The sequence below is a fragment of the Streptomyces sp. NPDC006450 genome, from assembly GCF_040612195.1.
Taxonomy (GTDB): domain Bacteria; phylum Actinomycetota; class Actinomycetes; order Streptomycetales; family Streptomycetaceae; genus Streptomyces.
This window is the reverse complement of sequence record NZ_JBEXPT010000001.1, coordinates 1-57,060: the sequence shown is the minus strand read 5'-3', so window position 1 is coordinate 57,060 and position 57,060 is coordinate 1. Positions and strand designations below refer to the sequence as shown.

General features: G+C 71.8%; 49 protein-coding genes, 1 tRNA gene and 2 pseudogenes (1 of these 52 only partly in view). 27 read left to right on the top strand and 25 right to left on the bottom strand.

What is annotated here, in order from left to right; genetic code table 11:
- Positions 1 to 575 carry the 3' end of a thiol reductant ABC exporter subunit CydD gene (cydD, locus tag ABZY57_RS00260; RefSeq protein ID WP_356506578.1) on the top strand. 2,977 nt of this gene lie to the left of the window's left edge, so 575 of the gene's 3,552 nt are visible here — the last part of the coding sequence; its start codon lies beyond the left edge, outside the window; it ends in the stop codon at positions 573 to 575.
- Between the two features lie 79 nt (positions 576 to 654).
- Positions 655 to 2,334, top strand: coding sequence for a GAF domain-containing protein (locus ABZY57_RS00255; protein WP_356506806.1), 1,680 nt, complete (start codon positions 655 to 657; stop codon positions 2,332 to 2,334).
- 18 nt (positions 2,335 to 2,352) lie between these two features.
- Here the strand turns inward: ABZY57_RS00255 and ABZY57_RS00250 are convergent, their stop codons facing one another.
- Complete coding sequence (locus tag ABZY57_RS00250; RefSeq protein WP_356506576.1) at positions 2,353 to 3,273, bottom strand: HAD-IIB family hydrolase; 921 nt, start codon at positions 3,271 to 3,273, stop codon at positions 2,353 to 2,355.
- Between the two features lie 212 nt (positions 3,274 to 3,485).
- Here ABZY57_RS00250 and ABZY57_RS00245 point away from each other — a divergent pair, with 212 nt between their 5' ends.
- Entirely contained in the window at positions 3,486 to 3,674 is a 189-nt protein-coding gene (locus tag ABZY57_RS00245) for a hypothetical protein (protein ID WP_356506574.1), read from the top strand.
- Between the two features lie 97 nt (positions 3,675 to 3,771).
- Entirely contained in the window at positions 3,772 to 4,677 is a 906-nt protein-coding gene (locus ABZY57_RS00240; RefSeq protein ID WP_356506572.1) for an LLM class flavin-dependent oxidoreductase, read from the top strand.
- Positions 4,678 to 4,767: 90 nt separating this feature from the next.
- Here ABZY57_RS00240 and ABZY57_RS00235 read toward each other — a convergent pair whose 3' ends face one another.
- From ABZY57_RS00235 to ABZY57_RS00225, 3 genes are all read right to left on the bottom strand, one after another.
- Positions 4,768 to 7,887 (bottom strand): tetratricopeptide repeat protein, encoded by a 3,120-nt coding sequence (locus tag ABZY57_RS00235; RefSeq protein WP_356506570.1) that lies wholly within the window; start codon positions 7,885 to 7,887, stop codon positions 4,768 to 4,770.
- A complete protein-coding gene (locus ABZY57_RS00230) occupies positions 7,884 to 9,749 on the bottom strand; it encodes an HSP90 family protein (RefSeq protein ID WP_356506568.1) in 1,866 nt (621 codons plus the stop codon). Before ABZY57_RS00230 ends, ABZY57_RS00235 begins: the two co-directional genes overlap by 4 nt.
- Before the next feature lie 198 nt (positions 9,750 to 9,947).
- The gene (locus ABZY57_RS00225) at positions 9,948 to 10,487 is read right to left on the bottom strand and encodes an RNA 2'-phosphotransferase (protein WP_356506566.1); all 540 of its coding nucleotides are present in this window, start codon (positions 10,485 to 10,487) and stop codon (positions 9,948 to 9,950) included.
- 135 nt (positions 10,488 to 10,622) lie between these two features.
- Here ABZY57_RS00225 and ABZY57_RS00220 point away from each other — a divergent pair.
- Positions 10,623 to 11,297, top strand: a pseudogene (locus tag ABZY57_RS00220) (aquaporin); the annotation flags it as partial.
- Between the two features lie 291 nt (positions 11,298 to 11,588).
- Here the strand turns inward: ABZY57_RS00220 and ABZY57_RS00215 are convergent.
- The 4 genes from ABZY57_RS00215 to ABZY57_RS00200 are packed head-to-tail and all read right to left on the bottom strand — an operon-like array spanning position 11,589 to position 16,081.
- On the bottom strand, positions 11,589 to 12,503 hold the full coding sequence (locus tag ABZY57_RS00215) for a MerR family transcriptional regulator (protein WP_356506565.1): 915 nt from the start codon (positions 12,501 to 12,503) through the stop codon (positions 11,589 to 11,591).
- A gap of 10 nt (positions 12,504 to 12,513) precedes the next feature.
- On the bottom strand, positions 12,514 to 13,437 hold the full coding sequence (locus ABZY57_RS00210; protein ID WP_356506563.1) for a metal-dependent hydrolase: 924 nt from the start codon (positions 13,435 to 13,437) through the stop codon (positions 12,514 to 12,516).
- Positions 13,434 to 15,206 (bottom strand): SDR family oxidoreductase, encoded by a 1,773-nt coding sequence (locus tag ABZY57_RS00205; RefSeq protein ID WP_356506804.1) that lies wholly within the window; start codon positions 15,204 to 15,206, stop codon positions 13,434 to 13,436. The genes ABZY57_RS00210 and ABZY57_RS00205 overlap by 4 nt, the downstream gene beginning before the upstream one ends.
- Before the next feature lie 5 nt (positions 15,207 to 15,211).
- Positions 15,212 to 16,081 (bottom strand): M24 family metallopeptidase, encoded by an 870-nt coding sequence (locus tag ABZY57_RS00200; protein WP_356506561.1) that lies wholly within the window; start codon positions 16,079 to 16,081, stop codon positions 15,212 to 15,214.
- A 227-nt stretch (positions 16,082 to 16,308) separates the two neighbouring features.
- On the opposite strand from ABZY57_RS00200, the gene ABZY57_RS00195 reads away from it, so the two are divergent.
- The 5 genes from ABZY57_RS00195 (at position 16,309) to ABZY57_RS00175 (ending at position 20,619) form a co-directional block, all read left to right on the top strand.
- A complete protein-coding gene (locus ABZY57_RS00195) occupies positions 16,309 to 17,346 on the top strand; it encodes an ABC transporter ATP-binding protein (protein ID WP_356506559.1) in 1,038 nt (345 codons plus the stop codon).
- Positions 17,336 to 18,223, top strand: coding sequence for an ABC transporter permease (locus tag ABZY57_RS00190; protein WP_356506558.1), 888 nt, complete (start codon positions 17,336 to 17,338; stop codon positions 18,221 to 18,223). Before ABZY57_RS00195 ends, ABZY57_RS00190 begins: the two co-directional genes overlap by 11 nt.
- Positions 18,220 to 19,131: an ABC transporter ATP-binding protein gene (locus ABZY57_RS00185; protein ID WP_356506556.1), complete on the top strand. Its 912-nt coding sequence runs from the start codon at positions 18,220 to 18,222 to the stop codon at positions 19,129 to 19,131. Before ABZY57_RS00190 ends, ABZY57_RS00185 begins: the two co-directional genes overlap by 4 nt.
- Positions 19,132 to 19,145: 14 nt before the next feature.
- The gene (locus tag ABZY57_RS00180) at positions 19,146 to 19,865 is read left to right on the top strand and encodes an ABC transporter permease subunit (RefSeq protein ID WP_250738572.1); all 720 of its coding nucleotides are present in this window, start codon (positions 19,146 to 19,148) and stop codon (positions 19,863 to 19,865) included.
- A 112-nt stretch (positions 19,866 to 19,977) separates the two neighbouring features.
- Positions 19,978 to 20,619 carry a rhomboid-like protein gene (locus ABZY57_RS00175; RefSeq protein WP_356506554.1) on the top strand — a complete coding sequence of 214 codons (642 nt, stop codon included), beginning with the start codon at positions 19,978 to 19,980 and terminating at the stop codon, positions 20,617 to 20,619.
- A gap of 140 nt (positions 20,620 to 20,759) precedes the next feature.
- Here the strand turns inward: ABZY57_RS00175 and ABZY57_RS00170 are convergent, their stop codons facing one another.
- The 9 genes from ABZY57_RS00170 to ABZY57_RS00130 all read right to left on the bottom strand — a co-directional run bounded on the left by ABZY57_RS00170 (position 20,760) and on the right by ABZY57_RS00130 (position 30,619).
- On the bottom strand, positions 20,760 to 21,572 hold the full coding sequence (locus ABZY57_RS00170; RefSeq protein ID WP_356506552.1) for an HAD family hydrolase: 813 nt from the start codon (positions 21,570 to 21,572) through the stop codon (positions 20,760 to 20,762).
- Positions 21,569 to 22,846, bottom strand: a complete 1,278-nt coding sequence (gene serS / locus ABZY57_RS00165; RefSeq protein ID WP_356506550.1) for a serine--tRNA ligase — start codon at positions 22,844 to 22,846, stop codon at positions 21,569 to 21,571. Before serS ends, ABZY57_RS00170 begins: the two co-directional genes overlap by 4 nt.
- Positions 22,847 to 23,372: 526 nt before the next feature.
- On the bottom strand, positions 23,373 to 24,308 hold the full coding sequence (gene pheA / locus ABZY57_RS00160) for a prephenate dehydratase (protein WP_356506549.1): 936 nt from the start codon (positions 24,306 to 24,308) through the stop codon (positions 23,373 to 23,375).
- 42 nt (positions 24,309 to 24,350) lie between these two features.
- Positions 24,351 to 25,586 carry an iron uptake transporter deferrochelatase/peroxidase subunit gene (gene efeB, locus ABZY57_RS00155; RefSeq protein ID WP_356506802.1) on the bottom strand — a complete coding sequence of 412 codons (1,236 nt, stop codon included), beginning with the start codon at positions 25,584 to 25,586 and terminating at the stop codon, positions 24,351 to 24,353.
- 77 nt (positions 25,587 to 25,663) lie between these two features.
- Positions 25,664 to 27,685: a copper resistance protein CopC gene (locus ABZY57_RS00150; protein ID WP_356506547.1), complete on the bottom strand. Its 2,022-nt coding sequence runs from the start codon at positions 27,683 to 27,685 to the stop codon at positions 25,664 to 25,666.
- A gap of 22 nt (positions 27,686 to 27,707) precedes the next feature.
- Positions 27,708 to 28,199, bottom strand: a complete 492-nt coding sequence (locus tag ABZY57_RS00145; protein ID WP_356506545.1) for a copper chaperone PCu(A)C — start codon at positions 28,197 to 28,199, stop codon at positions 27,708 to 27,710.
- Positions 28,196 to 28,849: an SCO family protein gene (locus ABZY57_RS00140; protein ID WP_356506544.1), complete on the bottom strand. Its 654-nt coding sequence runs from the start codon at positions 28,847 to 28,849 to the stop codon at positions 28,196 to 28,198. Before ABZY57_RS00140 ends, ABZY57_RS00145 begins: the two co-directional genes overlap by 4 nt.
- 97 nt (positions 28,850 to 28,946) lie before the next feature.
- Complete coding sequence (locus tag ABZY57_RS00135; RefSeq protein WP_356506542.1) at positions 28,947 to 29,693, bottom strand: YcnI family protein; 747 nt, start codon at positions 29,691 to 29,693, stop codon at positions 28,947 to 28,949.
- Between the two features lie 110 nt (positions 29,694 to 29,803).
- Complete coding sequence (locus ABZY57_RS00130) at positions 29,804 to 30,619, bottom strand: hypothetical protein (protein ID WP_356506540.1); 816 nt, start codon at positions 30,617 to 30,619, stop codon at positions 29,804 to 29,806.
- Positions 30,620 to 30,855: 236 nt separating this feature from the next.
- On the opposite strand from ABZY57_RS00130, the gene ABZY57_RS00125 reads away from it, so the two are divergent.
- Complete coding sequence (locus ABZY57_RS00125) at positions 30,856 to 31,362, top strand: ATP-binding protein (RefSeq protein WP_356506538.1); 507 nt, start codon at positions 30,856 to 30,858, stop codon at positions 31,360 to 31,362.
- 60 nt (positions 31,363 to 31,422) lie between these two features.
- Here ABZY57_RS00125 and ABZY57_RS00120 read toward each other — a convergent pair whose 3' ends face one another.
- Positions 31,423 to 32,889, bottom strand: coding sequence for an aminopeptidase P family protein (locus ABZY57_RS00120; RefSeq protein ID WP_356506536.1), 1,467 nt, complete (start codon positions 32,887 to 32,889; stop codon positions 31,423 to 31,425).
- 153 nt (positions 32,890 to 33,042) lie between these two features.
- Positions 33,043 to 34,659, bottom strand: coding sequence for a PP2C family protein-serine/threonine phosphatase (locus ABZY57_RS00115; protein WP_356506535.1), 1,617 nt, complete (start codon positions 34,657 to 34,659; stop codon positions 33,043 to 33,045).
- 407 nt (positions 34,660 to 35,066) lie between these two features.
- Between ABZY57_RS00115 and ABZY57_RS00110 the strand changes: the two genes are divergently transcribed.
- A complete protein-coding gene (locus tag ABZY57_RS00110; protein ID WP_356506533.1) occupies positions 35,067 to 35,765 on the top strand; it encodes a bifunctional DNA primase/polymerase in 699 nt (232 codons plus the stop codon).
- 32 nt (positions 35,766 to 35,797) lie between these two features.
- On the opposite strand, the gene ABZY57_RS00105 is transcribed toward ABZY57_RS00110, so the two are convergent.
- The 4 genes from ABZY57_RS00105 to ABZY57_RS00090 form a co-directional block, all read right to left on the bottom strand.
- On the bottom strand, positions 35,798 to 36,031 hold the full coding sequence (locus tag ABZY57_RS00105) for a hypothetical protein (protein WP_356506531.1): 234 nt from the start codon (positions 36,029 to 36,031) through the stop codon (positions 35,798 to 35,800).
- Between the two features lie 747 nt (positions 36,032 to 36,778).
- Positions 36,779 to 37,753, bottom strand: coding sequence for a DUF5926 family protein (locus ABZY57_RS00100; protein ID WP_356506529.1), 975 nt, complete (start codon positions 37,751 to 37,753; stop codon positions 36,779 to 36,781).
- Between the two features lie 155 nt (positions 37,754 to 37,908).
- A complete protein-coding gene (locus ABZY57_RS00095) occupies positions 37,909 to 38,415 on the bottom strand; it encodes an ATP-binding protein (protein WP_356506800.1) in 507 nt (168 codons plus the stop codon).
- Between the two features lie 180 nt (positions 38,416 to 38,595).
- The gene (locus ABZY57_RS00090; RefSeq protein WP_356506527.1) at positions 38,596 to 39,396 is read right to left on the bottom strand and encodes a glycerophosphodiester phosphodiesterase; all 801 of its coding nucleotides are present in this window, start codon (positions 39,394 to 39,396) and stop codon (positions 38,596 to 38,598) included.
- A gap of 236 nt (positions 39,397 to 39,632) precedes the next feature.
- Here ABZY57_RS00090 and ABZY57_RS00085 point away from each other — a divergent pair, with 236 nt between their 5' ends.
- From ABZY57_RS00085 to ABZY57_RS00015, 15 genes are all read left to right on the top strand, one after another.
- A complete protein-coding gene (locus ABZY57_RS00085) occupies positions 39,633 to 41,213 on the top strand; it encodes a trypsin-like peptidase domain-containing protein (RefSeq protein ID WP_356506525.1) in 1,581 nt (526 codons plus the stop codon).
- Positions 41,214 to 41,316: 103 nt separating this feature from the next.
- Complete coding sequence (locus tag ABZY57_RS00080) at positions 41,317 to 42,222, top strand: LysR family transcriptional regulator (RefSeq protein WP_266907002.1); 906 nt, start codon at positions 41,317 to 41,319, stop codon at positions 42,220 to 42,222.
- Positions 42,223 to 42,330: 108 nt separating this feature from the next.
- Positions 42,331 to 42,885, top strand: coding sequence for a cysteine dioxygenase family protein (locus tag ABZY57_RS00075; protein WP_356506523.1), 555 nt, complete (start codon positions 42,331 to 42,333; stop codon positions 42,883 to 42,885).
- Positions 42,885 to 43,943 (top strand): putative sulfate exporter family transporter, encoded by a 1,059-nt coding sequence (locus ABZY57_RS00070; protein WP_356506521.1) that lies wholly within the window; start codon positions 42,885 to 42,887, stop codon positions 43,941 to 43,943. The genes ABZY57_RS00075 and ABZY57_RS00070 overlap by 1 nt, the downstream gene beginning before the upstream one ends.
- A 134-nt stretch (positions 43,944 to 44,077) precedes the next feature.
- Complete coding sequence (locus tag ABZY57_RS00065; RefSeq protein WP_356506519.1) at positions 44,078 to 45,025, top strand: peptidase; 948 nt, start codon at positions 44,078 to 44,080, stop codon at positions 45,023 to 45,025.
- A 57-nt stretch (positions 45,026 to 45,082) separates the two neighbouring features.
- Positions 45,083 to 45,167 (top strand) — tRNA-Ser (locus ABZY57_RS00060).
- A gap of 469 nt (positions 45,168 to 45,636) precedes the next feature.
- Positions 45,637 to 46,044 carry a DUF6344 domain-containing protein gene (locus ABZY57_RS00055; RefSeq protein WP_356506517.1) on the top strand — a complete coding sequence of 136 codons (408 nt, stop codon included), beginning with the start codon at positions 45,637 to 45,639 and terminating at the stop codon, positions 46,042 to 46,044.
- 714 nt (positions 46,045 to 46,758) lie between these two features.
- A complete protein-coding gene (locus ABZY57_RS00050) occupies positions 46,759 to 47,070 on the top strand; it encodes a hypothetical protein (protein WP_356506515.1) in 312 nt (103 codons plus the stop codon).
- A gap of 192 nt (positions 47,071 to 47,262) precedes the next feature.
- Positions 47,263 to 48,420 (top strand): acyl-CoA dehydrogenase family protein, encoded by a 1,158-nt coding sequence (locus ABZY57_RS00045; RefSeq protein WP_356506513.1) that lies wholly within the window; start codon positions 47,263 to 47,265, stop codon positions 48,418 to 48,420.
- Complete coding sequence (locus ABZY57_RS00040) at positions 48,417 to 49,445, top strand: bifunctional MaoC family dehydratase N-terminal/OB-fold nucleic acid binding domain-containing protein (RefSeq protein ID WP_356506511.1); 1,029 nt, start codon at positions 48,417 to 48,419, stop codon at positions 49,443 to 49,445. Before ABZY57_RS00045 ends, ABZY57_RS00040 begins: the two co-directional genes overlap by 4 nt.
- The gene (locus ABZY57_RS00035; protein ID WP_356506509.1) at positions 49,445 to 50,491 is read left to right on the top strand and encodes an acyl-CoA dehydrogenase family protein; all 1,047 of its coding nucleotides are present in this window, start codon (positions 49,445 to 49,447) and stop codon (positions 50,489 to 50,491) included. Before ABZY57_RS00040 ends, ABZY57_RS00035 begins: the two co-directional genes overlap by 1 nt.
- Positions 50,488 to 50,940, top strand: a complete 453-nt coding sequence (locus tag ABZY57_RS00030) for a MaoC family dehydratase (protein ID WP_356506507.1) — start codon at positions 50,488 to 50,490, stop codon at positions 50,938 to 50,940. The genes ABZY57_RS00035 and ABZY57_RS00030 overlap by 4 nt, the downstream gene beginning before the upstream one ends.
- Positions 50,937 to 52,103, top strand: coding sequence for a lipid-transfer protein (locus tag ABZY57_RS00025; RefSeq protein WP_356506505.1), 1,167 nt, complete (start codon positions 50,937 to 50,939; stop codon positions 52,101 to 52,103). Before ABZY57_RS00030 ends, ABZY57_RS00025 begins: the two co-directional genes overlap by 4 nt.
- 233 nt (positions 52,104 to 52,336) lie before the next feature.
- Positions 52,337 to 52,870, top strand: a complete 534-nt coding sequence (locus ABZY57_RS00020; protein WP_356506503.1) for a SigE family RNA polymerase sigma factor — start codon at positions 52,337 to 52,339, stop codon at positions 52,868 to 52,870.
- Between the two features lie 140 nt (positions 52,871 to 53,010).
- Positions 53,011 to 54,660 (top strand): long-chain fatty acid--CoA ligase, encoded by a 1,650-nt coding sequence (locus tag ABZY57_RS00015; protein WP_356506501.1) that lies wholly within the window; start codon positions 53,011 to 53,013, stop codon positions 54,658 to 54,660.
- A 31-nt stretch (positions 54,661 to 54,691) separates the two neighbouring features.
- Here ABZY57_RS00015 and ABZY57_RS00010 read toward each other — a convergent pair whose 3' ends face one another.
- Both ABZY57_RS00010 and ABZY57_RS00005 read right to left on the bottom strand, forming a co-directional pair.
- The gene (locus tag ABZY57_RS00010; protein ID WP_356506499.1) at positions 54,692 to 55,270 is read right to left on the bottom strand and encodes an antibiotic biosynthesis monooxygenase; all 579 of its coding nucleotides are present in this window, start codon (positions 55,268 to 55,270) and stop codon (positions 54,692 to 54,694) included.
- A gap of 13 nt (positions 55,271 to 55,283) precedes the next feature.
- Positions 55,284 to 56,192: pseudogene (locus tag ABZY57_RS00005) on the bottom strand (response regulator); the annotation flags it as partial.
- Between the last annotated feature and the right edge of the window lie 868 nt (positions 56,193 to 57,060).

Below are 57,060 nucleotides of genomic sequence, written 5' to 3'. Positions count from 1 at the left end.
CCCTCGACGGGGACGACGTGCGCCGGGTCGTGGGCCTGTGTGCCCAGGACGCGCACATCTTCGACAGCTCGGTACGGGAGAACCTGCGCCTGGCCGCCCCGGGGGCGAGCGAGGAGCGGCTGCGGGAGGCCCTCGCCGCGGCCCGGCTGCTGGAGTGGGCCGAGGGGCTCCCGGACGGGCTGGACACGCTGGTCGGCGAGCACGGCGAGCGGATCTCCGGTGGCCAGCGCCAGCGTCTCGCCCTGGCGCGGGCGTTGCTCGCGGACTTCCCGGTCCTCGTCCTGGACGAGCCGGCCGAGCACCTGGACCTGGCCACCGCCGACGCGCTGACCGCGGACCTGCTGGCCGCGACCGAGGGCCGCACCACCGTGCTGATCACGCACCGGCTGGCCGGCCTGGAAGCGGTCGACGAGGTGCTCGTCCTGGACGGCGGTGCGGTGGTCCAGCGCGGCGCGTACGCAGAGCTGGCGGCGGCCCCCGGTCCGCTGCGCGCGCTGCTGGAGCGGGAGCGGGAGGCGGACCTGACGGTCGGCTCGGGGCAGGCTCGACTTTCCTCGCTAAAGGGGACTAACTAGGCTCAAGGGCATGTCAGCGCAGGAGTCGCAGGAATCGCCCGAGTACCCGCCGGAGTCCTCACCGGAATCGTCCGATCCGATGGAGGCCGCGACCGCCGCGACCCGGAGTCTCCAGGGGCTGTCCACCGAGCTCACGGCCCGGGTGCCGCAACTCCTGGAGGCCATGCGGTCGGTCGGTACCGGCCTCGAACTGCACTCCACGCTGGACCGGATCTGCGAGACGACCGCCGAGCTCGCGGGCGCGCGCTACGCGGCCATCGGCGTCGTCGACACCGAGGGCCGGGGGCTCTCCGACTTCGTCACCTTCGGCATCAGCGACGCCCTGGCGAAGAAGATCGGGCACCGCCCCGACGGAAAGCGCGGCCTGCTGGGCGCGTTGATCGCGAACCCCGACCCGGTCCGCCTCGCCGACCTGACCAAGGACCGGCGCTCCGCGGGCTTCCCCGCCCATCACCCGCCGATGAAGACCTTCCTCGGCGTTCCGATCCGGGTCCAGGGAGAGATCTTCGGGAACCTCTACCTGGCGGAGAAGAACGGCGGCGGCGAATTCAACGACTACGACGTCCACATGGTCCGGGTGCTGGCGACCGAGGCGGGCATCGCCATCGGCAACGCCCGGCTCTACGAGGCCGCCACCCAGCGCGAGCGCTGGATCGACGGCTCGGTCGCCGTCACCACGGCCCTGCTGTCGGGCGGGGACGCGGACGACGCGCTCGTGGTCGTCGCCGAACAGGCCCGCCGGCTCGCCGATTCGGCCGCCGGGATCGTGATGCTGCCGGCCGAGGAGGGCGGGATGGAGATCGTCGCCGTCTCCGCGGAGAACCCGGCGACTTCCCTCGGCGTCGTCATCCCGGCCGAGAGCCCGGTGGTGGCCCGGTTGCTGGAGGGCGAGCCGGTCTTCGTGGACGACGCCGCCTCGGACCCGCGCATGATCAGCCGCCTGACCAGCCAGTACGGCGCCTGCATGATGCTTCCGCTGCAGAGCGGGGGCCGGGTGCTGGGCGCCCTCGTCACGCCGCGGGCGCGCGGAAAGCGCCCGTTCACCGAGGCGGAGCGGACCCTGGCCACGCAGTTCGCCTCCCAGGCGGCCCTGGCGCTGATGATGGCGGAGGCGCAGCGGGACCGGGAGCGCCTCGCCGTGTTCGAGGACCGCGACCGGATCGCCCGCGACCTGCACGACCTGGTCATCCAGCGGCTCTTCGCCACCGGGATGATGCTGGAGGGTGCCCAGCGCCGCTCCGTCGTCCCGGAGGTCCGCGAGGGTGTCGGCAAGGCCGTGGACGAGCTCGACGTGACGATCCAGGAGATCCGCACCGCGATCTTCGCGCTCCAGCAGGGACCGGCGGAGGCCCCCTCGGGACTGCGCACCCGGGTACTGCGGGAGATCAACATGGCTGCCGTGCCGCTGGGGTTCAAGCCCGCGCACCGCTTCCTCGGACCCATCGACGCGGTCGTCGGCGAGCTCGTCGGCAAGAACCTGATCGCCGCCCTGCGCGAGGCGTTGTCGAACGCGTTCCGGCACTCGGAGGCGTCCCGGATCGAGGTCGTGCTGGATTCCACCATCAGCCTGGCCGACGGGCGGCCCGGGGTCCGGCTGGAGGTCTCGGACGACGGAGTGGGCATCCCCGAGGGCGGGCGGCGCAGCGGATTGCGGAACCTGCGCCGGCGGGCCGAATCGCTCGGCGGATCCAGCTCGTACGGCCCCGGCCTCGGCGAGGACGGGGGCGGGACCACCCTGGTGTGGGAGGCCCCGCTGTAGTTGCGCCTCGGTTGCGGGCTACGCCTCGGTGCGGGCGGTCCGCTCGGCCAGGATGCGCTCGATGACCAGGGCCACGCCGTCCTCGTTGTTGGCGACCGTACGGCCCGACGCCGCCGCGATCACATCCGGATGGGCATTGCCCATCGCGTACGAGGTGCCGGCCCAGCCGAGCATCTCCACGTCGTTCGGCATATCGCCGAAGGCGACCACCTCGGCCGGGGAGATGCCGCGCTCCTCGCAGCACAGAGCCAGGGTGCTCGCCTTGGAGACCCCGGGGCCGCTGATCTCCAGCAGCGAGGTCGGGCTGGATCGGGTGATCGAGGCGAACCCGCCGGCGACGGAGCGGGCCAAAGCCAGGAACTCGTCCGGCGCCAGCTCGGAGTGGTGCGCGAGCACCTTGAGCACGGGCGCCGAATCGTCGTCCGTGGCCTCGTGGAGCAGCTCCTCGGCGGTGGCGACATTGGCGCCGGGGTCCTGGAAGAACGGCGGGTACTGGGGCTCGTAGTTGATGCCGGTGGTCAGCTCGACGGCGAAGGAGGTGCCGGGGGCGGCGCCCCGCAGGGCCTCCACCACCTTGAGTGCCGCGATCCGGGGCAGCGGCCTGACCTGGACGAACTCGCGGCCCGTGGGCCGCTGGTCGGGGGCGTGCCGGTCGAGGGCATGCAGGTCGACGACGGCGGCGCCGTTCGCGCAGATGGCCAGGCCGTGGCCCTGGACGTGGTCGCTGACCACCCCCATCCAGCGGGCCGGGCGTCCGGTCACGAAGAACACCGCGATGCCGGCCTCCTCGGCGGCGGCGAGGGCGGCGACGGTGCGCTCCGAGACGGATTTGTCGTCGCGCAGCAGGGTGCCGTCGAGGTCGGTGGCGATGAGCCGGGTCGCGGGGGTTGGCCCGTCCGGGCGCTGGGGAGCCGAGGTCACGGCTCCATCTTCGCCCATGCCGACGGCCGGCGATGTTTCACGTGAAACATCGCGACATGGTTGTCAGTGGGCGGTGGAAGGATCTCCTCGCCGGTTCCGCTGCCGTTCGCGCTGCCGGCTCGGTGCCGGTTCCGACCTCACACGGGGGCGACGTGCTCATCCCTTCAGCTCGCGCGGCGGATTGCGACGCGTGTGGCGGCCCGCACGCCAAGTGGGTCGCGATCCTGGCGATGGCCTTGTGCACGGTGTGCGAACGGGCGGGCACGCACCACCCGGAGCGCGAACCGGTGCTGGTGGGTGAGGTCCTGGCCGGCGCGGCCGACGCCCTGGCCCGGGCATGCAGCACCGCGCCTCCGGCCCGCCCCTACTCCGCCTTCCTGCTCGCCCTGTGGCGGAGCGAGGCCCAGCACGGGACCTGACGGCCTCTGGTCCTGACGGCCTCTGGTACGGCATCGATCCGGCCGTGTCGCCGGGGATGCCGACGACCCACTGCGGGGCGGACGTAGGCTCGGGGGCATGAGCCTGCGCCTGAGCACCGTGATCCTGCCCGTCGACCGCTGGCACGAGGGAGGCCGCGCCACGTGGCAGCGTGCCGAGGAGCTGGGGTTCCACGCCGCCTACACCTATGACCACCTGTCCTGGCGGACCTTCCGCAACGGGCCGTGGTTCGGCGCCCTGCCGACGCTGACGGCCGCCGCGACCGCCACGCAGAGGATGCGTCTCGGCACGCTCGTCACCTCGCCGAACTTCCGCCACCCGGTGACGCTCGCCAAGGAGCTGATCTCCCTCGACGACGTCTCCGGCGGACGGATCACGCTCGGCATCGGCGCCGGCGGCAACGGCTTCGACGCCACCGTGCTCGGCCAGGAACAGCCGTGGACCCCCAAGGAGCGCGCCGACCGGTTCGGTGAGTTCCTGCCGCTGCTCGACCGGCTGCTCACCGAGGACTCCGTCTCGCAGCGGGGCACGTTCTACTCGGCGGAGGAGGCCTTCAACATCCCCGGGTGCGTCCAGCGCCCCCGACTGCCCTTCGCCGTCGCCGCGACCGGCCCGCGCGGCCTGAAGCTCGCCGCGAAGTACGGGCAGGCGTGGGTGACCACAGGCGACCCGAAGATCTTCGACGAGGGCACCCCGGAGCAGTCGGTCCAGGCCCTGCGCGGCCAGATCGAGAAGCTCGGCAAGGCGTGCGCGGAGACCGGCCGGGACACGGCCGAACTGGACAAGGTCCTGCTCACCGGCTTCACCCCGGACCGGGGGCGGCCGCTGGAGTCCGTGGCGGCCTTCGTCGACTTCGCCGGCCGCCACCAGGAGCTCGGATTCACCGAGCTCGTGATCCACTGGCCGATCCCCGACTCCGACTTCGCCGCCGACCAGGGCGTCTTCGAGCGGATCGCCACCGAGGCGCTCGCCCAGCTGGGCTGAGACGGGTGGGCTGAGACGGGTGGAATGAGCTGAATCGCTGCCGTGCCGCCGCCGTCGCCCCGGGATTCGGAGCGACGGCAGCGCGCCTCCTCAGGACGAGGTGCGCAGCAGGTGCTCCGTGGTCCGTTCGGCGCTCTCCAGGAGCCATTCCGGGGCCACCCCCTCGGGCAGTGCGCGTACCTCGGCCGCCAGTGCCGAGACCCGGGCGGCGCCGGCTTCGGGCCGGCCCAGCTCGTGCTCGGTCCAGGCGGCGTTGTTCACACACTGGAACCGGGCCTGCAGATGCTCCGGGCCGAGCTCCGCGTAGAGGGCGGCGGCCCGCTCCCACAGCAGGATCTCCTCCAGCCGCAGCGCCTCCAGCTCCGCGGCGTTCAGCCCTTCGGCGGGCCTTGAACCCCGGCTCTCCTCCGGCTCTTCCGCTTCCCCGCGGTCGCCGTCGTCCCGGGCTTCCCCGTCGCCCCCGCCGTCCCCGCTGTCCTGGTCTTCCTCTTGCGCCTCCTCGCCGGCGCGGACCCGGCGGTCGAGGACCTGGGCGAGCTGGTTCCAGGTCTCGGCCAGTTCGGCCCGTGCCCCGGGGTCTTCGGGAGCCTGTGCCAGCGCAGCGGTCAGCACCTCGGCCGCCTCGCCCATCCGGGCCCTGGCCGCTTCCACCCCCGCGTCCGTGACCTCTTCGCGCAGCCCCAGCCAGGCCAGCGACCGCAGGATCCGCACCTCGGAGACCGGTGCGTCCTTCGAGCGCCGGCGCAGGTCCAGGGCCCGCTCGTACGCGGCGACGGCCTCCGGCACCAGCTGCGCCTCGGAGAGCTGATCGGCGGCAGCCTGGGCGAAGTTCGCCTGCGGACGCGGATCCTCCCAGTCCTCGGCGAGCTCGGCCGCCAGCAGGTACTGCTCGGCCGCGCCCCGGGGATCGTGCAGTTCGCGCAGCAGGTCGCCCAGGAACTCCCGTGCGGAGACGGCCTGGCCCTCACCGTGCTCCAGCAGGTCCGGCAGCGTCGACTGCAGCACCTCGGCCGCCTCGGCGGTGTGGCCCTCACGGGCGTGGCACCGGGCGAGCAGCAGCCGCGCCTGGGCCCCGCCGTCGGCGGTGAGCCCGGCCTGGTCGAACCAGTGAGCTGCGTCCAGAGCGTGCCGAGCGGCCTCCGCGTCCGCCTCGCCGCGCGCCCACAGGATGTCGGCGAGGGTGAGCCGTACGACGCCCTGTGCCTCGGCGTCGGTCACCTCTGCGGCGTGCGTCAGGCCGGCTCGGGCCGCCTCCTCGGCCTCCGCAGTCCGGTCCAGCGACATCAGCACGCCGGCGCGCAGCACGAGCGGGTCGACGGCGAGCCACGGCCGGCCCGCTGCCACCGAGCGGTCGGCGGATCCGGCGAGCAGGGTCACGGCACGTTCCGGGTCGCCCTGCGAGAGGGCGAGGCGGCCCAGCATCTCCTCGGCCTCCGCCACCACGTCGGGCAGGGCCGCGCCGTAGGCATCGGCGAAGGCGGCGAGTTCGGCGGCCAGCTCGCCGTGACCGTGACCGCGCCCGTGTCCGTGTCCGTGCTCCGGATCGTGCCCGTGCCCGTCGCCGTGCCCGTCGCCGTGCCCGTGTTCGGGGTCCGTGGAGGCCTCGACCGAGCGCAGGTACGACTCCACCCGGATCCCGGTCAGCTCCGCGAGCGCGATCCGCCGGGTCCGCAGCGGGTCGTCCGCGTCCAGCGCCTCGGCGGCGCGCAGGGCGACGGCCAGCAGCGCGCGCAGCTCCCCCGGCTCGGTGCCCGACTGCGCGGCCACGGTCGCCAGCCGCAGCTCTGCCAGGGCGGCGCGTTCCGCGAGCCCCAGCTCCCGGTAGCGCTCGCGTACGCCGGCCAGCAGTCCCGCGGCGTCGCCGGCGCCGGCCCGAGCGGCCGCCAGGGCCCGGTGGTCCGCCAGATCGGCGGCGACCAGCGGATCGGACCCGGCCGCCGCCTCGGGGCGCAGGGCCACCTGCTCCCAGAGGGCGTCCGCGCCGGGGTGCCCGAGGTCGCGTGCCTCCCGGGCCCGTGCCACGAGTTCCGCGAAGCCTTGGGCCGGGACCGCCGCCCTGGGCACCGGGGCGGGGCCCGGCTGCGGGAGCGCCGCGAGCGCGGAGCTGCGTACGCCCAGGGGCAGGACCGCGGCCAGCGGGGCCGCGTCGATCCGGGCGAGGAACCGCTCCGAGACCCGGGTGGAGCCGTTGCGCGCGTCGAACCGCCGGGCGACGGCGAGCGAGCCCGCGCGCAGCACCTCGTAGAGCTCGGACACGGTGTGCGGCCTGCCCTCGTAGGGGACGGCGGGACTCTGTCCGTGGCCCAGCTCCGTCAGCCGGCGCAGGAGGACGAGGATTCCGCCGTGGAAGGCCAGCCGGTCGGAGAGGTTGGCGAGCGGGGCCACGTGCGCCGCGTGCTCGGCAAGGATCTCCAGGCCGCGGGACTCGTTACCGGTGAGCGCGCAGAACTCGATGTGCCGTCCCACCGAGGGCAGCAGGCTCTCCTTGTCGCGGGCGAGCCGGTATCCGCGCAGATGGGCCGAGCGTGCCTCCTCGAACCGGCCGATCCGCACCAGCGGCAGCAGCGAGGCGGCCAGGACCCGGTGGGGCTCCTCGGCGCAGGTCTGCTCGCCGGACAGGACCGGCTGCCAGACCCCCAGGGCCCCGGTGTCGTCGCCGCGCAGTACGGCGTACTGGCCCTGGCTGTTGAGTTCGCAGGCGTGGCAGTCGCTCATGTCGTCGCGGTCGGCTGCCTGCCAGCGCGCGTACGCGCGTCCCGCCCGCTCGTCGTCTCCGGTCGCGTCGGCGAGCCACAGCTCGGCCTCCCGCACGGGACGCTCGCTGTAGCCGGCGATCCGGTAGCGGCGCTCCATCTCGTCGAGCCAGCCGGCGGCCGACTCCAGCGGGATTTCGGGAGAGTGGCCGATGGCGCTGGCGATCCACTTGAACTGCCAGAACAGCGAGTGGGCGTCCCACTCGTCGAAGGCGCCCTGGTCCTTGTCGTACTCCTGGAGCAGCCGGGCGAAGGGGACGAGCATCTTCGGCGACTCGGAGCTGTAGAGGTAGGCGTTGATCAGGTTGTCCAGTGCCGCACGGAACAGCGGGCGGTCCCCGGTCGCCTCTGCGGCGGCGGACAGCTCCTCGGCGTGCGCGTTGCGTGCGGTCCCGCCCGGAGCCCGGCGGTTCTCGGCCAGCCCGCGCTCGATCTCCTCGCGCGTCATCGTGCTCACTTCTGCTCCTCCTGGGCATCGGTGCCGTCCGTACTGTCCGTGCTGGTGACGGGGTGCGTCGCCCATTCCAGGAGTCCGAGGAAGGCCCGGTTGAGCAGGGTGGTGTCGGCCGCGCGCAGCGGTCGCTGCGACCTCAGCAGGGCCTGTCCGTACAGCGATTCGACGGCGGTGGCGGTCAGGGCCTCGTCGGGGAGGGCGGCGATCCGCCGGATGAGCGGGTTGTTGTGGTTGAGCACGAGGCGGGCGCGCGGAGCGGAGCCGCGCAGCGAACCGAGGATGCCGCTCCACAGCGAGTCGGCGGTCTCCAGGGCGGCGGTGCGGTCGCGCTCCTGCCGGGCCTGGCGGTCGTCGAGGTAGAGCGCGGGGACGGCGGCGGGCTGGAAGGCGCGCAGGACCACGTCGCAGCTCTGGGGTTCCAGCCGGGTCCGGGCGGTGGCCAGGAAGGGGGCCAGGGCCAGCTCGGCGGAGGTCGGGACCGGATCGAGGCGCTCGGTGACGGCTCCCGCGTCGAGCTCGGTGACCTTGAGCTCCGGGCGTACGGCGGGCAGCAGGGCCAGCAGGTCGGCGTCGTAGGTGTAGCCGGCGTTGATGACTCCGAGGCCGTGGGCCGCCGCGATCGGGGCGATCTGGCGGAACTCCTCCACGGTCCGGGTGAAGTGGATCTCGGTGTGCCCGGCGGCGAACTCCTCCAGGTTCATCGAGCCGTCGCTGGTCTCGAACGGCAGCCAGGGCAGCATCAGTCCGAGCAGCTCGGCGTCGTGCCGCGCCAGCGACTTCACTCCGAGGTGGTGGACGCCCAGGAAGGCGGCCAGCCGCTCGGGTTCGCTGGTGGCGAGCTCGGCGAGCCAGGCGCGGACGCGGGCGCCGAGGGCCTCGCGCACGGCGGCCAGGGTCTCGTCGTCGTACAGGTTCTCGCGGGAGGCGGTGGGCCGCAGGGTGTCGGTGTCCAGCACGGCACGGACGAAGAACGCCCAGTCGGGCAGCAGGTTGTCGGCCTTGTCGGTCAGCAGCATGCCCTTGAGGTGGACGCGGTGTCCGGACCGGTGGGCGGGGCTGGTCGGCTCGGGCAGGACGTACGCGACGCCGCGCACTCCGGCCACGGGCAGGTCGAGGTCGATGCTGTCGAGCGGCGTGAAACCGAAGAGCTCCGTGCAGTGCCCGGCGAGTGCCACGCGGCGGGCCGCCGGGGTGGGGAAGGGCCGGTCCCAGATGGCGGGCCGGTCGGTGACCGGGCGGGGCCCGGCGGCGGAGCCGTCGTCGAAGGTGATGTCGTAGGGCAGCAGGGAGCCGTAGTCGCGGGCCAGCTGCTCGACCTTCGCCGGGACGGTCCACTCCTCGGCGCCGGGGCGGGCCTCCAGGACCACGGTGGTGCCGGGTTCCGGGCGGGCGTCGGAGGGCAGCTCGCGGACGGTGTACGAGCCGTCGTCCGTGGCCAGCCATTCGACGGGCGCGGCCTGGGGGTCGCGGGCGGAGCGGGTGACCACGCGGATCTGGCGGGCGACGACGAAGCAGGCGAGCAGGCCGATGCCGAACTGGCCGAGGAACTCCTGGCGGGTGGTCTCCAGGCCGTGCGGGCCCCCGCGCTTGGAGCTGCGGCCGATGGTGGCGAGGAGGGAGTGGGCTTCGCCAGCGGTCAGGCCGATGCCGCTGTCCTCGATGGTCACCCGGTTGCCGGTCGCCGACAGGCGGATGGAGATCTCGGCTTCGGGGTCCAGGGCGTGGCGGGCGGTGACGGCGTCGACGGCGTTCTGGAGGAGCTCGCGGACATACACGCGGGGGCTGGAGTAGAGGTGGTGGGAGAGGAGGTCGACCAGGCCGCGCAGGTCGACCTGGAAGGTGTTCGGATGAGGTTCATCGGACATCATGGGGCGTCACCTCGCGTGGTGGTACGGGTTGTTCGGCGACCGCGAGGTACCCCCCTCACAGATCCCGGAGTGAGGAACAGAGTAGGGGGATGATCTGACAATCCCTCGGTGAATTCCGGTGTCTGCGGGGCTTCTCCGGATCTTCTCCCCGGCTCCTCCCGGGCATCTCCGTTGCATCCACCGGGATTCTCCGGGCTATCGGAACCGCAGGAATTGCGGCGGCACGGAGTCCACCAGCCACACCCCATTGGCACTGATCCGAAAGACGTGCCCCGCGGCGCGCATCGCCCCCGCGTCCACGGCGAGGACGACCGGGCGACCGCGCCGTGCGCCGACGCGGGTCGCGGTCTCCCGGTCCGGGGAGAGGTGGACGTGGTGGCGGGCCATCGGGCGCAGTCCCTCATTGCGGATCGCGTCCAGGGAGGCGGCGACGGTGCCGTGGTAGAGGTACGCGGGCGGTTCGGCCTCCGGCAGCCCCAGGTCCACGGGGACGGTGTGCCCCTGGCTGGCGCGGATCCGGCTGCCGTCGACGGCGAACCGCTGCTTGTCGTTGGCGGCGACAACGTGGTCGAGCTCGGCGCGACTGATGGGGAAGCCGTGGGCGGCCGCGGCGCCGAGAAGATCGTCGATCTCCACCCAGCCGTGCGGGTCGAGCACCAGTCCGATGCGTTCCGGCTGATGGCGGAGGTGTTTCGAGACGTATTTGGACACCTTGACGGTGCGCTTGTCATCCATCGGCCCAGCGTGACGGCTCGGCGGGGTCCCGCGCAGCGAATTTTCACCGCTCTCCCGAACCTGGACTCCCCCTATCGCGTTTCCAAGATACGGAATACATTTTCCGCTGAACTGCCACTCAAGGGGAAGAAAAGTATGACAAACAGTGCGTCTCTGTCGCGGCGTGCGACCGCCGAGCTCATCGGCACCGCCGCCCTCCTCGTGGTCGTCATCGGATCGGGAATCCAAGCCGCAGCACTCACCTCCGACACGGGCGTGGCCCTGGTCGCCAACTCGCTCGCCTCGGCCATCGGGCTGGGGCTGATCATCACGCTCTTCGGGCCGCTCTCGGGCGCCCACCTCAACCCGGTGGTCACCCTCACCGCCTGGTGGGGGCGGCGCAGCGGCGGTGAAGGACTCGGAGGCCGGGAGGCCGCGGTCTACGTGGCGGCCCAGACCGCCGGCGCGATAGGCGGCGCCGTCCTCGCGGAAGCGATGTTCGGCCGTGTCCCCGGAGCCTTCTCCACGCAGGTCCGCGACGGCGGACACCTCCTCGTCGGGGAGGTCGTGGCCACGGCCGGACTGGTCCTGGTGATCCAGGGCCTCGGCCGCATCGGCCGGCCGAAGCTGATCCCGGCCGCGGTCGCCGCCTACATCGCCGCCGCGATCTGGTTCACCTCCTCCGGGTCCTTCGCGAACCCGGCCGGCACCATCGGGCGCAGCTTCAGCGACTCCTTCACCGGCATCGCCCCGCAGTCGCTGCCGGGGTTCGTCGCCGCCCAGCTCGTCGGGGGGATCCTCGGCCTGGGCCTCGCGGCCGTGCTCTACGGGAGCACCCGCGGGGCAGCAGCAGCCGACGCGGCCGGCGCCACGAGCGCCACCGGCACCGTCGCCACGACCGGAACCGTCGCCACGACCGGAACCGTCGTTGCGGCCGGCACTACCGGCACTACCGGCACCATCGGCCTGGTGGCCGAAAGCAGCGCTCCCGGATCGGCGTACCAGGCCGTCGTCTGACTCTCCGGGGCGGGTTCCCCACAGGTCGGTAGGACTTGTCCACAGCCCTTTGCGCCGGTTTCGGTGACAAAAGCGCGATCCGGCCTGTGGACTACTGAGCGAGCACTACCGGCCGCCGCGGCTGGCCAGATCGTTCATGGTCCGGGCCTGCAACTCCCGTTCCGTGGCGGCCCGGACGAACTCCGCCACATGGTCGGGCCCCACCAGCTCCTGCACTGCCCGTACGGTCTCCGCGGGCAGTGCCACCGGGGCCGGCCCGGACGGCTGCGGGGTTTTGACGGCCCCGAGGTGCTGCTGCAGGTGCCGGGTCGCGAAGAGGCGCATCGCCCGCGCCAGTTCCGCGTCCACGGTCTGCTGGGCCAGGGGCCGCAGCCTGCGTACCATCGTCGCCGCCTCTGCGGCGTCGGAGTCCGTCGGGGGGAGGGCCCCCAGGTACCGGGCGAAGACGTGCTCCGTGGTGAACTCCAGGAAGCGCGAGGCGATGAGCTCCACGTGGCCGCGCAACTCCCGCAGATGGCCGGTGATCGCGGGCAGCGGAACCCCGGCGGCGTACAGCTCGGCGGCCACGGACAGCTCCTGCGGGGACGGTACGAGGAACTGGTCCGGGCGCCCCGGGATCCGCTCCAGCACGCCCAGCTCGCACGCCTCGCCGACCGCTTCGTCGTCGGGCTTGCCGCCGAACCGCTCGTTCAGCTCGTCCCGGCTTATCCGGGCCGCCTCCTCGTCCGTCCACGGCCCGTGCACCTCGGCCACCAGGCCCAGGACCCCGCCGAGCCCGCGGCCCGCGTCCCAGGCCTCCAGCAGTTCCTTGATGGAGGCCAGGGTGTAGCCGCGGTCCAGCAGGTCGGCGATCTGGCGCAGCCGCGCCAGATGCGTGTCCCGGTAGACATTGGAACGGCCTCGCCGCTCCGGCTTCGGCAGCAGACCGCGGTCCTGGTACGCCCGGATCGTACGGACGGTCGCACCGCTGTGGTGCGCCAGATCCTCGATCCGGTACTCGGCTACTGCCTGCTCGGACAATCCCGGCTCCCTACGACATGGCGGCTCGACCGACCGCGCCCGCAGCGGACCGGGCGGCAGGTGAAGCCGCGAGGTACTCGACCGCCCTGCGCAGCGAGCCCTCCTGCGAGGGATGGTACGACCGCCGCAGGTAGCGGGGTATGGCCATGCCGAGCTCTCTCCAAGTGGGCAGCAGACCCTTGGCCACGGCCCGGTTGTGCTCGCGCAGCGAATAACGCCTCCGTCCGCGCAGTTCGGGGTCGTTGCGCAGGAGGTACGAGGCCCCCGCGATCCACAGCCAGCCCATGACCGGCGCGACCACGGCCATGCCCTCGATGCGCCGGGCGTAGCGGGGCAGGCCCGAGCCGCCGCAGTGCTGGTACATGTCGAAGGCGACGGAGCGGTGCTCCACCTCCTCCGCGCCGTGCCAGCGCAGCAGATCGAGCATGACCTCGTCCGCTCCGGCCGCGTCCAGCCCCTCGGCGCCGAGCACCCAGTCCCCGAGGACCGCCGTGAACTGCTCGATCGCGGCGACCAGCGAGAGCCGGAAGCGCAGCCACTCCTGCGCAGTGACCGGGGCACCGAACGGCGGGGTCTCCCCGAGCAGCTTCTCGAAGAGGAAGTCCACGTACCTCGTGTACGCCTCGGTGGGCAGGCGCTGTTCGGCGAGGTGGTCCAGGACGTAGGAGTGCTGCACGCTGTGCGTGGCCTCCTGGCCCATGAACCCCTTCACCTCGCTGCGCAGCTTCGGGTCCGTGACCAGGGGCAGGCCCTCTTTGAAGACCTTCACGAACCACCGCTCACCGGCCGGCAGCAGCAGGTGCAGCACGTTGATGACGTGGGTGGCGGTGGGTTCGCCCGGTATCCAGTGCAGCGGGGTGGCCTTCCAGTCGAAGGCCACCCGGCGCGGCGCGATCGCGTACGGGGCAGCCCTGCCCGCGACCGCCCCGCTCACAGCTTGGGCTCCAGTTTCGCGAACCGCCGCAGGGTCCCCGGTGCGAACCGGGACATCCACAGGGCGCCCTTGGACTCGGGGGTCACGGGGACCACGGCCTGGTTCTTCACGACCGCGAGCAGGATCGCGTCCGCTACCTTCTCCGGGGGGAAGTTGCGCAGCCCGTAGAGCCGGGAGGACTTCTGCTGACGCCGCTTCTCCTCGGCCTCGTCCACTCCGGCGAACCGCGAGGTGGCGGTGATGTTGGTGTTGACGATGCCGGGGCAGATCGCCGACACCCCGATCGACTTCGAGGCCAGTTCGGCCCGCAGGCACTCGCTGAGCATCAGCACCGCCGCCTTGGACGTGCTGTACGCGGGCAGCGTCCTGGACGGCAGGTAGGCGGCGGCGGAGGCGGTGTTGACTATGTGCCCGCCCTGGCCGCGCTCGGCCATCTGCTTGCCGAAGAGCCGGCAGCCGTGGATGACGCCCCACAGATTGACGTCGAGGACCTTCTTCCAGTCCTCGGCGCTCGTGTCCAGGAACGGCCCCGACAGACCGATTCCGGCGTTGTTGACCAGGACGTCCACGATTCCGTACTCGGAGGCGACCTTCGCGGCGAGCTTCTCCATGGCCTGCTCGTCGCTGACGTCGACGCACTCGCCCCAGGCCTGCGGCGAGCCGACCAGCCGCGCCATGTCGGCGGTGCGGGCAGCGCCGTCGGCGTCCCGGTCCACGCACACCACACGGGCGCCGGCCTCGGCGAACGCGAAGGCGGTGGCCCGGCCGATACCGCTGGCGGCTCCGGTGACCAGGACCAGCTGGCCGCCGAAGCGGTCCGCGTACCTGCCGGGGGCCTTCTGCTCCGGCGCCCGCGTGGCGGGCTCCTCGCGGGAGGTGACGAACTCGCCGATCCACCCGGCCAGCTGGTCGGGCCGGGTCCGCGGCACCCAGTGCTTGGCCGGCAGGGTGCGCCGCACCAGGTCCGGTGCCCACAGCTCCAGCTCGTCGTAGAGCCGCTCGGAGAGGAAGGCGTCCCCGGTGGGGGTGATCAGCTGCACCGGTACGTGGGCGTACGCGTCGGCGCGCGGCCGGCGCAGCCGGGCCCGGATGTTGTCCCGGTAGAGCCAGGCGCCGTGCGCGGCGTCGGAAGGCAGCGAGGCCGTCGGGTAGTCCCCGGCCGGGATCCGCTCCACGCGCTGGAGGATCTTCGGCCACTGCTTGCCGAGGGGCCCGCGCCAGGCGAGCTCCGGCAGCACGGGGGTGTGCAGCATGTAGACGTACCAGGACTTGGCGCCCTGGTTCAGCAGCTGGGCCGCCCGGCGCGGGGTGGGCCGCGCCATCCGCTTCTTGATCCAGTGCCCGAAGTGGTCGAGGGAGGGCCCCGACATCGAGGTGAAGGAGGCGATCCGGCCCTCGGTACGGGCGACCGTCGCGAACTCCCAGCCCTGTACGGAGCCCCAGTCGTGGCCGACCAGGTGGACGGGGCGGTCCGGGCTGACCGCGTCCACGACCGCGAGGAAGTCGTCGGTCAGCTTCTCCAGGGTGAACCCGCCGCGCAGCGGCTGCGGGGCGGTGGAGCGCCCGTGGCCCCGTACGTCGTAGAGCACGACGTGGAACCGGGAGGCCAGCCGCTCGGCGACCTGGGACCAGACCTCCTTGCTGTCCGGATACCCGTGGACCAGCACCACGGTCGGCCGGGCCGCGTCGCCGAGTTCGACGACGCACAGCTCGACCCCGCCGGTGCTCACCCAGCGCTCGCGCGCGCCCGCCAGGCCCGCGTCCGTCATTGCGCTCATGCCGCCTTCTCCTCAGCCCAGCGCCGCACGTGCGGCAGATCGTCGTCCAGCCAGTACGCGCTCTCCTCGGGGTCCCGGGAGTCGGTGACGACCAGGATCTCCTCGAACTTCGCGCCGGTGCCCCGGAAGCCCAGGTGTGGTTCCACCGCCCACAGGCCGGGCTGGGGCGGGTGGTCGGAGAAGCGGTAGGGGCTCCACAGCGGGGACCAGCCCTCGCGGTGGCCGCGCAGGGCATCGGAGGCCAGCCCCTTCAGGGCCTGGGTGCCGAACCCGAACGCGGTCGGTGCCCAGCTCCGCTCCTTGACCCGGTCTATCTTGTGCGCGATGACCCCGAAGGGGTAGGCCCGGTGCCGGTTCGAGTACCCCTGGGCGATCATCAGCCGCTCCACCTCCTCGTAGATGTCCCGCAGGGAGCGGCGCTCGCGCACCTGGTCGAGGATCAGCGTGCGGTGCGCCTGAAGGTCGGACATGAGCCGGTCCTGCACCGGGTTCAGGCCGAGGCTGCCCGAGTACCCGATGTCCGCGGTGTGGCCCTTGTAGACCGGGGCCATGTCGAGGATGAACGGCATCCCCGGCTCCAGGGCCCGGTTGGTCGGGAAGAACTGCAGGGGGATCTTGAAGCCGGTGAAGGCCGTCCGGTCGCCGAACCACGCGAACGGCATGTGGAACCAGTCCCGCACACCGCGCTCGCGCAGCCACTCGCGCTGCATCCGCGCGGCCTCGCGCTCGGTCACGCCGGGGCGCAGCTGCGCCGCGACGGCCTCGGCGCACTCGTAGGAGAGGCGCTGCACCTCTTTGAACCCGCGCAGCTCGGCGGAGAGCTCCGTGGTGCGTCGCTTCGTGCGTTGCCTGGTGTCCCCAGCCATGCCAGCCGTCCGTCCATGTAGCCGTACGCGCCCGTAACTTGACACTGATGAATGTGACAATGACCGGAGGTCACGTCAAGGCCCGTGCACGGACCTGTGGACAAAGTTGTCCGGTACGCATCAGCCCTACGTCAGTCTTATGTCGGGGTCCGTAGTCCTGAAGGCGGAGAAAGGATCGAGCTCCAGGTCTGACGATCCGGGCCCCGCACGCCACTAACGTCGTTCTCGTGACTGTCATCGCGACCGAAAGCCTGAGCAAGCGGTACCCCCGAGTGACCGCCCTCGACCGGCTCTCCTTGGACATCGGGCCCGGAGTAACCGGGCTCGTGGGCGCCAACGGAGCCGGCAAGTCCACGCTGATCAAGATTCTGCTGGGACTCTCCCCCGCCACCGAGGGCACCGCCGCCGTGCTCGGACTCGACGTAGCCACCCATGGCAGCGCGATCCGCGAGCGCGTCGGCTACATGCCCGAACACGACTGCCTGCCCCCGGACGTCTCGGCCACCGAGTTCGTCGTGCACATGGCGCGCATGTCCGGGCTCCCGCCGACCGCCGCCCGTGAGCGCACCGCGGACACCCTGCGCCACGTGGGGCTGTACGAGGAGCGCTACCGCCCCATCGGCGGCTACTCCACCGGCATGAAGCAGCGCGTCAAGCTCGCCCAGGCGCTCGTCCACGACCCGCAACTGGTGCTCCTCGACGAGCCCACCAACGGCCTCGACCCGGTCGGCCGCGACGAGATGCTGGGCCTGATCCGCCGCGTCTACACCGACTTCGGCATCTCGGTCCTGGTCACCTCCCACCTGCTCGGCGAGCTGGAGCGGACCTGCGACCACGTCGTGGTCGTCGACGGCGGCAAACTGCTGCGCTCCAGCTCCACCAGCGACTTCACCCAGACCACGACGACCCTCGCGGTCGAGGTCACCGACTCCGACGCCCACCCGGACGGCACCGCCGCCCTGCGCAAGGCGCTCACGGAGGCGGGCGTGACGCTGCACGCGGGAGAGGAGGAAGGCCTGCCCGGAGCCGGCCACATCCTCCTCGTCGAGGCCACCGGCGAGGCCACGTACGACACCGTCCGCGACACGGTCGCCGATCTCGGCATCGGCCTGGTCCGCATGGAACAGCGCCGCCACCACATCGCGGAGGTCTTCCGCGACAGCGACGCGGCGGCCGCCCGGGCCGAGCAGTTCGCAGCCCAGTCCGCCCAGGCCACCGCCTGGGCGACCACCCAGCAGAAGGGAGCCGGTTCCGATGGCGCCTGACACCTCGACCCAGATCCACAACATCGGCTACCGGTCCTACGACGGTCCCCGGCTCGGCCGCGCCTACGCCCGCAAGTCGCTGTTCGCACAGTCCCTGCGCGGCGCCTACGGTCTCGGCCGCTCGGCCAAGTCCAAGGTGCTGCCGATGCTGCTCTTCGCGGTGATGTGCGTCCCCGCGCTGATCCTCGTCGCGGTCGCCATCACCGTGCCCGGCTCCACCGCCCTGCCGATCAAGTACACGACGTACGCCATGACCACCCAGGTGATCGTCTACCTCTACCTGGCCTCCCAGGCACCGCAGTCGGTCTCGCGGGACCTGCGCTTCAAGACGGTGCCGCTCTACTTCTCGCGGCCGATCGAACGCGTCGACTACGTCGTGGCCAAGTTCGCGGCCATGGCCTCGGCCCTGTTCATCCTCACCGCCACCCCGCTGCTGATCATGTGGATCGGCGCGCTCCTGGCGAAGTTCGACTTCGCCGACCAGACCAAGGGATTCGGGCAGGCACTGGTGTCGGTACTGCTTCTGTCGCTGCTCTTCTCCGGCCTCGGCCTGGTCATGGCCGCGCTCACCCCGCGCCGCGGCTTCGGCGTCGCCGCCATCATCGCCGTGCTCCTCATCCCCTACGGCGCCGTGTCCGCCGTCCAGGCCATCGCCTACGAGACCGGCTCGACCGGGGGCATCGAGTGGCTGGGCCTGTTCTCCCCGATGAGCCTCATCGACGGCCTGCAGACCGCCTTCCTCGGCGCCGACTCCGGCTTCCCCGGCAGCGAGGGCCCCTCGGGTGCCGTCGGCTTCGTCTACCTGCTCGTCATCCTCGGCCTCATCGCCGGCTCCTACGCCGCCCTGATGGCCCGCTACCGGAAGGCCGGGCTGTGAGCATCATCGACATCGACCACACCTCCCGCTGGTTCGGGAACGTCGTCGCCGTCAACGACGTGACCATGCGCATCGGTCCCGGCGTCACCGGCCTGCTCGGCCCCAACGGCGCCGGCAAGTCCACCCTCATCAACATGATGGGCGGCTTCCTCGCCCCCTCCACGGGCACCGTCACCCTCGACGGCACGGCGATCTGGCAGAACGAGCAGGTCTACAAGCAGATCGGCGTCGTGCCCGAGCGCGAGGCCATGTACGACTTCCTCACCGGCAAGGAGTTCGTCGTCGCCAACGCCGAACTGCACGGCCTCGACGAGGCGGCCGCCCAGCGGGCCCTGGCCACGGTCGAGATGGAGTACGCCCAGGACCGCAAGATCTCCACGTACTCCAAGGGCATGCGCCAGCGCGTGAAGATGGCCTCCGCCCTGGTCCACGACCCCTCCGTGCTCCTGCTCGACGAGCCCTTCAACGGCATGGACCCGCGCCAGCGCATGCAGCTCATGGAGCTGCTGCGGCGGATGGGCGACGACGGCCGTACCGTGCTCTTCTCCTCGCACATCCTGGAGGAGGTCGAACAGCTCGCCTCCCACATCGAGGTGGTCGTCGCCGGCCGGCACGCCGCCTCCGGCGACTTCCGCAAGATCCGCCGCCTGATGACGGACCGCCCGCACCGCTACCTCGTCCGCTCCTCCGACGACCGGGTCCTCGCCGCGGCCCTGATCGCCGACCCGTCCACCGCCGGGATCGAGGTCGATCTCAAGGAAGGCGCCCTGCGCATCCAGGCCGTCGACTTCGGGCGCTTCACCGAGCTGTTGCCGCGGGTCGCCCGCGAGCACGGCATCCGGCTGCTGACGGTCTCGCCTTCCGACGAGTCCCTCGAGTCGGTCTTCTCCTACCTCGTCGCGGCCTGAAGGAGCTGGCATCCATGTACAACCCCACCGTTGCCCGGCTCACCTACCGGGCCCTGCTCGGCCGCCGCCGCGCGCTGATCCTCTGCGCGCTGCCCGTTCTGCTGATCGCCATCTCCATCGCCGTGCGCGCCTTCACGGGCCTCGACGACAAGGTCGCCGCCGACCTCCTCGGCGGCTTCGCCCTGGCCACGATGGTCCCGCTGATCGGCGTCATCGCCGGCACCGGCGCCATCGGCCCGGAGATCGACGACGGCTCGATCGTCTACCTGCTCTCGAAGCCGGTGAAGCGCCCGACGATCATCCTGACGAAGCTGACCGTCGCGATCGCCGTCACCATGGTCTTCTCCGCGATCCCCACCCTGATCGCCGGCTTCATCCTCAACGGCAACGGCCAGCAGATCGCCGTCGCCTACACCGTCGCCGCCCTCGTCGCCTCGGTCGCCTACAGCGCCCTGTTCCTGCTGCTGGGCACCGTCAGCCGGCACGCGGTCGTCTTCGGCCTGGTCTACGCCCTGATCTGGGAGTCGCTCTTCGGCAGCCTCGTCGACGGAGCCAAGACCCTCAGCGTCCAGCAGTGGTCGCTGGCCCTCGCGCAGAAGGTCGCGGGCGAGGGATACGTGGACGCCACCGTCGGCCTGCCCACCGCGGTGATCCTGCTCGTCGCGGTCACCGTCGGGGCCACCTTCTACGCCGGACAGAAGCTCCGCCGCCTGACCCTGGCGGGCGAGGAGTAGGACCTCCGCGCCGGCGCCCCAGCGGCGTCCGTACCGGATGTTTCACGTGAAACAGTGCCCCGCCCGGCCCACCGGCCAGGCGGGGCACAGCTTTGCGCGAGATCATCGGGGCATGATCGAGTACCAGGAGCCCGAGCCGTCCAGGCCAGTACGGGCCTGGATACGCTCCGCGCCCGGTACTCACATCTGGCTGCTGATCATCGTGGTCACCAGCATCGTGGTCGTGATCGTGCCCGACCATCTCGAACACGTCCTGCTCCGCCGCAACAGCAGCAATATCCACGAGCTCGCCCGGCACCCCGTACGGGCGCTCCTCAGCAGCGCGTTCTGGATCGAGAATCCGGCCTCTCTCCCGCTCTACTTCGTCCTCTTCGAGCTCTTCCAGGCCAACGTCGAGCGCTGGCTCGGCACCCTGCGCTGGCTCTTCGTCATCGCGACCGGACACATCACGGCCACGCTGATCAGCCAGAAGCTCGTCCTGACGGCCATCCAGGACCACCGCGCCCCGCGCAGCATGGTCCACGTCGTGGACATCGGTGTCAGCTACGGACTCGCGAGCGCCGTCGGGGTGCTGACGTACCGGCTGCCCGGCCCCTGGCGCTGGCTCTACCTCGCCGGCTCGGTGGCCTTCTTCGGACTCCCGCTCGTCTCCGGCGGCACCTTCACCGACTTCGGCCACGCCATCGCACTGGCGGTCGGCCTCCTCGCCTGGCCGCTGACCCGGCACCCCAAGCCGAGCCGGATCCACGGCTGACGCACGGAAATTCACTGGTACGAGGCGTGCGGCAGGGGCAGAGTGAGCCGTGCGGGGAGCAACAAAGAAGGTCCGGAACAGCCACTTCGAGCGCGCCTCGCGGCGCGGGCCGTTCCGGACCTTCGTTCGTCTTCCGCTGGTTACGCGGCGCCCAGCAGACGCTCCAGGACCAGGGCGATGCCGTCCTCCTCGTTGGAGGTGGTGATCTCGTCCGCCACCGCCTTGAGCTCCGGGTGCGCGTTGGCCATGGCCACGCCGTGGGCGGCCCAGCCGAACATCGGGATGTCGTTGGGCATGTCGCCGAAGGCGATGGTCTCGGCCGCCTTCACTCCCAGCCGGCGCGCGGCCAGCGAGAGGCCGGTGGCCTTGCTCAGCCCCAACGGCAGGATCTCCACGACACCCGGACCGGCCATCACGATGCCGACCAGGCTGCCCACGGTATCCCGGGCCACCTGGACGAGAGCGTCCTCGTCCAGCTCGGGGTGCTGGATGTACAGCTTGTTCAGCGGAGCCGACCAGACCTCGGCGGTGTCCTCCAGGTAGAGCGCGGGAAGGCCCTCCTGGACCCGGTAGCCGGGGCCGAAGAGCACCTCGCCCTCGACTCCGTCCCGGCTGGCGGCGATCGCCAGCGGGCCCACCTCGGCCTCGATCTTCTCCAGCGCCAGCGCGGCCAGCTTCCGGTCCAGCGTCACCGAGGTCAGCAGCCGGTGCGCGCCCGCGTCGTAGACCTGCGCGCCCTGTCCGCAGACCGCGATGCCCTTGTAGCCGAGGTCGTCGAGGACGTGCCGGGTCCACGGCACGGCGCGGCCGGTGACGATGATGTGCGCTGCGCCCGCCGCGGTGGCCGCGAGGAGTGCCTCACGCGTCCGCTCCGAGACGGTGTCGTCGCCGCGCAGCAGCGTCCCGTCGAGGTCGGTCGCGACGAGCTTGTACGGGAACGGGGCCGTGCTCACTTGGTGATCGGCTCCAGGATTTCCCGACCGCCCAGGTAGGGCCGGAGCACCGGGGGAACCCGGACCGTGCCGTCGGCCTGCTGGTGGTTCTCCAGGATCGCGACGATCGTGCGCGGGACCGCGCACAGCGTTCCGTTCAGGGTGGACAGCGGAGCGGTCTTCTTGCCGTCGCGGTAGCGGATCGACAGGCGGCGGGCCTGGAAGCCGTCACAGTTCGAGGCGGAGGTCAGCTCGCGGTACTTGCCCTGGGTGGGGATCCACGCCTCGCAGTCGAACTTGCGCGAGGCGGAGGCGCCCAGGTCGCCGGTGGCGACGTCGATCACCTGGAACGGCAGCTCCAGGCTGGTCAGCCACTGCTTCTCCCAGTCCAGGAGCCGCTGGTGCTCGGCCTCGGCCTCCTCCGGCGCGACGTACGAGAACATCTCGACCTTGTCGAACTGGTGGACGCGGAAGATGCCGCGGGTGTCCTTGCCGTACGTACCGGCCTCGCGGCGGAAGCACGGGGAGAAGCCGGCGTAGCGCAGCGGCAGCTTGTCCGCGTCGATGATCTCGTCCATGTGGTACGCCGCGAGCGGGACCTCGGAGGTGCCGACCAGGTAGAGGTCGTCGCCCTCCAGGTGGTACACGTTCTCCGCGGCCTGGCCGAGGAAGCCGGTGCCCTCCATGGCGCGCGGGCGGACCAGCGCGGGGGTGAGCATCGGGGTGAAGCCGGCCTCGGTGGCCTGTGCGATGGCCGCGTTGACGAGGGCGAGCTCCAGCAGGGCGCCGATACCGGTGAGGTAGTAGAAGCGCGAACCGGAGACCTTGGCGCCGCGCTCGACGTCGATGGCGCCCAGGGACTCGCCGAGTTCGAGGTGGTCCTTCGGCTCGAAGCCCTCGGCGCCGAAGTCGCGGATGGTGCCGTGCGTCTCGAGGACGACGAAGTCCTCCTCGCCGCCGACGGGCACGTCCGTGTGCACGACGTTGCCGAGCCGCAGGAGCAGCTGCTTGGCGGCTTCGTCCGCCTCGTTCTGCTCGGCCTCGGCGGCCTTGACGTCCTGCTTGAGCTGATCGGCCTTCTTCAGCAGCTCGGCCCGCTCCTCCGGAGAGGCCTTGGGGATGAGCTTGCCGAGCGACTTCTGCTCGTTGCGGAGTTCGTCGAATCGCATGCCGGAGGACCTGCGGCGCTCGTCTGCGGAGAGCAGTGCGTCGACGAGGGCGACGTCCTCTCCACGGGCGCGCTGCGAGGCGCGGACACGGTCAGGGTCTTCACGGAGCAGCCGGAGGTCAATCACCCCTCCAGGCTACCGGGCCGGGCTTCGAGGGGTCGCACCGATATCACGCTGCGTGTCGCTTTGTCCCAATTGCCGCGAATGGAAAACTTCCGGCGGGAGGTTGGAAGCGCCCCTTCCGCGTGGGCCGATAAACCGCCCCCATTCCCCGAAAAGGGGCAGGGCGGCTGTGATCGGGCAGCCCCTGAGCAGGAGGGAAGGGTCTTCCTTGTCCACAGGAATTCCCCAGGGGACCGGCTTATCCACAGGCTGTGCGCCGGATCTGTGGACACAGGAATAGATCAATCCCGACTGTGGAGCGAGCGGGCTCAATCAGGGCCCAAACCACCCTCACACACTCATTCGGGTGGGAATGACTCGCCCCAAAGAGTTGATCGGTGATACAGGGGTGACGCCGTTCACCTCCCGCTCGTCAGCGCGAAACCTGCGCCACCCGACCGATTTGTCGACCTTGTCGTGTTGCTCTGTCGACTTGTCCCCAGGTCCGCATCGATACCTGTGGATAACTCTGTGGACAGTGGACAGAGTGTCAGGGGCGCCCGTCGAGGCAACGCGTCAGCCAGTCCGAGGCCGCGGTGAAGTCGCCGTCGGAGGTGCCGGCCCGGGCGGTCTGGACGTCACCCTGGGCGACACCGGCGCGCGGGTACGAGCCGAGGAACCGGATCTGGGGGCACGTGCGCTTGAGGCCCATGAGCGCCTCGCCGACCCGGCGGTCGGAGATGTGTCCTTCGGCGTCGACGGCGAAGCAGTAGTTGCCGATCCCCGCACCCGTGGGCCGGGACTGGATCAGCATCAGGTTCACCCCGCGGACGGCGAACTCCTGCAGCAGCTCCAGCAGCGCGCCGGGGCGGTCGTCGCCCATCCACAGCACGACGGAGGTCTTGTCGGCGCCGGTCGGTGCGGCCGGCCGGGCGGGACGCCCGACGAGCACGAAGCGGGTCTCCGCGTTCTGCGCGTCGTGGATCTCGGTGACCAGCGGGACCAGCCCGTAGGTGGCGGCCGCGAATTCGCCCGCGAAGGCGGCGTCGAAGCGGCCCTCCTGGACCAGCCGGGCCCCGTCGGCATTGGACGCCGCCGACTCCCACAGGGCGTCGGGCAGGTTCGACCGCAGCCAGTTGCGCACCTGAGGCTGGGCGACCGGGTGCCCGGTGACGGTCTTGACGTCCGACAGCTCGGTCCCGGGCCGCACCAGCAGCGCGAACGCGATGGGGAGCAGCACCTCGCGGTAGATCATCAGCGGTACGCCGGCCGCCAACTCGTCCAGGGTCGAGGTGACCCCGCCCTCCACCGAGTTCTCGATCGGGACCAAGGCCGCCGCAGCCTCGCCGTTGCGCACGGCATCCAGGGCGGCCGGGACCGAAACCATCGGGACGAGCTCCCGGGTCGCGGCTTCGGGGAGGGTGCGAAGGGCGGCTTCGGTGAACGTGCCTTCGGGACCGAGATAGGTGAAGCGGGTGGCCGACATGCGATCAGCCTAATGCCGGGACCCGGACGTCACCTGGGCTGTTCACCCTTCGAGCAGCCGCTGACCCACGTACTCCCCGGGGCGCGCGCCGGGCGGCACCGCGTACAGGCCGCTCGACTCGTGCCGGATGAAGGCCGACAGGGCGTCGCCGCGGTCGAGCTTGCGCTGGACGGGGACGAAACCGCGGGACGGGTCGGCCTGCCAGCAGATGAAGAGCAGCCCCGCGTCGGGGGTTCCGTCGGCGGCGATCCCGTCGTGGAAGGAGAAGGGGCGCCGGAGCATGGCCGCCCCGCCGTTCTGCGCGGGCGCGGAGATCCGGGCGTGCGCGTTGGAGGGGATGACCGGCCTTCCGTTGGCGCCGATCTTGTCGAGGGCCATGGCGGTGGTCTCGCCACCCCCGGTCAGCGGGGCGCCGGTGGCCTTCGTACGGCCGATGACCTGTTCCTGCTGGGCGAGCGACTGCTGCTCCCAGGAGTCGAGGAGCATCCGGATGCGGCGTACGACGGCGTACGAGCCCCCGACCATCCAGGCGTGCTCCGGGGGCACCGTGTTCCGGACGAAGATCCGCTGGTCGAAGTCGGCTTCGGTGGGCTTCGGATTGTTGGTGCCGTCGACCTGGCCCATGAGGTTGCGGGCCGTCATGGGGGAGGCGGTGGCGCCGGGAGAGCGGTTGAAGCCGTTCATCTGCCAGCGCGGCCGGGCCGCCTCTCCGGCGTCCTTCTGCAGGGCGCGCAGCGCGTGGAAGGCGACCAGCGCGTCGTCGGAACCGATCTGTACCCAAAGATCGCCGTTGCTGCGCTGGGCATCGAGCCGGTCGGCGGAGAACTCCGGCAGAGGGTCGAGGGCGGCGGGGCGGCGCGAGGTGAGACCGGTGCGCTCGAAGAAGGAGTGGCCGAAGCCGAAGGTCACCGTGAGGGAGGAGGGGCCGGAGCCGAGGGCGATCCCGGTGTCGGCGACCGGCGCGGTCTCGCCCGCCGTCAGCCGACGCGCGGTTTCGGACCAGCGCCGCATCAGGGCGGCCGCCTCGGTGCGCCCGGCACCGGGCGCCAGGTCGAAGGCGAGGACGTGCCCCTTGGCCTGGAGGGGCGTGGTGATGCCGGCCTGGTGATCCCCGTGGAAGGCGACCCGGGTGGCACCGAGGCTGCTGGGAGCGCCGCCGGAGCCCACCGTCCCGGACCCGGACACCTGGGACTGCACGAGGGCCCCACCGGCGGCGCCGAGCGCGAGCCCGGCGGCGCCCGCGGCGCCGACCGTGCCCAGCAGGCGGCGCCGGGAGATCTCGACACCGGGGAGTTCCGTGCCGTTTCCGGTGCTCTCGGTGCGCTCGGAGAGTTCGCTGTTCTGGGTCACGCTGGTCAGCCGATCTTCACGTTCTTCTGGACGGTCGTCTGGTCGATGTCGGAGGTGCGGATGGTCACGTCGATCCGCCAGTCGCCGGCCAGCGGAAGCTGGACGCCCGATGCGGTCCAATGCCCGGGGGCGGCGCGCTCGGGGAGGACCGGAAGCGGACCGATCTCCTTGGCCTCCAAGGTGAACGACACCTTGAGTTCGGGCAGGTCGAGCGGCTTGCCGTCAGGGGTCTCGGCCCACACGTGGAGCGTGTTCGCACCGACGCGGCCCGGATCCAGCTGGAGCCGGACCGAGCCCTTGCCGTTCTGACCGCCGGTGTCGAAGGGCAGCGTGACCTTGACCGCGCGGTCGGGAACGGCGGTGGCGGTGGAGCCACGACCCGCCTCCAGCTCCGCGGCCCGGCCGGGCTCGGTGCTGGTGAGGATGGTGGTCACGGCCAGCAGGACCACGGCGACGCCCGCCTCGGCGAGGACGGACCGCCGCAGGCCGGCGCGGTCCGGGTCGGCGTCGCGCGCCCGCTTCTCCCGAGCGGTGCGCCGGGCGGCACTCTGGCGGGCGAGTTGTGCGGCGCGCCGGGGGTCGGAGGCTGCGGTCACGGGCGATGTTTCACGTGAAACATCGCAGGCGCGTTCCCCTTCCCCCGCGACCTCGACCTTGCCCTCGACTTTGCCCGCGACCTCGGCCTCGGCCTCGCTCCGGTCTCCAGCCAGCCGCGAGGTCCACTTCCGGGAGGTGTAGGCGATGGCGACGACGAGGGCGACGAGGCCGATCTTGAGGAGCAGCAGCCGGCCGTAATCGGTCCCGGTCAGTGCGGACCAACTGCCCACCTGGCGCCAGGCCTGGTAGGTGCCGGTGCCGGCCAGGACGAGAACGCTGGTGAAGGCGACGGTGGAGAAGCGCCGGATGGCCGTGCGCTCGATCCCGGGGACCTTGTGGAGTGCGACGAGCAGTGCGGTGAGTCCGCCGAGCCACGTGGCGACGGCCAGCAGGTGCAGGATGTCGACGGGCATGGCGAGGGCGGGCTGGATACCGGTGGAGGCGTGCTCCGACAGCGCCCAGGTCGCGGCGATGCCGCCGGCGACGACGGTACCGCCGATGCCGAGCCCGAAGACGAGGTCGCTCTCCCCCTTGGCGTCCTCTTCGGAGACTTCGGAGACTTCGGAGGGGGCGGAGCCGTCCGAGCCGTCCGAGCCGTCCGACGCGTGGCGCCGGGCGTAGGACCCGAACAGAACGGTGATGAACAGTGCGGCGGCGCCGAGGAGGAGCAGCCGCGAGACGAGCGAGGCCCCGGACTTGGTCTCCAGGACGGCCTTCAGCCCGGCCAGGTCGAAGGCGTCGGCGAAGTTCCCCGACCCGGTGTACGGGTTGCGGAGCAGCAGCATCACCAGGGTGGCCACGGTCAGCGCGACCCAGGCCCGCACGACCAGCTTCTGCATCGGCCGCTGTGCGGCGCCCCGGCGCCAGCACAGGAGGATGAAGGCGGCGGCGCCGACGAGTACGGCGAACCCGGCGTAGGCCACGTAGCGCGCGATGCCGTAGGCGACGGCGACGGGCCCGTCGCCGGCCGTCCGCGAGGGAAGTGAGACGGCGGTCTCGGAGGGGGCTCCGATGGAGAAGGTGAAGGCGCCGGAGATCGGGTGGCTGTCCGCGGATATGGCCTGCCAGGCGACGGTGTAGGTGCCGTCGGGCAGCCCCGGGCGCAGGGCGGTGCCGTAGCGGATGAGGCTCCCGCTGCAGAGGTCGCGCAGTTCGCCGGTGTCGACGCGCTTGCCCTGGGGATCCAGGACGCGGATGGAGTCGCCGTTCATGGCGACCCCCTCAGAGAAGGAAAGGGTGATCTGGGCGGGCGCCGTGGCGACCACCGCCCCGTCCGTGGGGTCGCTCGCGGTCAGCGCGGCGTGTGCCGAGGCCGGCGCGGCAGCGGCGAAGAACGCTGCCAGCAGAGCGGCGAGGACCAGCATGAGCCGCGGCAGGAGTGCCGTGGCACGGACGCGGGCCGTGGATGGGGGCGGGGCGGTGGCCGTCATGGCGTGTCAGTCCCTCGGTCCGTCAGTGGGCGGTGCCATCGGTGGATGTCGGAGCCTTGTACGTCCGCTCCTTGACGTCCAGCTCGACCTTGACCGGGCCGGACTTCTCGAAGCGCAGTTCGACGGTGACCTTGTCGCCGACCTTGGGGGTGTTCTTGAGCCCCATGAACATGACGTGGCTGCCGCCGCGCGCCAGCTTCAGCTCGCCGTTCGCGGGCACGTCCATGGACTGCACCTGCTGCATCTTCTGATCCTTGGTCTCGTGGATCTGCAGATCGTCGGAGAGCGTGCTCGTGGCGCCGGTCAGCTTGTCGGCCGTCTCGGAGTCGTTCTTGATGACCATGAACGCGCCGGCCATCTTGTCGTTCACGGGCTGCGGCATGTAGCCGCCGCTGACCGTCAGCTTCGGGGCGTCACCGGAAGCGGACCCGGAGTCCGAGGAGCAGCCGGATATGGCGAGCGCGGCCGTCAGGGAGAGGGCGGCGGCGAGGGTGCGGGTGGTGCGGGCGTTCACGGGTTCTCTCCCTTGACGACCTTCGGCAGGTCCTTGGTGTAGTCATCGACGGTGGTGCTCTCGCCGTAGAGGAGGTATCCCTCGTCGGTCTTGGGCGAGAAGGCGATGACCTGGGCGCCGTGCATGGAGACGACGTTGCCGGCGGCATCCTTCTTGGCGGCCTCGATACCGATGCCGAGCGTGCGTGCGGCGGCCTGGATGGTGGCGAAGTCCCCGGTCAGTCCGGTGAATGCCGGGTCCTGGGCCTTGAGCCACGAGCCGAGGGATTCGGGAGTGTCCCGTTCCGGGTCGGTGGTGATGAAGACGACCTGGAGCTCGTCCTGGTCGGCCTTGGGGAGTGCCTTCTTGGCGACGGCGATGTTGCTCATCGTCAGGGGGCACACGTCGGGGCAGAGGGTGTAGCCGAAGTAGATGAGCGTCGGCTTGCCCTTGGTCTGCTCGCGCAGGTTCCACGGCTTGCCGGTGGTGTCCGTGAGGACGACGTCCGGCTTGTCGAAGGGGCGGTCGAGCACGGTGGCGGCGCCGGCTTTCGCCTGGCTCTCGCTGATCTGGGTGACCTGGCCGGTCTTGGCCGGGTCGCCACCGCAGGCGGTGAGGGTGAGGGCGGCCGCCGCCACGAGGGCGGCGAGCGTCACACGTGTGGTGCGCATGGGGAAAGTCCCTGGGATCGGGGGTGGTACGGGTGGATCCGCGAGCCCGGCCGGTCCGGACGACCGGCCGGCTGCGCGGGATCGGCAGGTCAGGAGATCAGGCGCTGCGGCGGCGCGAGGCGACGCCGAAGGCCACGCCGCCGAGCCCGATGACGATGCCGGCGATGCCGAGGGCCCGCGCGGTCGTGTCGGAGCCGCTCTTGGCGGCGGCCGTGTCGTGACCGTCCTGACCGTCCTGGCCGTCCTTGTGACCGGCGGCGGCGCCGTTCTTGTCGCCGTCCGTCTTCGTGGCGGCGTCGTGGTGGTCGCCACCGGCCGGGGCGGCGATCAGCTTCAGGACGGGCGCCGGGTTCTGCGGCTCCGCGGCGCCTTCCTTGGGCTCTTCGATCCAGCGGACGATCTCGCCGTTGTCGTAGGTCTGGATCGCCTTGAAGACCATCTTGTCCGTGCTGTCGGGCAACTTGCCGACGGACAGCGGGAACTGCTGGAACTTGCCGGGCTCGATCTTGCCGCCCGACCAGGTCACCTTGGTGACGGCCTCGTTGATCTGCTTGCCGTGCACGGTGAGCGGCTTGTCGAGCTTGCTCTTCTCCACGTTCACGGTCCAGCCGGGAACGTCCTGCGGCATGACCGAGGACAGCGGCTGGTCGACGGGGAAGTTGACTTCCAGCTGGGTCGTCGAGGCGCCGTCGCGCTCGTTGGGGACCTTGAAGTTGATCGTCGCGTAGCCGCCCTTGGTGGCCTCGCCGGGCTGTACGCCGACGTGGGCGAAGGCGGTGCCGGAGAGGAGGAGCACGGAACCGGTGGCGAGGGCGGCGGCGAAGGAGACGCGAGAGGTCTTCATGGCAGAAACACTCCACGGAAGCTGTGGTGACGGTGGCTCCGCGCGCGGCGCGCACGGAGTTCGCGGCACCGGTGCTCCCGTCGTGAGTTCCGGGGAGGAGAGGTGCCGCTTCAGGCTGCGAGGGCGAATGCCGTGGGCGGCCCGCGCCTGATCACCGTGTGCTGGAGGGCGTCCCGGCCCGTGCAGAGCCCGGAGCCGGTCCCGGCGCCCGCTGCCCGCGGTGCACGGGCAGGCCGGACCGCAAGGCCCGCGCCGAGGGCTCGTACGTAGGCCAGTGCGGCCCGCAGCGGGCGCACCGGTCCGGCTGCGGTGGAGAGCCTCGACAGTTCGAGGAGGCGGAACAGCGCGGCGTCGCCGCGCCCGAGCAGCCAGCCGACGGCGAGCGCGGCCAGCAGGTGCCCGATCAGCATGGCCGGGCTGAGCAGCCCGACCAGTCCGGTGGCCGGCTCCACGAGGCCCTGGCCCATGTGGGCGTGGGCCACGTGCGCCTGCGCCTCGGCCTGCGCGGCCACGGCGTCCGGGTCCAGTCCGGCGCTCTCCAGGATCCGCCGGGCGTCCGCCGGGCGGATCGGGACGGAGTTGCCGCCGCACACCAGTTGGGCGGCCAGCGCCGCGAGCGAGGTCTCCGAGGAGGTGCCGCCGCCCGCCGGGGCGTTGTGCTGGCCGAGGCCGAACACCGTGTGCAGCGCGAGCTGTCCGCCGGCCAGTGCGGCGGCGATGCCGGGCAGTGAGCGGCGGCGTCCCGCGAGGGGGGCCGCCACCGCGAAGACGGCGAGGAAGCCGGCGCCGAGGGACCACCAGGGCACCGTCGCGCAGGAGGCCAGCGCGTGCCCCACCGCGGACAGCACGACACAGACCGCGGTGAACACCGCGGCCCGGATCAGCCTGAGGCCGGGTCCGGCCTGCGTCGCGTGGGGGGCAGTCATGGCCGGGCCATCATCGCACTGGCCTTAGGCGCCGCATACGGCAGGTGCGACAGCCGGTTGGCATTCCCGCGCACGGATGCCGGCGTGCGTCGGTGCACGCGCACCCGAGCGCTCCCCCGAACGCTCCCCCACCCGCGCCGCATACACCGCCGGCCGGGAGCGCCGCATCGGCCGAACGAGGGCTCTGTGGGCCCTCGGGGGCTTAGCTCCGGCCCCGGGCGGCAATACGTAACCGTATGAGCATCTGGTGGTCTCTCCACTTGAGGCGCGAAGCAGCGAGTGTGCCCCTCGCGAGGCGACTGCTGTTGGGGACGATGGAGACCGCGGGGGTGGACCCGGACATCTCCTTCGACCTGTCGGTGGCGCTGAGCGAGGCGTGCGCGAACGCGGTGGAGCACGGTGGCCGCGAACCGGTCCCGCGCTTCGGATACACGGACGACGGGGCGCACCCGGACGACGCGGCCCAGGGCGGCGGATCCCCGGACGGGACCGGGGCGTACCACGTCACGGCCTATCTGGACGGCGACCGCTGCCGCATCGAGGTGAGCGACTCGGGCCCGGGGTTCCCGCCCGCGACGGTGGCCCGCCGCAGACCGGCCCTGGCCGAGCACGGCCGGGGACTGCACCTGATCGAGGAGCTCGCCGACCACGTCCGCTTCCGCAACCGGCCGGGCCGCGGCGCCGTGGTCAGCTTCGACAAGATGCTGAAGTGGCGGGACGACTCCCTCCTGAAGGTGTCGTAGACGCGCCGATGGGCGGAACCCGTTGAGGGTCCCGCCCATCGGCGCGTACGAGCGGTGGCGTCAGCCCTTGAGCCGCGCCATCCACGCCTCGACCTCGACCGAGGTGCGGGGCAGCCCGGCCGACAGGTTCCGGTTGCCGTCCTCGGTGACGAGGATGTCGTCCTCGATCCGGACGCCGATGCCGCGGTACTCCTCGGGCACGGTCAGGTCGTCGGCCTGGAAGTACAGACCGGGCTCGACGGTCAGGCACATGCCCGGCTCCAGCGTGCCGTCGACGTACGCCTCGGTGCGCGCGGCGGCGCAGTCGTGGACGTCCATGCCGAGCATGTGGCCGGTGCCGTGCAGGGTCCAGCGGCGCTGCAGACCGAGCTCCAGGACACGCTCGACCGGGCCCTCCAGCAGGCCCCACTCGACGAGCTTCTCGGCGAGCACGTGCTGGGAGGCGTCGTGGAAGTCGCGGAACTTCGCGCCCGGCTGGACGGCGGCGATGCCGGCTTCCTGGGACTCGTAGACCGCGTCGTAGATCTTGCGCTGGATGTCGGTGTACGTGCCGCTGATCGGCAGCGTGCGCGTGACGTCGGCGGTGTAGAGGGAGTGGGTCTCCACACCGGCGTCGAGCAGCAGCAGGTCGCCGGAGCGGACGTCGCCGTCGTTGCGGACCCAGTGCAGGGTGCAGGCGTGCGGGCCGGCGGCGCAGATGGAGCCGTAGCCGACGTCGTTGCCCTCGACGCGAGCGCGCAGGAAGAAGGTGCCCTCGATGTAGCGCTCGGAGGTGGCCTCGGCCTTGTCGAGCACCTTCACGACGTCCTCGAAGCCGCGGACGGTGGAGTCGACGGCCTTCTGCAGCTCGCCGATCTCGAACGCGTCCTTCACGGCGCGGGCCTCGGAGAGGTAGACGCGCAGCTCCTCGTCGCGCTCCTTGGTGACCTTGTCGGTCAGGGCGGTCTCGATGACGGAGTCGTGGCCGCGGACGCTGCGGACCGGGCCCTCGGCCTCGGCCAGCTCCTCGGGGAGCTTGCGGACGTCCTTGGCCGGGATGCCCAGGAGCTGCTCGGCCTCCGTGAGGGAGTGGCGGCGGCCGACCCACAGCTCACCGCTGCCGGAGAGCCAGAACTCGCCGTTCTCGCGGTCGGAGCGGGGCAGCAGGTAGACGGTGGCCTGGTGGCCGGTCTCCCCCGCGGGCTCCATGACCAGGACGCCGTTCTCGGTCTGGTCGCCGGTCAGGTACGCGTACTCGGTCGAGGCGCGGAAGGGGTACTCGGTGTCGTTCGAGCGCGTCTTGAGCCGCCCGGCGGGGACGACGAGGCGCTCACCGGGGAAGCGCCGGGACAGCGCGGAGCGGCGGGCGGCGGTGTGCGCGGCCTGGGCGATCGGCTCCAGTCCGCGCAGCTCGGTGTCTGCCCAGCCCGTGCGCATGCTCGCCGCGAGCTCTTCGCTGACACCCGGGTACAGCCCGTTCTTGCGCTGCTTGTGCTTCTTCTTGGGCTGCTCTTCTTCCGGGGTCTCCGGGGTGAGCTCGTCAGCCACGTCTTCTCCTCAGTACGACGGACACGGACCGGGTATGGACCTCATCCATCGTATGTGTGAGCGGACGCCAACCGACGGGCCGTGTGACAAATCCGCCAAACTCGGTCACACCCCACACCCCACACCCCACACGCCCCGCCCCTCGCCTGCTCGTCATTCGAACCGCGCCGCGAGCAGCACGATGTCCTCGGAGGCGTCCGCCGGGGAGGCGGGCCCGTCCGCGTCGCCGTCCGGCAGCACCGTCCGCAGGATGTGGTCGCAGATGGCGGCCGGGTCCTCGCGGGCGCTACGGGGGATCCCCGCGGCGGCGGCGTGCAGCCGCGCGTACGCCCGGTCCATCGGGTCCCCGGTACGCCGGAGCAGCCCGTCCGTGTACAGCAGCACCGTTTCTCCGGGTGCGGGCTCGATCTCCACGCTCGGAGCCTCCCAGCAGGACAGCATTCCGAGCGGCGCGGAGAGGGTGGTCTCCACGTACTCGGTGCGCCGCTCGCCGATCAGCAGCGGCGGTGTGTGCCCGGCCCCGGCCAGGATGAGCTTGCGCCCCCGGCTGCCCGCCGGGTCGCCCGCCTGGCCCCCGGCCGGCTCGCAGTAGGCGAAGAGCGCGGTCGCCGAGCGTGCGGGCTCGGTCAGGCGCAGCAGCAGTTCCAGGTCCGACAGGACGGCGACGGGGTCCTCGCCCTCCATCACGGCGTACGCCCGCAGCGAGGCGCGCAGCCGCCCCATCGCGGCCACGGCGCTCGGTCCCGAGCCGGTGACGGAGCCCACGGCCAGCCCGAGGGCGCCCTCCGGCAGCGGCAGCGCGTCGTACCAGTCGCCTCCACCGCGCGGCCCGGTGTGGTGCCGGGCGGCGAGCTGTACGCCGGGGATCCGGGGGAGACGGCTGGGCAGCAGTTCCTCGGCGACGGTGGCCAGGCTGGAGCGGGCGCGCTCCACCTCCAGCATCCGGGCCAGGTGCTCGGCGGCGTGCCGCACGTACAGCCCGGCCAGGTCGCGCTGGCGGTCGCTGGGCTCGGCCTGTTCGTCGTAGAGCCAGACGGCCGCGCCGAGCCGGCCGGTGGCCTCGGCGGTCAGCGGCAGCGCGTAGCTGGCGGCGTAGCCCAGGCGGGCGGCGACCTCGCGGTGGCGGGGGTCGACGGAGGTCGTGTACCCGTCGCCGCCGGGTCCGGCGGGCGTGCCGGGCTCGGGCAGGACCTCCGAGCCGCCGTTGGCGTCGGGCAGGCCGTCGAGGATGCGGCCGTACGAGGTGGCGCTGCGCGGCACCGTCTCGATGTGTCCGAGGTCGGCGTGGCCGAGCCCGAGGCCGATCGTGGTGGTGGGGCCGAGTCCGTCGGAGGGCTCCAGGACGATCAGGCCGCGACGGGCGCCGACGAGGGCCGCGCCCGCCCGCAGGAACTCCTGGAGGGAGGCGGTGAGGTCAGCGGCGCGGGCGAGCCGCTCGGTGAGCTCGTGGAGGGTGGTGAGGTCGGAGACCATGCCCGCGAGACGGTCCTGGATGACCGAGCTCGCGGCGGGGACCTGCGCCGGTGTGTGGACCGCTCGCGGGCTCGTCGAAGTGGACACGGCCGTGGGCGCCGGTGTGGGCGCCACAGTGTGCGGGGACGCTGTGACAGCTGGATCGATTCCAGCCACTTTCGGCAGATGCGGGGCGCTCATGGCGTCCGCCTTTCCAGCTGGTGCGATTCGCCATATAGCATCGCAAACCCCCAGATCATGCTGCGCCGCTATCAATGAATCCACATCTACACGCACACGAGGAGCGATGTCCAGCATTGCCCAGGTGGGAATCCTGGTGTCCGTGGGGCGGCAACTCACTGTTCGGTCAGGGCTAGAACTTGGCCGGAAAAAGCGGGAAGCGGACGGTTTTTGCGGTCGACTGGGCGAGTCCGTCGGCCAGCCCGGGTACGTAATCCGTTGTACCCGGGGAGAGTTGGCGCAGCCCGGTGCCCGCCGGGAACCGTCGGGCACGGCCCGTCGTCCCCATCGACGACAGCCGTCCCCCGCGCGGTCCCGGGTCGCGTAGCGCCCCCGACGGACGTTCCATGGACCCGTAAGAAGACTGCACGAACCGTGTGAACCTGCTTCAGGCGGACAGTGACGCGAAACCTGTACGTGTGGTGAACCACCGCTTACATGGTGTGATGTGGCCCTCGACGTTCAACGGAAAGGAACGAGCGCTCATGCGCGAGATCCTCGGAAGGCGTCTCCAGCGGCTCCGCAATCGCTTGCAATCCCTGCGCCCAGCCCCGCCGCAGGGTGATGCGCCGACTCTCCTCGACGCGGCGCTGACCTGCGCCGTCACCTGGCACTGGCCCGTGCTGCCGGGCGTCGGACGCTCCGCCGTGGACACCTCCCGGTGCGCCTGTCCCGACTCCGATTGCGTCGTACCCGGCGCGCACCCCTTCGATCCCGGGCTGCTCGCGGCCACCACCGAGCCCCGGATGGTGTCGTGGTGGTGGGCCAACCGGGCGGGTGCCCCGATCCTGCTGGCCACCGGCGGGAGTGCGCCCTGCGCGGTGAGCCTGCCCGCCGCGGCGGCCGCGCGTGCCGTCGTACGGCTGGACTCCGAGGGGATGAGGCTCGGGCCGATCGTGGCCACGCCCACGCGGTGGTCGCTGCTCGTCGCGCCGTACTCGCTGGAGCGGCTCGGGGAGATCCTCTACGCCAAGGACCACGTGCCCTCCTCGCTGCGTTTCCACGGCGAGGGCGGCTACTTGCTGCTGCCGCCTTCTTCCGCGGTCGGGGGAGGCCAGGTGCGGTGGGAGCGTGAGCCCGCGGGGGCCGGGGAGATCTGGCTGCCGGAGGTGGAGGCGGTCGTGGACGCGCTCGTGGAGGCGAGCAGCGGGGCCTCGGGCGGCGGGAGCCGGCTCGCGTACTGACCCCCGTGCGCTGACGTCTGCGCGTCGGCGGATCACTCGTACGGGTGCCAGCGGGACGAGTTTCCAAGGGAATTGGGCGCGGGGATCTCCGTGCCCCATTCCCGCATCGCTATCTTCGGCGAATGAATCTCCGCCTGATCGGTATCGGCGCCGGTGTGTTGATCATCTTGTCGCTCCCGTTGGCGGGAGCGATCGCCGGGCCGGATTTCGCCGGTCAGAGCGATGGAAAGGGCGGAGGGCTGCTCTCCACTTTCGGCCTCGGTCACCCGCACAAGGGTGACCCGGGGGCGTCCGACTCCGCGGATTCCGAGGGCTCGGCCCCATCGGGCGGTACGGGAGCGAGTTCCGCCTCCGGCCGGTCCCGTACACCGGCCTCCGCCGGGGCGCCGGCCCGACCGGGGCCGGCCGAGCAGCCGCGTACGGACGCCCGCTGTGGACCCGAACTGTCCTCCCCCCAGGGGGTGGAGGCGCAGACGTGCATCCTCTCGGGGGACGGCCGGACGTGGGGGCGCAGCTACTACCGGAACACCAGCGGCCGCGCGCTCGACGCGGTGCTCACGGTGATGGGTCCGGCGGGGCGCACGGTGCAGATCCGCTGTGCGGTCGGCGCGGGCGACGAACCCGGGCTGTGCGAAACGCCGAGGGAGGAGTCGTCAGGGGATCCGGAGGACTACTCGGCCGTAGCGGAATTTGCAGTTCCGGATGATGAAGGGGCCCTGCTCCTGCGGTCCGGGAGTAACTCACCGGTACCGAGTGACGGTTGAGCGTCACAAAAATCAAGGGCCCGGTCGCTGGCGACGGGGGATGCACCAGCGACCGGGCTACAAGAACGGTAACAAGAGATCGCCTGTTCGCAAATTCGATCTCTGATATTCGGACACCGATTTGCAGGCGATTAGCGGGAGTTGTGACACCGATCACCGGTGACCGGTCACCGGTGACGCCCCTGAGCCCCTCCCGGTGACCCTCCCGTGGGCCCTCGTGGCCGGCCCGCGAACGGGCCGGCCACCCGGTCAGCTGAGCGTGACCTGGCGGTTGGTGAGGCCACCGCGGGCCCGGCGCTCCTCCGCGGTCAGCGGCGCGTCCGTCGCGAGGGCGGTGGCGAGCCGCTCCGCGAACTCGGCCGCGGGCTTCTCCACGTCCTCGGCCGAGACTCCGGTCGGCAGGTCCCAGACGGGGACCATCAGGCCGTGGGCGCGGAAGGAGCCGACGAGCTTGGTGCCCTCGCCGAGCGAGGACGTGCCCGCGGCGGACAGCCGTGCGAGGGCGTCGAGCAGCTTCTCCTCGGGGTGCGGCATGACCCAGCGCAGGTGGTTCTTGTCGGGGGTCTCGCACCAGTAGGCGGCATCCACGCCGGTCAGCTTGACGGTCGGGATGGCGGCCGCGTTGGCGCGCTCCAGGGAGGCGGCGATCTCCGGGGAGGCGTTCTGGGCGCTCTCCGCTTCCGGAATCCAGAATTCGAACCCGCTGTGGACAACCGGCTCGAAACCGCCGTCCACGGACAGGAGATCCTGAAGTCGCGGACCCTCGGCCGGAACCCGGCGGGCCGCGACGACGGTGCCGGGCTCGGCCACGAGCGCGCGCTCCAGGGTGTCGGCCATGTCCCGGGAGAGGTCGCCGGAGGTCGAGTCGTTCTGCAGGCCGAGCAGGACGGAGCCGTCCTCGCGGCGCAGTGCCGGCGAGGCCAGCGGGAGTACGGTCACCAGCGTGACGGAGGGGACGCCCTCGGGCAGTCCGCCCTTGAGGGTGAGCGGCACGGTGGCGGCGGGGACGAGCTCGCGCAGCGCCACCCAGTCGCACTCGCCGGGCAGGCCCTCGAACGGACGGGCCACGTGCTCGGTGACGGCATGCGCGGCGGCCGCGCCGTGGCAGGCCTTGTAGCGGCGCCCGGATCCGCAGGGGCAGGGCTCGCGAGCGCCCACCACCGGGATCTCCCCGTTGTGGAGCTGCGGCTTTGCGGACTTCGCGGCGGGGCGCTTCTTGGCCATCGTGGGTGTCTCCCGGTTGCGGCGGTACGGCGTCGGTCTGGGCGCGAGCCTAGCCGTTCGTACCGCCACAACCGGTGGGGTGCGGCCGGGAGCACGGTCGGCGTGCGCTCCCGGACGGCCGCCATCCGTCCACCTGTGGTCGATGACCGGTCGGATCAGGAATCCAGATCGTCGAAAGCCGTACTGAAATCGATCGCCGGGGGCGCAACGCGCGTAGCGAAATCCTCGTGCCGGGGCCCACAGGCAACGGTCGCCCACACGGTGACCTCACCCGCCGCTCCGTCCCGGACACCCCAGTCCTGGGCCAGGGCGCTGATGATGTTCAGCCCCCGCCCGCCCCGCGCGGTGACCGAGGGCTTGGCCGGGATGGGGCGGGTGGGCCCGCCGCCGTCCGTGACCTCGACCGTCAGCCGACCCGCCTTGTCGACGTGCCACGACGCGTGGATCCCACCGTCTCCGATCTCCCGCGCGCCCAGCGGTCTGCCGTGCCGGCAGGCGTTGCTGAGCAGTTCGGAAAGGATCAGTACGGCGTCATCCACGATCGATTCGGACACTCCGCTGACGCGCAATTGCTCGCGCATCCGGTGCCTTGCCTCGCCCACGCCCGCAGGACCATGGGACACGTCCATGCACGACGACGTGGGCACTTCTTGTGCCACCATCAACGCCACCCCCGGAACCTCCTTAGCCCCACGCATGGTCTGGATGCCCCAATGGCCTGGACCGGAAACCGCCGGACCAGCGCCCTCTGACGCATTCACGGCGACCGGACGCGGAGCGGATGCGCCGGTGCACACCCCGTAACGGATGTTTCTCCTGTGACGGGTGCGCAAAACGGGATGTCAGCGGCCCAGCTGTGACAAAACTTGTCGAGGTCGGTTCGTGATGATCGCTTCCACACCCAGATCAGCGCAGAGCTGAACATCTTCCGGATCGTTCACGGTCCACACGTGAACGGAGTGCCCGGCGGCCTGAAGTTTGCGGATGAAGGCCGGGTGGTTGCGCACGATCCGCATCCCGGGCCCGGCGATCCGCACTCCGGCCGGCAGCCGCCCGTCCCGCATCCGGGGTGAGACGAACTGCATCAGGTAGACGGTCGGGACCGTCGGCGCGGCCGCCCGCATCCGGTGGAGGGAGCGCGCGGAGAAGCTCATCACGCGGACGGGGTGCGGCCCCTCGGTGGGCGGGGCGTCCAGCGCGAAGCGCTTGAGGAGGAAGAGCAGGCGCTCCTCCACCTGTCCGGCCCAGCGGGTCGGGTGCTTCGTCTCGATCGCCAGCTGTACCGGCCGCCCTGCGTCCGCGACCAACTCCAGCAGCCGCTCCAGGGTGAGCACGGAGGTCCGCTCGGGGTCCGCGTCCCAGTCGGGAGACTCCTCCCGGTCCTTCCAGGAGCCGAAGTCGAGGGCGGCGAGATCGGCCAGCTCCAGGGCGGAGACGGCGCCGCGGCCGTTGGAGGTGCGGTTCACCCGCCGGTCGTGGACCAGGACCAGGTGGCCGTCGGCCGTGAGCCGGACATCGCATTCGAGCGCGTCGGCTCCGTCCTCGATGGCCTTGCGGTAGGCGGCCAGCGTGTGTTCGGGGGCATCCTCCGAGGCGCCGCGGTGGGCGACGACCTGGATGGGGCGCGGCGTTGCGTGGGTCACCGGCTCATGGTGCCACCGGGAGGGGCCCGGATGTCGGGGAAGGCCCTTCGGGTGCTTCCGCAGATGCGTCCAAAATGTCTGGGATAAAGGATGGGGGAGACTCACAGGTCCGGCTTACAGTGCTCTGACGGGGCATGGGAAAGGCTTTGCCCAGGAACTTGTACGGCACGTCGAACGTTCAGTCGGACCGATATCGCCCGTATTTCTGAAGCCGTGTGTGACGAGGAGAGAGCGCTGTGAGCACCGAGAACGAGGGCACCGCGGCCCCGACGCCCCCCGCGGCTCCGCCCGTACCCCCGGTGGCCGCGCCCGTCGACGCCGCGCCGGCCGCGCCCGCGGCGCCTGCCACGCCCGCCGCCCCGGCGGCCGTGGAGCCGGTGACGCAGCAGTTGCCGCCGACGCCCGCGCCCGGCGCCGAGCCGACCCAGCAGCTCCCCCACACCCCGGCAGCGCAGCCCCCGCCGGCCCAGCCCGCCGCGGCGGTCCAGCCCCCGGCACCGGCCCCGGCTCCCGCGTACGCCGAGAACCCGGTTCCGCCGGTCACCCCGGCGTACGCCGACGCCCCCGCGCCCCACCCGATGGGCGCCGAGGGCTGGCCTCCCCCGCCGCCCGCGGCCCCGGCGTACGGCGCCGGCGGCGGCCAGGGCGGTGGCGGCTGGGGCGTGCTGCCGGCCACAGACGGTGCACCGCAGCCGAAGCGGAGGGGCAAGGGCGGCATGATCGCGGGCGTCCTCGCGGCCGCGCTCCTCGCGGGCGGCGTCGGCGGCGGCGTCGGCTACTGGGCAGCCGACCGGAGTGCCGACGGCTCCGGCTCCACCACGGTCAGCGCGGGCAACACGCCCAAGGAACTCAAGCGCGATCCGGGCTCCGTCGCGGGCCTGGCCGCCGGCGCGCTGCCCAGCGTCGTCACCATCGAGGCCTCGGCCGGCGACGGCGATGGCGGCACCGGCACCGGGTTCGTCTACGACCAGCAGGGCCACATCCTCACGAACAACCACGTGGTCGCCTCCGCGGCCAACGGCGGCAAGCTCAGCGCGACCTTCTCCGACGGCAAGAAGTACGAGGCCGAGGTCGTCGGCCGGGCCCAGGGGTACGACGTCGCCGTCATCAAGCTGAAGAACCCGCCGTCCGGGCTCAAGCCGCTGCCCCTCGGGGACTCGGACAAGGTCGCCGTCGGCGACTCGACCATCGCGATCGGCGCTCCCTTCGGCCTGTCCAACACCGTCACCACCGGCATCGTCAGCGCCAAGAACCGTCCGGTCGCCTCGGGGGACGGCTCCAGCGGCAAGAACTCGTACATGAGCGCCCTCCAGACGGACGCCTCGATCAACCCGGGCAACTCCGGCGGTCCGCTGCTCGACGGCCGCGGCGCGGTCATCGGCATCAACTCCGCGATCCAGTCGGCCGGCAACGGCGGCTTCGGCGGCGGCCAGGCCGGCTCCATCGGCCTCGGCTTCGCCATTCCGGTCAACCAGGCGAAGAACGTCGCCGAATCGCTGATCAAGACGGGCAAGCCGGTCTACCCGGTGATCTCGGTCTCCGTGGACCTCGCGGCCAAGACCGACGGCGCGAAGATCTCCGAGACCGGCGCCTCGGCCGGCGAACTGGTCGACCCGAACGGCCCCGCGGGCAAGGCGGGGCTGAAGCCCGGCGACATCATCACCGAGCTCGGCGGCAAGCCGATCGACAGCGGCCCGACCCTGATCAGCGAGATCTGGACGTACAAGCCGGGCGACACGGTGAAGCTGACCTACCTGCGCGACGGCAAGCCGACCACGGTGGACATCACGCTCGGCTCGCGGGTCGGCGACAAGTAGCCGTCCGCCGCCGGTGGGCGGCAGGACCAACTGGCTTGATGGTGAGGGGCCGTAGGCGCGATTGTGCCTGCGGCCCCTCCCAACGTCCGCTTATGCTTCGACCGTGTTCGATTCGCGGCACATACGGACGTTCCACGAGGTGGTCGCCTCGGGGTCCTACTCGGCCGCCGCCCGGGTCCTCGGATACACACAACCCGCGATCACCCAGCAGATGAAGGCGCTCGAACGCGCCGTCGGCACCCCGCTGTTCACCCGCGTGGGACGCCGCATGCAGCTCACCGAGGCCGGGGAGTCGATGGCCCGGCATGCCGAGGCCATCCTCGGCAGCCTCTCCGCCGCCGAGGCCCAGCTGAAGGCGTACGCCCGGCTGCGGACCGGCCGTGTCCGGCTGTGCGGCTTCCCCAGCGCCAACGTCACCCTGGTCCCGGAGGCACTGAGCAGCCTGGCCAAGGAGCACCCGGGGATCCAGGTCGAGCTGCTGGAGGGGGAGCCCCCGGACTCCTTGCGCCGGCTGGAGCGGGGCGAGTGCGACATCACCCTGGCCTTCACCTATCCCGGCCTGCACGAGGAGGTACCGGAGGAGGTCGCCGAGGTCAGGCTCATGGAGGACCAGCTGACCGTGCTGCTGCCGACCGGGCACCCCCTGGCCCGGCGGCGGGCCGTGCACCTCGCGGACCTCTCCGAGGAGCGGTGGATCGCCGGCTGCCCACGCTGCCGGGCGAACCTCCTGCACGAATGCGCGGGGCTCGGCTTCGTGCCCGACATCCGGTTCGCCACCGACGACAACCTGGTGGTCCAGAGCCTGGTCGCACAGGGCCTGGGCGTGGCCATGATGCCCGCCCTGGTCCTGCCCTCGCTCTCGCTGAGCAAAGTCTGCGGACGGGCCCTGCTGCCCGCCGCACGTCGTCATATCGCCGCACACGTCTACCGCGACCATCTGCGGGTCCCGGCGACGGCGGTCGTGCTGGAGGCACTGAGGCAGGCCGCCTCGAACCGCGTCGGCTGCTGAACGGGCCCACCGGAGGAGCCGCCTCCGCCCCAACCCATAAGCCGGTCTTGGGATTTCAGCTCAGAACTGTCGTTGGACGTGATGGGTGGGCTCCTCGACGCTCCCCCTATGACCACCACCACGCCGGCCCGCACGACCGCGAGGACGGCCGCCCTCGTCAGTGAGATCCGTACGGTCGTGGACCGGGGCCTGGCCCCCGACCTGACCGCCTACCTGGTCGGCGAACGCCTCGCCCCGCACCTGGGCACGCCCGGTCTGCTCACCGCCGAGCAGCGGGAAGGGCACCCCGACCGCTACCGGCAGCACGTCCTGCACGCGGAGCCGGACGGCAGCTTCTCCGTGGTGGCCCTGGTGTGGCTGCCGGGCCAGGAGACAGCCATCCACGACCACGTCTCGTGGTGCGTGGCCGGGGTGCACGAGGGCGAGGAGAGCGAGCTCCGCTACCGCCTCGCTCCCGCCACGGCCACCACCGGCGCCCGGCTGGTGGCGACCGAGCACGTGGTCAACGGCCCCGGCGAGGTCTGCGGATTCGCCCCGCCCGGCGACATCCACAAGGTCCGCAACTCCTGTCGCACGAAGGCGATATCCCTGCACGTCTACGGCGCCGACGTCGTACGCCTGGGCAGCAGTGTCCGCCGCGTCTACACGCTCCCGACCGACTGATGGCCCTGCTGAACCGCCCCGTGCGGGGGGCGGGATCACCGGTTCCGGTTGATGTTTCACGTGAAACATCTTCCTCGTGGCCCGGGTTGGGCCTCGCGGCGGCCGGAGTTCTGGTGGCCTGGTCGGTACACCGGCTGGTTCCCTGGGCGCCGATGCTGACGGTGTCGGTGGTGCTCGGCATCGCGGCGGCTCACCTACCCCGCCTACGGAACGTCGTACGGGGCACCGCGCGCCCGGGCCTCTCCCTGGCCGGGCGGCGCCTCATGCGGATCGGCATAGTCCTGCTGGGCCTGGCGCTGGGGCTGGACGAGGTGCTGCGGCTGGGCTGGGGCACCGTGGCGATGGTGGCCGCGGTCGTGGCGGCGACCTTCTTCGGCACCCTCTGGCTCGGTCGGCGGCTCGGACTCCCGGGGGACCAGCCGCTGTTGATAGCCACTGGGTACTCGATTTGCGGAGCCTCGGCCATCGGAGCCGTCAGCCAGGTATCGGGCAGCGACGAGGAGGACGTGGCCTCCTCGGTGGCTCTGGTCACCCTGTGCGGGACCCTGGCCATCGCGGTCCTCCCGCTCCTCCAGTCTCCCCTCGGACTCTCCGACCCGGACTTCGGCCGCTGGGTGGGCGCGAGCGTCCACGACGTCGGCCAGGTGGTGGCGACCGCCCAGACGGCCGGCCCCGGCGCCCTCGGCGAAGCGGTGCTGGTCAAGCTGATGCGCGTGGCGATGCTGGCCCCGCTGGTCGCAGCCGTGGCCTTCTCGGTACGGGCCCGCCGGCGCGGAGTGCGCACGCCCTCGGGCCGCCGGCCGGCCCCGGTGCCGCTGTTCGTGGCCGGGTTCCTCGCGGCGGCCGCGCTGCGCGCCACCGGGGTGCTGCCCGACGTAGCGCTGGAGTGGGCTCACACCGCCCAGGAACTGCTGCTTGCCGCCGCCCTGTTCGGCCTGGGCAGCGCGGTCCACCTGCCCACGCTGTCCCGTACCGGTGGCCGTGCCGCCCTCCTGGGCCTCGCGGCCTGGATGGTGGTGGCCGGCGCCTCGTACGCGGGTGTCCTCCTCACCACCTGACCGGAGTTGGCCATTTCCTGGCCGGAACCGACCGAACGTTCCGACTGGTGCCTGACATCTCGTTCCCGGCGTGCCACTCTGCCCCCGATCCGCACCGACCACTCTTCATCCGGGCACGGCAGAAGGAGTCATGCGTGAATCGTCATCGGACAGCCTTATCGGTCCTCCTCACGACGGGAGCCCTGCTCGCGGGTGCGTTGACGGCGGCCTCCCCCTCGGCCGCCGAGCAGCGTCCCGCCCCGGGCTCCTGGTCGGCCGAGCGGATGCGGGCCGCCACCCCGCTGGACATCACGGCAGCCCCGGGCATGGCCGCACCGGGCGCGGCCGCCCGTACGGCGGCCACCACCGCGGAGCGCCCCACGCGGATCGCCCCGACCCCCGCCGAGGCTTCCCCCGCGGCCTTCCCCCAGCCGGGCGGGGCCTGGACGGCCGGTGGCGCGGTGGTCAAGACCTCGGGCCGGGTCTTCTTCACCTTCAACGGGAAGAGCGCCTCCTGCTCGGGTGACTCGATCACCAGCGCGAACGGCAGCACGGTGATCACCGCTGGCCATTGCGTGAAGTACCAGGGCGCCTGGCACACCGACTGGATCTTCGTCCCGGGATACGAGAACGGGAACGCGCCCTACGGGCAGTGGAGGGCCACCAAGACCTTCGCGACCGACCAGTGGGTGGCGAGCGAGGACATGAACATGGACGTCGGTTTGGCGGTCGTCGCCCCGCTGAACGGGAAGACCCTCAGCCAGGCCGTCGGCGCCCAGGGCATCGTCTTCAACGGCGGCTACAACAAGAAGATGTACGCCTTCGGCTTCCCGGCAGCTGCCCCGTACGACGGCTCCAAGCTCGTGTACTGCAGCGGCAACTCCGGCAAGGACTTCCTCCTGACCAAGGACCACAGCCTGCCGTGCAACATGACCGGCGGCTCCAGCGGTGGCCCCTGGTTCCAGGACTTCAACGAGGCGACCGGTCTGGGCACCCAGGTCTCGGTGAACAGCTTCGGCTACACCTTCCTGCCGAACCGGATGTACGGCCCGTACTTCGGCAACGAGGCGAAGGCGGCCTACGACAAGGCCCAGACCGCCTGACCCCCCGCGAATCCCCAGCGCCGTCCACCCCCACCGCCCGGTACTCTGTACCCGCCAGGTGGGTTGCCCGAGCGGCCTAAGGGAACGGTCTTGAAAACCGTCGTGGCGCGAGTCACCGTGGGTTCAAATCCCACACCCACCGCACCAGGCAGGGCCCAGGCCCCGCCCAGAAGGGGTGCCCCGTTTCCGGGGCACCCCTTCGTCGTGCCGGCCTACCGCCACGGGCGCAGTCAGGCCCCCCGGGAGGGAGAGGGCGACCGGCTGGTCCGCGAAGCCGGTCCCGGGGCCGCCGGCGGCCCGAGCGAGCCCGCCCCGCCGACGTGAACCTGGCCCCCGGCCATGAGAAAAGATCCGCTGCGCCCTGGGGGGCAGGCGGGTCGAGCTGCGCGGATGTCAACGTCCGTCAGGAGAAGGGGAGATGGCGCCTTTCCGGCGGAAGGCAGGCCCGGTTTCACACAGGGAATCCAGGGGGTGGAATTATGCGATTAGCCCCTTTGAGTGGTGTTTGTCCGAAGATCGGCGCGGGGCATGGAGGCGTTCCGGTTGCGCCCGCATCATGACGAATGTATTCAGATCCACCCGTCGGAACATCGCGAAATGAGGGACCCGTCATGGCTCACCGCAGCACCATCACGTCGATCTGGACCACCGTCCTCGCGGCCCTCGTGGCCCTCCTCACCTCCCTCGGCTTCGGCGGCAAGGCCGCCCAGGCCGCCGCCACCCCGCTCTCCTCCTCCCCCGCCGCCCCCGCGGCCGCGGCGGCGAACCGGCCGGCCTTCATGGCCCGGCGGACCTGGAGGGCGATGATGCGCGGTGGTTCGCTCCCGCCCACCATCAAGCAGCGCATCCGCGCCGAGGCCCACGGCAAGACCCCGTCCGTCCGCCGCTCCACCACCGCCCTGGCCGCCGGCTCCGGATCCGGGTTCGAGTACGGAGTGGACGACAGCGTCCGTAGCGCCGCGATCGCCGCAGCGGTCCGCGTCGGGGCCGCTCGCCGGGAGATGGCGCTCGCCGCGTAGCGCGCGCGGCACGGAGTGCTCGTACGGCGGAGACGTAGGAGTCCCTTTACGTGCAGGTGCAGGTACGGGACGCAGGGCCCGGTTGTACGCACACGCGTGCAGGGCATGGCGGCACGCGGAAGCAAGGCAGTGAAAGCAGAAGCAGAAGCAGAGGCAGAGGCAGAAGTAGAAGTAGAAGCAAGGCAGCAAAAGCAAGGCAGCAGGAGCAAGGCAGCGGAAGCAGGAACGGCAGTAGGTGCAGGATCAGCAGGCGCTGGAGCCCGGTCGGTCGGTGTGTGTAGGCCGCGACCGCGGATCGCGCCGTGAAGGTGCCCCGGAGCGGGGCACGGTGGGAAGACCCCGGCATGCGCCGGGGGCGTGCAGGGGGCGTGAAGCTTGGCAGCGCAGGGCCGCAGGCCCGGGAGACGGTGGGGTTCCCGGACGGAGCGGCCCTTTTCGGCATGTCCGGGGCCGGCCGGTTTGGCGGAACGGTTCAGCTCTTGCCCGGCGGGGGTTTCAGCGGGTCTCAAGTCGCTGACCTGGGGCGCCGGGGGCGTGAATGGGGTTTATCCGGTGTTGGTCATGCTTGCGGGGGAATCGCGTACTCGGGGGTGGTTCGCCGGGGATTCGGTGGGCAACTCTGGACTCGCGACGTCGTCACCACACGGAACGACCGAGGCGGTCGGCCAACTGCCTTGGAGTACACCCCACTTCGGTTTTCTGGAGGATAAAGACATGGCAAGCATCCGTACCGCCCGCGTCATCGCCGCCGTCGCCGCTCTCCCCCTCGCCGTCGCCCTCTTCGGCGGGGTGGCATCGGCCGACAACGGCTCCTTCGCGAACGACGGATCGAATGCGAGCGTCGCCAGCATCATCGGCAGCGGCGTGGGTGGCAACAACCACGGCAACTCCTCCACCTCGCAGCAGGTGGCCACCGGGTCCGGCGCGTCCAACCAGAACAACACCGCGCAGGTCAACGGCTCGGCCTTCACAGCGATCGAACAGCACAACTCGAACGTCTCGGTGAACTTCTACCCCTGGTGGTAGCCGCGGCCTGAGCCGCACCGACTGTTGAGGGCGCCTGCGCGACCGGACCGGCTGGGGTCCGGTAGTGCGGGCGCCCTCGGGCGTTGTGCGTGCTCCGTCACCGTGCCCGGGAGGGCGTCGGCCTTGACATCCACCTGGAATCTGACGGACAGTCAGCTCCACTTGATGATGTGATGCCGGGAGGCCAGCGCCGTGCACCTCGCCCCGACCGTAGGCCAGTTGCGGCTCCGCGCCGAGCTGCGGGAGTACTTCGGAAACCTGCTGCCGGACGGGGTGCCCGAGGACCCCGCCGAGCAGCGCGCACTACTGCGCCGGATAGGCGCCGACGGACTCCTCGGCCTCGGCTGGCCCGTCGAGTACGGAGGCCAGGGCCGCGGCCCGGACGAGCAGTTCGTGTTCTTCGACGAGGCCTACCGGGCCGGCGCCCCCGTCTCCATGGTCACCCTCAACACCGTCGGCCCGACCCTGATGAAGTACGGGACGCAGGAGCAGAAGGACTACTTCCTCCCCCGGATCCTCAAGGGCGAACTCGTCTTCGCCATCGGATACTCCGAGCCCGAGGCGGGCACCGACCTCGCCTCCCTGCGCACCAGGGCCGTCCGGGACGAAGAGGGCTGGCTGATCGACGGCCAGAAGATCTTCACCTCCAACGCCCAGAACGCAGACTGGATCTGGCTCGCCTGCCGCACCGACCCGGAGGCCCCCAAGCACAAGGGCATCTCCATCATCCTCGTGCCCACCCATGCCCCCGGCTTCGCCTGGACCCCGATCGACACCGTCGGCGGGCTGACCACGACGGCCACGTACTACGACTCCATCCGCGTGCCCGCCGGGAACCTCGTCGGCCCCGAGCACGGCGGCTGGGGTCTGATCACCAACCAGCTCAACCACGAACGCGTAGCCCTCGCAGCCATCGGCATGCAGGCCGAGGACTTCTACCGGGGCGCGCTCGACCACGCCCGCACCCCGGACCCGGTCACCGGGGAGCGCCCCGCCGACCGCCCCTGGGTCCAGTCGCGGCTCGCCGAGGCCCATGCGCGCCTTGCCGCCGTACGCCTCCTCAACTGGCGCCTCGTCCAGGACGTCGGCGCGGGCACCCTGGCCCCGGGCGACGCGAGCGGCGTGAAGTTCCTGGGCACCGAGTCCACCGTCGAGGTGTACCGGATCTGCCAGGAGGTGGTGGGGGAGGAGGCGCTCATCCGGGGTTCCGGCCCCGCGGTCTTCGCGGGCGGCGAGCTGGAGCGGATGAACAGGGCCGCCCAGATCAACACCTTCGGAGGCGGCGTCAGCGAGGTCCAACGGGAGATCGTCGCCATGATGCGGCTCGGTATGAAGGGAAGGAAGCGATGACCGCCACGCCCGCCACCGGAGCATCGCAAGCGGAGACAGCAGCGGAGACAGCAGCGGACACAGCAGCGGAGCCAACATCGGACGCAGCAGCGGAGACGGAAGCGGACAGGGAGGCAGCGCGCTTCCACACGCTGCTCACGTCCTTCGAAGGGCAGCCCGCCGCCACCGCCGGCCAGGGAAAGGACGCGGTCAACGCGCCGATGATCCGCCACTGGTGCGAGGCGATGGGCGACGCCAACCCCGCCTACACCGGGCCTGACGCCATCGCCCCGCCCACCATGCTCCAGGCCTGGACGATGGGCGGGCTCTCCGGACACGGCGACCGCTCCTCGGCCTACGACGACCTCCTCACGCTGCTCGACGGCGCGGGCTGCACCTCCGTGGTCGCCACCGACTGCGAGCAGGAGTACCTGAGGCCGCTGCGCCCCGGCGACGTGATCACCTTCGACGCCGTCATCGAGTCGGTGTCGCCGCGAAAGACGACCAAGCTGGGCACCGGCCACTTCGTGACCACCCGCATGGACGTCCGCGCGAACGGCGAACCCGCCGGGACCCACCGCTTCCGGATCCTCAAGTACGCCCCGGCGGCGAAGAAGCCCACCGGGTCGGGGAAGCCCGCCAAGCCCGTCCAGCGTCCCCGCCCCGTGATCAACCGAGACAACCAGGGCTTCTGGGACGGCGTCCGCGCGCACAAGCTCCTGATCCAGCGGTGCACCGCCTGCGCGACGCTCCGCTTCCCCTGGCTCCCCGGCTGCAACGCCTGCGGGAGCCCTGACTGGGACATGGTCGAGGCGTCCGGCGCCGGCACGGTGTTCAGTTACGTGGTCATGCACCACCCGCCCTTCCCCGCCTTCGACCCGCCCTACGCGGTGGCCCTCGTCGAACTAGCCGAAGGGGTCCGCATGGTCAGCAACATCACCGGAGTCCCGTACGACAAGGTCCGCATCGGGCTGCCCGTGCGCCTGGAGTTCCTGCGCGTGGACGAGGAACTGGAACTGCCCGTCTTCCGGGGGAGCGAAGCCTGATGGACTTCCACCCCACCGAGGAACAGGCCGCCGCGGCCGGACTCGCCGCCCAGATCTTCGGCGACCTCGCCACCCACGACCGCCTGGGCGCCGCCGGCACCGGCAGTGACGCCGAGCTGTGGAAGGCCCTCACCGCCGCCGGGCTGACCGCCGCGGTCGAGGACGTCGGCCTGCTCGGCCTGGTGCTCCTGCTGGAGGAGCAGGGCCGCACGACCGCGCAGGTCCCGTACGCCGCCACGTGCGTGTACGGGATCCTCGCCCTGACCCGGCACGGCACCGACGAGCAGCGCGCCCGGCTGCTCCCCGCGCTCGGCTCCGGCGACGCGGTCGCCACGGGGGCCTTCCCGAACCGGGGCCGGATCACCGCTGCGCCGGACGGCCGGCTCACCGGCTGCGCCCCCGCCGTGCCCTGGCTGCGCGAGGCCACGCACGTCCTGGTCCCGGACCGGGCGGGAGCCCTGTGGCTCGTACGGACGGACGCGCCCGGGGTGCGTACCGAGCCGGTGGAGACCACCGCTCCCTGGGCGGCCGGAAGCCTGACGCTGACCGCCGCCGAGGCGGAACGGGTCGGCGGGGAGGGCGCCTGCGCGGACGTACTGGCCGTCGCCCGGACCGCCTTCGCCGGCCTCCAGGCGGGGGTCTGCGCGGGCTCGCTGGCCCGCGCCGTCGAGTACACCTCCACCCGCGAGCAATTCGGCCGGCCGCTCTCCACCAACCAGGGGGTCATGCTGCGCGCAGCAGACGCCTACATGGACACCGAGGCGATACGGGTCACCGCGTACGAGGCGGCCTGGCGCGTGGACGAAGGGCTCGCGGCGGGCGAGCACGCCCTGACGGCGGCCTGGTGGGCCTCGGAAGCGGGCAAACGGGTCGTCCACGCGGGCCAGCACCTGCACGGCGGCATGGGCGCCGACCTCGACCACCCCGTCCACCGGCACTTCCTGTGGGGACGCCAGCTCGACGCGTACCTGGGCTGCGGCAGCGAGCTGCTGGCCGAGCTGGGCGCGGTCCTGTCCGAAGACACGCCCGAGGGGGACGAGGCATGAACATCGGCGACGCACTGCCACCGCTGGAGATACCGGTCAGCCGCACCCTGATCGTCGCGGGCGCGATCGCCTCCCGCGACTACCAGGACGTGCACCACGACGCGGTGCTCGCGGGGGAGAAGGGCTCCCCGGACATCTTCATGAACATCCTGACGACCAACGGTCTGGTCGGCCGGTACATCACCGACCACCTCGGCCCGCGCGCGGTCCTGCGCAAGGTCGCGATCCGCCTCGGTGCCCCGAACCACCCCGGCGACACCATGACGCTGACCGGCACCGTCACCGCCCTCGACGGGGACACCGCCGAGATCCGCGTGGTCGGCGCCAACGGCATCGGCCACCACGTCACGGGCACCGTCACCGTCACGCTGGGCGGCGCACCGTCCGACCAGGACCCCGCGCAGGACACCCTGGACAGCGTCCTCGGCACCCCGGAGGGCACGGCATGAGCGTCCGCACCCGTGACGAGCTCGGCGGCCGCGCCGCCATCGCCGGCATCGGCGCGACCGAGTTCTCCAAGGACTCCGGCCGCAGTGAGCTGAAGCTGGCCGTCGAGGCCGTGCACGCGGCCCTCGACGACGCCGGGCTCACCCCCGCCGACGTGGACGGCATGGTCACCTTCACGATGGACACGAGCCCCGAGATCACCGTCGCCCAGGCGGCCGGCATCGGAGACCTCTCCTTCTTCTCCCGCATCCACTACGGCGGCGGCGCCGCCTGCGCCACCGTCCAGCAGGCCGCCCTCGCCGTCGCCACCGGGGTCGCGGAGGTGGTGGTCTGCTACCGCGCCTTCAACGAACGCTCCGGGCGCCGCTTCGGCTCCGGCGTCCAGCAGCGCGAACCCTCGGCGGAGGGCGCGGCGCTCGGCTGGTCGCTGCCCTGGGGACTGCTCACCCCGGCCTCCTGGGTGGCCATGACGGCCCAGCGCTACCTGCACGCCTACAACCTGACCCCGGAGGCCTTCGGCCACGTCGCGGTCACCGACCGCCGGCACGCCGCGAACAATCCGGCCGCCTACTTCTACGGCAAGCCCATCACCCTCGCCGACCACGCCGCCTCGCGCTGGATCGTCGAGCCGCTGCGGCTGCTCGACTGCTGCCAGGAGACGGACGGCGGCCAGGCCATCGTCGTCACCACCGCCGAACGGGCCCGCGACCTGCGGCAGAAGCCCGCCGTGATCACGGCGGCGGCACAGGGCGCGGGCCGCCGCCAGGAGGCCATGTCCTCCTTCTACCGGGACGGCCTCACCGGGCTGCCGGAGATGGACGTGGTCGCCCGGCAGCTGTGGCGGACCAGTGGACTGCGGCCCTCGGACATCGACGTCGGCATCCTCTACGACCACTTCACCCCGTTCGTGCTGATGCAGCTGGAGGAGTTCGGCTTCTGCGCACCGGGGGAGGCCGCCGATTTCGTGGCCGCGGACGCGCTGCCGCTCAACACCCACGGAGGCCAGCTCGGGGAGGCGTACCTGCACGGCATGAACGGCATCGCCGAGGCGGTCCGCCAGCTCCGCGGCACCTCCGTCAACCAGGTCTCGGGCGCCGCCCACGCCCTGGTCACCGCCGGTACCGGCGTCCCGACCTCCGGCCTGATCCTGGGCGCGGACGGCTGACCTGCCCCTCGCGGACGACTGACCGGCCCGTCACGGACGGCTCACCTGCCCGTCACGGACGGCTGACCGGCCCCGTCACGGACGGCTCATCCGCCCGCGATCCTTCCGTGTGGAAGCCCCGCCTCCTCCACCTTCAGGAGGTGGGGCGGGCCCCACCCCTACAACCTGAGGGGGATCCCGCTTCGGCACTTGCGGCCGATCCGGTGGGGCCGCGCCGCTCATAGCGTGGAGCCATGACCCCGCCTGTGTGCACGCTCGCCTCGAATCCGACGCCGTACCCGTCGTTCTCGGCGTACGTCCGGACCCGCGGCACGGTCCTGATGCGCACCGCGCGCTCGCTCACCGCCAACCCCTGCGATGCCGAGGACCTCCTCCAGACGGCGCTGGCCAAGACCTACGTCGCGTGGGACCGCATCGAGGACCACCGCGCGCTGGACGGCTACGTCCGCCGGGCCCTCGTCAACACCCGCACCAGCCAGTGGCGCAAGCGCAAGGTCGACGAGTTCGTCTGCGACGAGCTCCCCGAGGCCGACGAGCCGCCGACCACCGACCCCGCCGAGGCACAGGCGCTGCGCGACGCCATGTGGCGTGCGGTGACCCGGCTCCCCGACCGGCAGCGGGCGATGGTCGTCCTGCGCTACTACGAGGACCTGAGCGAGGCCCAGACCGCCGAGCTGCTCGGCGTCTCCGTGGGCACGGTCAAGAGCGCCGTCTCCCGGGCGCTGGTCAAGCTCCGCGAGGACCCGGAGCTGACACCCGTCCGCTGAGTGCCGCCCCGCCCGGCCGATGTTTCACGTGAAACAACGCCGCGTTTCTACTCTTGGGTAGTGACATGCCGACCGGTACGTGCGCAGAATCGCAGCATCCGTAGCCGCCGCAGCGCCGCAGCGCTCACCGGGAGGACGCTTTGCTGAGCACCATGCAGGACGTACCACTCCTCGTCACCCGCATACTGCAGCACGGGATGACGATCCACGGGAAGTCCCAGGTCACGACCTGGACCGGGGAGGCCGAGCCGCACCGCCGCAGCTTCGCCGAGATCGGGACCCGCGCCACGCGCCTGGCCAACGCCCTGCGCGACGAGCTGGGCGTCCAGCAGGACGACCGTGTCGCGACCCTGATGTGGAACAACGCCGAGCACGTCGAGGCGTACTTCGCGGTCCCGTCCATGGGGGCCGTCCTGCACACGCTGAACCTGCGGCTCCCTCCCGAGCAGCTGGTCTTCATCGTCAACCACGCGGCCGACAAGGTCGTCCTGGTCAACGGCACCCTGCTGCCGTTGCTCGTCCCGCTCCTGCCGCACCTGCCGACCATCGAGCACGTCGTGGTCGCGGGCATCGGCGACCGCTCCGCGCTGGAGGGCCTCGGCGTGCGCGTGCACGAGTACGAGGAGCTCCTGGCGGGCCGCCCGGACACCTACGACTGGCCCGAGCTGGACGAACGCCAGGCCGCGGCCATGTGCTACACCTCCGGCACCACGGGTGACCCCAAGGGCGTCAGCTACTCCCACCGCTCGATCTACCTGCACTCGATGCAGGTCAACATGACCGAGTCGATGGGCCTGACCGACAAGGACACCACCCTCGTCGTCGTCCCGCAGTTCCACGTCCAGGCCTGGGGTCTGCCGCACGCCACCTTCATGACCGGCATCAACATGCTGATGCCGGACCGCTTCCTGCAGCCCGCCCCGCTCGCCGACATGATCGAGCGCGAGAAGCCCACGCACGCCGCGGCCGTCCCCACCCTCTGGCAGGGGCTGCTCGCCGAGGTCACCGCCAACCCGCGCGACCTGACCTCGATGAAGCAGGTCACCATCGGCGGCGCGGCCTGTCCGCCCGCCCTGATGGAGGCCTACGACAAGCTCGGCGTACGCCTGTGCCACGCCTGGGGGATGACCGAGACCTCCCCTCTGGGCACCATGGCCAACCCGCCGGCCGGTCTGAGCGCCGACGAGGAGTGGCCGTACCGCATCACCCAGGGCCGCTTCCCGGCGGGAGTCCAGGCCCGCCTAGTGGGCCCCGCCGGCGACATCCTGCCCTGGGACGGCGAGTCGGCGGGTGAGCTGGAGGTCCGCGGCAACTGGATCGCGAGCTCCTACTACGGAGGCGCGGCCGGTGAACCGACCCGCCCCGAGGACAAGTTCAGCGCGGACGGCTGGCTCAAGACCGGCGACGTCGGCGTGATCAGCACCGACGGCTACCTGACTCTCACCGACCGGGCCAAGGACGTCATCAAGTCCGGCGGGGAGTGGATCTCCAGCGTGGAGCTGGAGAACGCGTTGATGGCCCACCCCGACGTCGCCGAGGCGGCGGTCGTGGCCGTCCCCGACGACAAGTGGGACGAGCGCCCGCTGGCCACCGTCGTCCTGAAGGAGGGGGCCACCGTGGACTACGCGGGGCTGCGTGCCTTCCTCGGCCAGTCGATCGCCAAGTGGCAGCTGCCGGAGCGCTGGGCGTTCGTCGAGGCGGTACCGAAGACGAGCGTCGGCAAGTTCGACAAGAAGGTGATCCGCAAGCAGTACGCGGAGGGCGTCCTCGACGTCACCAAGCTCGACTGAGGCCCACCGGCCCCAGGGGGCTCCACCGGGACTACTGGCCGCGCGTGAGCCAGGGCCGCAGCAGCTTGCTGATCGCGGGCATGGCCACGTAGGTCATCAGGGTGCTGAAGACGACGGCGAACGCGGCCGTCCGCAGCACGAAGTTCAGATTCACCAGGTACGGCCCGAGCAGCGCGTTGCCCGCGAGCGAGATCGGGAAGATGGCGAGCCCCGAGCTGACCGCCATCTTCCACCGCGGCGGCGCGGGCCGGGCCGTACCCGGCTTCGCGAACCAGGTCTCCATGCCGTGCAGTTCGCGCCGGGCTATCTCGGTGTGGTGGTGCCCGAGGCAGTTCGAGAACCAGGCGGCACGCTCGGCGGAGTCCTGCCACCGCTGGAAGGCCGCCTGGTTGCGGAACCGGTGCACCAGGAACCAGGGACCGCCCTCGACTGCCGGGCGGAACAGCCCGTACCCCAGGTGGTCGGGGAAGGCCGAGGCCGTCTCCAGGATCCCGTGGGCCCAGGCCTCGAAGTTCTCCTCGTGGCCCGGATCAACCTGTCGCGCGATGAGCAGACTGACCTCCCCGTTGTCTGCGGGGACGGTCTGCTCGCTCGTGTCGGTGATGGCCATGCGGCCAGAATGACTAGTTGGTGCCGATCTTGGCCAGGAGGTCCACGATGCGGCCCTGCACGTCCGCCGTGGTGGACCGCTCGGCGAGGAACAGCACGCTCTCGCCCGAGGCCAGCCGCGCCAGTTCGGCCGGCTCGATCCCCGTGGCCGTGTAGACGACCAGCGGGGTGTGGTTCAACTGCCCGTTGGCGCGCAGCCAGTCCACGATCCCGGCCCGGCGGCGGCGCACCTGCATCAGGTCCATCACCACCAGGTTCGGCCGCATCCGGGTCGCCAGCTCCACGGCGTCCGTGTCGGCGTCGGCCCGCGCGACCTGCATGCCGCGCCGCTCCAGGGCGGCGGTCAGCGCGGTCGCGATCTCGTCGTGCTCCTCGATCAGCAGGACCCGGGAGGGGTGCTGCTCGCTGTCGCGCGGCGCGAGCGCCTTGAGGAGCACGGCCGGATCCGCCCCGTACGCGGCTTCGCGCGTGGCGTGCCCCAGCCCGGCCGTCACCAGCACGGGCACCTCGGCGGCCACCGCGGCCTGGCGCAGCGACTGCAGGGCGGTCCGGGTGATCGGTCCGGTCAGAGGGTCCACGAACAGCGCGGCGGGGAACGCCGCGATCTGCGCGTCGACCTCCTCGCGGGAGTGCACGATCACCGGGCGGTAGCCGCGGTCGCTCAGTGCGGCCTGCGTCTGCGCGTCCGGAGCCGGCCAGACCAGGAGCCGGCGCGGGTTGTCCAGCGGCTCGGGCGGCAGCTCGTCGTCCACGGGACGGGGCACGGTCCGGTTGACCACCTCGACGGCGCCACCGGGCCCGTCCAACGGCTCGGGGCCCTCGGCGGAGCCCGCCTCGGGTGCTCCTATGGCGAAGGCACGGCCCTCGGGCGCGGGCTCCGCGAGCCGGCGGCGCCGGCCGGAACCGTTCGTGTCGCCGGATCCGCCGCCCTGTCCGAGGCTGCCCAGCGCGCGGACGCTGATCGGCGCCCCGGCGCTCTCTGCGGACGTGTCCTGCGGCTGCCGGGCTCCGGGTACGGCGATCTGCCCGGCGCCGTCCGAGTCCTCGGGGGCGGTACGGGCCGCCGGAACCGGCCAGGCCGGGGTGGCGGGCTGCGCACGCCGCCGCCCGGTGGGATGCGTCTCGGGGGCTACGGGGCCCTGCGCGCCCGCGTCCACCCGCCCGCCGGGGGCTTCGGCGCCCTCGGAGTCGGTGCCGGGCGCGCTCAGCACCCGGCGCCCGCGCCGCCCGCCCGCGGCGTCGGCGTCGACCCCGGAGGGGGCCTGCGGCGGCCGCGGAGCCGGCGTCGGTCCGGCGGGCAGCGCGAAGCCGCCCTCGGGGGCGATGGGCCGTACGGAAGCGGGAGCCGGGGAGGAGGGAGGCGCGGACATCGGAGCGGGCATGGGCGTGGGCGTCGGCCCGAGCCCGGTCGCCGGCACGGGGCCGCCCGGCTGCGCCGGACCGGCCGCCCCCAGGGCGCGCCGCCGCCCGGCGGGGTGCTCCGTCAGCGGAACGGGGAGTCCCGGGAACGGCGGCACCGGCACGGGAGCCACCGCCGCGGGCGGGAGCGCGGGCATGGCGGTCCCCTGCGGGGGCACGGGCCGCCCGGGACCGCCCGGACGGTCGTTGCCGCCACCGGAGTCGCGGCCGCTGCCGTCACCGCTGCCGTCGCCGTTCTGGCCGCGGCGCCGCCCCGTGCCGCCGCTGCCACCCAGGCCCGCCGGGTTCACGGGGGACTGGGCGAGCTCCGCGGGAGACGGACCGGAAGAACGCCTCGATCACCACCGTTCCGCGCGACACCATCGTGGACAT

Bases quoted from the DNA above. Each gene is read 5' to 3' on its own strand.
- ABZY57_RS00100 (WP_356506529.1), bottom strand. From the start codon at position 37,753: ATGGCCAAGAAGCGCCCCGCCGCGAAGTCCGCAAAGCCGCAGCTCCAC.
- ABZY57_RS00245 (WP_356506574.1), top strand. From the start codon at position 3,486: ATGGCCTTGTGCACGGTGTGCGAACGGGCGGGCACGCACCACCCGGAG.
- ABZY57_RS00140 (WP_356506544.1), bottom strand. From the start codon at position 28,849: ATGCGCACCACACGTGTGACGCTCGCCGCCCTCGTGGCGGCGGCCGCC.
- ABZY57_RS00200 (WP_356506561.1), bottom strand. From the start codon at position 16,081: ATGGCTGGGGACACCAGGCAACGCACGAAGCGACGCACCACGGAGCTC.
- ABZY57_RS00025 (WP_356506505.1), top strand. From the start codon at position 50,937: ATGAGCGTCCGCACCCGTGACGAGCTCGGCGGCCGCGCCGCCATCGCC.
- ABZY57_RS00255 (WP_356506806.1), top strand. From the start codon at position 655: ATGGAGGCCGCGACCGCCGCGACCCGGAGTCTCCAGGGGCTGTCCACC.
- ABZY57_RS00010 (WP_356506499.1), bottom strand. From the start codon at position 55,270: ATGGCCATCACCGACACGAGCGAGCAGACCGTCCCCGCAGACAACGGG.
- ABZY57_RS00050 (WP_356506515.1), top strand. From the start codon at position 46,759: ATGGCAAGCATCCGTACCGCCCGCGTCATCGCCGCCGTCGCCGCTCTC.
- ABZY57_RS00225 (WP_356506566.1), bottom strand. From the start codon at position 10,487: ATGGATGACAAGCGCACCGTCAAGGTGTCCAAATACGTCTCGAAACAC.
- ABZY57_RS00135 (WP_356506542.1), bottom strand. From the start codon at position 29,693: ATGAAGACCTCTCGCGTCTCCTTCGCCGCCGCCCTCGCCACCGGTTCC.
- ABZY57_RS00205 (WP_356506804.1), bottom strand. From the start codon at position 15,206: ATGACGGACGCGGGCCTGGCGGGCGCGCGCGAGCGCTGGGTGAGCACC.
- ABZY57_RS00250 (WP_356506576.1), bottom strand. From the start codon at position 3,273: ATGGGCGAAGATGGAGCCGTGACCTCGGCTCCCCAGCGCCCGGACGGG.
- ABZY57_RS00055 (WP_356506517.1), top strand. From the start codon at position 45,637: ATGGCTCACCGCAGCACCATCACGTCGATCTGGACCACCGTCCTCGCG.
- ABZY57_RS00070 (WP_356506521.1), top strand. From the start codon at position 42,885: ATGGCCCTGCTGAACCGCCCCGTGCGGGGGGCGGGATCACCGGTTCCG.
- ABZY57_RS00020 (WP_356506503.1), top strand. From the start codon at position 52,337: ATGACCCCGCCTGTGTGCACGCTCGCCTCGAATCCGACGCCGTACCCG.
- pheA (WP_356506549.1), bottom strand. From the start codon at position 24,308: ATGTCGGCCACCCGCTTCACCTATCTCGGTCCCGAAGGCACGTTCACC.
- ABZY57_RS00110 (WP_356506533.1), top strand. From the start codon at position 35,067: ATGCGCGAGATCCTCGGAAGGCGTCTCCAGCGGCTCCGCAATCGCTTG.
- ABZY57_RS00240 (WP_356506572.1), top strand. From the start codon at position 3,772: ATGAGCCTGCGCCTGAGCACCGTGATCCTGCCCGTCGACCGCTGGCAC.
- ABZY57_RS00230 (WP_356506568.1), bottom strand. From the start codon at position 9,749: ATGTCCGATGAACCTCATCCGAACACCTTCCAGGTCGACCTGCGCGGC.
- ABZY57_RS00115 (WP_356506535.1), bottom strand. From the start codon at position 34,659: ATGCTGGACATCGCTCCTCGTGTGCGTGTAGATGTGGATTCATTGATA.
- ABZY57_RS00040 (WP_356506511.1), top strand. From the start codon at position 48,417: ATGACCGCCACGCCCGCCACCGGAGCATCGCAAGCGGAGACAGCAGCG.
- ABZY57_RS00030 (WP_356506507.1), top strand. From the start codon at position 50,488: ATGAACATCGGCGACGCACTGCCACCGCTGGAGATACCGGTCAGCCGC.
- ABZY57_RS00190 (WP_356506558.1), top strand. From the start codon at position 17,336: ATGGCGCCTGACACCTCGACCCAGATCCACAACATCGGCTACCGGTCC.
- ABZY57_RS00125 (WP_356506538.1), top strand. From the start codon at position 30,856: ATGAGCATCTGGTGGTCTCTCCACTTGAGGCGCGAAGCAGCGAGTGTG.
- ABZY57_RS00175 (WP_356506554.1), top strand. From the start codon at position 19,978: ATGATCGAGTACCAGGAGCCCGAGCCGTCCAGGCCAGTACGGGCCTGG.
- ABZY57_RS00150 (WP_356506547.1), bottom strand. From the start codon at position 27,685: ATGACGGCCACCGCCCCGCCCCCATCCACGGCCCGCGTCCGTGCCACG.
- ABZY57_RS00035 (WP_356506509.1), top strand. From the start codon at position 49,445: ATGGACTTCCACCCCACCGAGGAACAGGCCGCCGCGGCCGGACTCGCC.
- ABZY57_RS00075 (WP_356506523.1), top strand. From the start codon at position 42,331: ATGACCACCACCACGCCGGCCCGCACGACCGCGAGGACGGCCGCCCTC.
- ABZY57_RS00095 (WP_356506800.1), bottom strand. From the start codon at position 38,415: ATGGTGGCACAAGAAGTGCCCACGTCGTCGTGCATGGACGTGTCCCAT.
- ABZY57_RS00180 (WP_250738572.1), top strand. From the start codon at position 19,146: ATGTACAACCCCACCGTTGCCCGGCTCACCTACCGGGCCCTGCTCGGC.
- ABZY57_RS00130 (WP_356506540.1), bottom strand. From the start codon at position 30,619: ATGACTGCCCCCCACGCGACGCAGGCCGGACCCGGCCTCAGGCTGATC.